This is a genomic window from Paenibacillus glycanilyticus, assembly GCF_051200795.1.
In the GTDB taxonomy this organism is placed as follows: Bacteria; Bacillota; Bacilli; order Paenibacillales; family Paenibacillaceae; genus Pristimantibacillus; species Pristimantibacillus glycanilyticus.
The window spans coordinates 5,537,572-5,595,242 of record NZ_CP195155.1; the positions used below are offsets into that span (position 1 = coordinate 5,537,572).

At 50.6% G+C, this 57,671-nt stretch carries 43 protein-coding genes (2 of these 43 only partly in view); 14 read left to right on the forward strand and 29 right to left on the reverse strand.

Going from position 1 to position 57,671, the window contains the following annotated elements; translation table 11 throughout:
• Both ACR9FF_RS24955 and ACR9FF_RS24960 read left to right on the forward strand, forming a co-directional pair.
• Positions 1–258: the 3' portion of a RidA family protein gene (locus tag ACR9FF_RS24955; protein WP_127491845.1), read on the forward strand. 300 nt of this gene lie to the left of the window's left edge; the window shows 258 of its 558 coding nt (coding positions 301–558); the start codon falls outside the window, past its left edge; it ends in the stop codon at positions 256–258.
• A 49-nt stretch (positions 259–307) separates the two neighbouring features.
• Positions 308–493 (forward strand): twin-arginine translocase TatA/TatE family subunit, encoded by a 186-nt coding sequence (locus ACR9FF_RS24960; RefSeq protein WP_015846706.1) that lies wholly within the window; start codon positions 308–310, stop codon positions 491–493.
• Positions 494–618: 125 nt separating this feature from the next.
• Here ACR9FF_RS24960 and xylB read toward each other — a convergent pair whose 3' ends face one another.
• From xylB to ACR9FF_RS24985, 5 genes are all read right to left on the reverse strand, one after another.
• Positions 619–2,115: a xylulokinase gene (xylB, locus tag ACR9FF_RS24965; RefSeq protein WP_127491847.1), complete on the reverse strand. Its 1,497-nt coding sequence runs from the start codon at positions 2,113–2,115 to the stop codon at positions 619–621.
• A gap of 40 nt (positions 2,116–2,155) precedes the next feature.
• Positions 2,156–3,469: a xylose isomerase gene (gene xylA / locus ACR9FF_RS24970; protein ID WP_127491849.1), complete on the reverse strand. Its 1,314-nt coding sequence runs from the start codon at positions 3,467–3,469 to the stop codon at positions 2,156–2,158.
• A 213-nt stretch (positions 3,470–3,682) separates the two neighbouring features.
• Positions 3,683–3,895: a helix-turn-helix domain-containing protein gene (locus tag ACR9FF_RS24975; protein WP_317980015.1), complete on the reverse strand. Its 213-nt coding sequence runs from the start codon at positions 3,893–3,895 to the stop codon at positions 3,683–3,685.
• A 232-nt stretch (positions 3,896–4,127) separates the two neighbouring features.
• Positions 4,128–4,367 carry a hypothetical protein gene (locus ACR9FF_RS24980; RefSeq protein WP_435165931.1) on the reverse strand — a complete coding sequence of 80 codons (240 nt, stop codon included), beginning with the start codon at positions 4,365–4,367 and terminating at the stop codon, positions 4,128–4,130.
• 344 nt (positions 4,368–4,711) lie between these two features.
• Complete coding sequence (locus ACR9FF_RS24985) at positions 4,712–5,335, reverse strand: ECF-type sigma factor (protein ID WP_435165934.1); 624 nt, start codon at positions 5,333–5,335, stop codon at positions 4,712–4,714.
• Between the two features lie 390 nt (positions 5,336–5,725).
• On the opposite strand from ACR9FF_RS24985, the gene ACR9FF_RS24990 reads away from it, so the two are divergent.
• A complete protein-coding gene (locus ACR9FF_RS24990; RefSeq protein WP_127491855.1) occupies positions 5,726–6,043 on the forward strand; it encodes a helix-turn-helix transcriptional regulator in 318 nt (105 codons plus the stop codon).
• Between the two features lie 254 nt (positions 6,044–6,297).
• The gene (locus ACR9FF_RS24995) at positions 6,298–7,461 is read left to right on the forward strand and encodes an ROK family protein (RefSeq protein ID WP_435165938.1); all 1,164 of its coding nucleotides are present in this window, start codon (positions 6,298–6,300) and stop codon (positions 7,459–7,461) included.
• 38 nt (positions 7,462–7,499) lie between these two features.
• Here ACR9FF_RS24995 and ACR9FF_RS25000 read toward each other — a convergent pair whose 3' ends face one another.
• The 5 genes from ACR9FF_RS25000 to ACR9FF_RS25020 all read right to left on the reverse strand — a co-directional run bounded on the left by ACR9FF_RS25000 (position 7,500) and on the right by ACR9FF_RS25020 (position 19,508).
• A complete protein-coding gene (locus ACR9FF_RS25000; RefSeq protein ID WP_435165941.1) occupies positions 7,500–14,006 on the reverse strand; it encodes a hypothetical protein in 6,507 nt (2,168 codons plus the stop codon).
• Positions 13,994–15,202, reverse strand: a complete 1,209-nt coding sequence (locus ACR9FF_RS25005) for an S-layer homology domain-containing protein (protein ID WP_435165944.1) — start codon at positions 15,200–15,202, stop codon at positions 13,994–13,996. Before ACR9FF_RS25005 ends, ACR9FF_RS25000 begins: the two co-directional genes overlap by 13 nt.
• Positions 15,203–15,385: 183 nt before the next feature.
• Positions 15,386–17,008, reverse strand: a complete 1,623-nt coding sequence (locus ACR9FF_RS25010; RefSeq protein ID WP_435165947.1) for a cellulase family glycosylhydrolase — start codon at positions 17,006–17,008, stop codon at positions 15,386–15,388.
• 174 nt (positions 17,009–17,182) lie between these two features.
• Positions 17,183–18,400: an MFS transporter gene (locus ACR9FF_RS25015; protein WP_127491865.1), complete on the reverse strand. Its 1,218-nt coding sequence runs from the start codon at positions 18,398–18,400 to the stop codon at positions 17,183–17,185.
• Between the two features lie 28 nt (positions 18,401–18,428).
• A complete protein-coding gene (locus ACR9FF_RS25020) occupies positions 18,429–19,508 on the reverse strand; it encodes a lactonase family protein (protein WP_435165951.1) in 1,080 nt (359 codons plus the stop codon).
• Between the two features lie 185 nt (positions 19,509–19,693).
• On the opposite strand from ACR9FF_RS25020, the gene ACR9FF_RS25025 reads away from it, so the two are divergent.
• Together ACR9FF_RS25025 and ACR9FF_RS25030 are read left to right on the forward strand one after the other, a co-directional pair.
• The gene (locus tag ACR9FF_RS25025) at positions 19,694–20,056 is read left to right on the forward strand and encodes a LytTR family transcriptional regulator DNA-binding domain-containing protein (protein WP_127491869.1); all 363 of its coding nucleotides are present in this window, start codon (positions 19,694–19,696) and stop codon (positions 20,054–20,056) included.
• A 110-nt stretch (positions 20,057–20,166) separates the two neighbouring features.
• Positions 20,167–21,171, forward strand: coding sequence for an aldose 1-epimerase (locus tag ACR9FF_RS25030; RefSeq protein ID WP_127491871.1), 1,005 nt, complete (start codon positions 20,167–20,169; stop codon positions 21,169–21,171).
• A gap of 295 nt (positions 21,172–21,466) precedes the next feature.
• Here ACR9FF_RS25030 and sbnB read toward each other — a convergent pair whose 3' ends face one another.
• From sbnB to ACR9FF_RS25045, 3 genes are read right to left on the reverse strand one after another with little or no spacing between them, the layout of a single operon-like run.
• The gene (gene sbnB, locus ACR9FF_RS25035) at positions 21,467–22,435 is read right to left on the reverse strand and encodes a 2,3-diaminopropionate biosynthesis protein SbnB (RefSeq protein WP_435165955.1); all 969 of its coding nucleotides are present in this window, start codon (positions 22,433–22,435) and stop codon (positions 21,467–21,469) included.
• Positions 22,436–22,449: 14 nt separating this feature from the next.
• The gene (gene sbnA / locus ACR9FF_RS25040) at positions 22,450–23,433 is read right to left on the reverse strand and encodes a 2,3-diaminopropionate biosynthesis protein SbnA (protein WP_435165958.1); all 984 of its coding nucleotides are present in this window, start codon (positions 23,431–23,433) and stop codon (positions 22,450–22,452) included.
• Positions 23,430–24,692: an AMP-binding protein gene (locus ACR9FF_RS25045; protein ID WP_435165961.1), complete on the reverse strand. Its 1,263-nt coding sequence runs from the start codon at positions 24,690–24,692 to the stop codon at positions 23,430–23,432. The genes sbnA and ACR9FF_RS25045 overlap by 4 nt, the downstream gene beginning before the upstream one ends.
• A gap of 152 nt (positions 24,693–24,844) precedes the next feature.
• Between ACR9FF_RS25045 and ACR9FF_RS25050 the strand changes: the two genes are divergently transcribed.
• From ACR9FF_RS25050 to msrA, 3 genes are all read left to right on the forward strand, one after another.
• Positions 24,845–25,594 carry a YheC/YheD family protein gene (locus ACR9FF_RS25050; RefSeq protein ID WP_317979989.1) on the forward strand — a complete coding sequence of 250 codons (750 nt, stop codon included), beginning with the start codon at positions 24,845–24,847 and terminating at the stop codon, positions 25,592–25,594.
• Positions 25,595–25,731: 137 nt separating this feature from the next.
• The gene (locus ACR9FF_RS25055; RefSeq protein ID WP_317979988.1) at positions 25,732–26,397 is read left to right on the forward strand and encodes an ABC transporter ATP-binding protein; all 666 of its coding nucleotides are present in this window, start codon (positions 25,732–25,734) and stop codon (positions 26,395–26,397) included.
• A 152-nt stretch (positions 26,398–26,549) separates the two neighbouring features.
• Positions 26,550–27,071, forward strand: a complete 522-nt coding sequence (msrA, locus tag ACR9FF_RS25060; RefSeq protein WP_435165965.1) for a peptide-methionine (S)-S-oxide reductase MsrA — start codon at positions 26,550–26,552, stop codon at positions 27,069–27,071.
• A gap of 73 nt (positions 27,072–27,144) precedes the next feature.
• Here msrA and ACR9FF_RS25065 read toward each other — a convergent pair whose 3' ends face one another.
• On the reverse strand, positions 27,145–28,137 hold the full coding sequence (locus ACR9FF_RS25065; RefSeq protein ID WP_435165968.1) for an NADPH:quinone oxidoreductase family protein: 993 nt from the start codon (positions 28,135–28,137) through the stop codon (positions 27,145–27,147).
• Positions 28,138–28,215: 78 nt separating this feature from the next.
• On the reverse strand, positions 28,216–28,887 hold the full coding sequence (locus ACR9FF_RS25070; protein ID WP_435172209.1) for an O-methyltransferase: 672 nt from the start codon (positions 28,885–28,887) through the stop codon (positions 28,216–28,218).
• A gap of 129 nt (positions 28,888–29,016) precedes the next feature.
• On the opposite strand from ACR9FF_RS25070, the gene ACR9FF_RS25075 reads away from it, so the two are divergent.
• Positions 29,017–29,913, forward strand: a complete 897-nt coding sequence (locus tag ACR9FF_RS25075; RefSeq protein WP_435165971.1) for a LysR substrate-binding domain-containing protein — start codon at positions 29,017–29,019, stop codon at positions 29,911–29,913.
• A gap of 155 nt (positions 29,914–30,068) precedes the next feature.
• Here the strand turns inward: ACR9FF_RS25075 and ACR9FF_RS25080 are convergent, their stop codons facing one another.
• The 5 genes from ACR9FF_RS25080 to ACR9FF_RS25100 form a co-directional block, all read right to left on the reverse strand.
• Positions 30,069–36,563, reverse strand: coding sequence for an alpha-amylase family glycosyl hydrolase (locus ACR9FF_RS25080; protein WP_435165974.1), 6,495 nt, complete (start codon positions 36,561–36,563; stop codon positions 30,069–30,071).
• A gap of 361 nt (positions 36,564–36,924) precedes the next feature.
• Positions 36,925–37,290, reverse strand: a complete 366-nt coding sequence (locus ACR9FF_RS25085) for a hypothetical protein (RefSeq protein ID WP_127491891.1) — start codon at positions 37,288–37,290, stop codon at positions 36,925–36,927.
• A gap of 15 nt (positions 37,291–37,305) precedes the next feature.
• Complete coding sequence (locus ACR9FF_RS25090; RefSeq protein ID WP_435165977.1) at positions 37,306–38,787, reverse strand: FTR1 family iron permease; 1,482 nt, start codon at positions 38,785–38,787, stop codon at positions 37,306–37,308.
• 178 nt (positions 38,788–38,965) lie between these two features.
• Positions 38,966–39,532, reverse strand: coding sequence for a GNAT family N-acetyltransferase (locus ACR9FF_RS25095; RefSeq protein ID WP_435165980.1), 567 nt, complete (start codon positions 39,530–39,532; stop codon positions 38,966–38,968).
• Between the two features lie 12 nt (positions 39,533–39,544).
• Positions 39,545–40,384 carry an AraC family transcriptional regulator gene (locus ACR9FF_RS25100; protein WP_435165983.1) on the reverse strand — a complete coding sequence of 280 codons (840 nt, stop codon included), beginning with the start codon at positions 40,382–40,384 and terminating at the stop codon, positions 39,545–39,547.
• Positions 40,385–40,505: 121 nt separating this feature from the next.
• Here ACR9FF_RS25100 and ACR9FF_RS25105 point away from each other — a divergent pair, with 121 nt between their 5' ends.
• Entirely contained in the window at positions 40,506–41,579 is a 1,074-nt protein-coding gene (locus tag ACR9FF_RS25105; RefSeq protein WP_435165986.1) for a Gfo/Idh/MocA family protein, read from the forward strand.
• Positions 41,580–41,593: 14 nt separating this feature from the next.
• A complete protein-coding gene (locus ACR9FF_RS25110; protein WP_435165989.1) occupies positions 41,594–42,751 on the forward strand; it encodes a Gfo/Idh/MocA family protein in 1,158 nt (385 codons plus the stop codon).
• Positions 42,752–43,557: 806 nt separating this feature from the next.
• On the opposite strand, the gene ACR9FF_RS25115 is transcribed toward ACR9FF_RS25110, so the two are convergent.
• On the reverse strand, positions 43,558–45,036 hold the full coding sequence (locus ACR9FF_RS25115; protein ID WP_435165992.1) for an alpha-N-arabinofuranosidase: 1,479 nt from the start codon (positions 45,034–45,036) through the stop codon (positions 43,558–43,560).
• 82 nt (positions 45,037–45,118) lie between these two features.
• Positions 45,119–45,421: a DUF6171 family protein gene (locus tag ACR9FF_RS25120; RefSeq protein WP_317979980.1), complete on the reverse strand. Its 303-nt coding sequence runs from the start codon at positions 45,419–45,421 to the stop codon at positions 45,119–45,121.
• 274 nt (positions 45,422–45,695) lie between these two features.
• On the opposite strand from ACR9FF_RS25120, the gene ACR9FF_RS25125 reads away from it, so the two are divergent.
• Positions 45,696–46,346: a helix-turn-helix transcriptional regulator gene (locus ACR9FF_RS25125; RefSeq protein ID WP_435165996.1), complete on the forward strand. Its 651-nt coding sequence runs from the start codon at positions 45,696–45,698 to the stop codon at positions 46,344–46,346.
• Here ACR9FF_RS25125 and ACR9FF_RS25130 read toward each other — a convergent pair.
• Positions 46,330–47,217: a helix-turn-helix domain-containing protein gene (locus ACR9FF_RS25130; RefSeq protein ID WP_435165999.1), complete on the reverse strand. Its 888-nt coding sequence runs from the start codon at positions 47,215–47,217 to the stop codon at positions 46,330–46,332. The genes ACR9FF_RS25125 and ACR9FF_RS25130 overlap by 17 nt on opposite strands.
• Before the next feature lie 81 nt (positions 47,218–47,298).
• Between ACR9FF_RS25130 and ACR9FF_RS25135 the strand changes: the two genes are divergently transcribed.
• Entirely contained in the window at positions 47,299–48,102 is an 804-nt protein-coding gene (locus tag ACR9FF_RS25135; protein WP_127491909.1) for a phytanoyl-CoA dioxygenase family protein, read from the forward strand.
• A gap of 66 nt (positions 48,103–48,168) precedes the next feature.
• On the opposite strand, the gene ACR9FF_RS25140 is transcribed toward ACR9FF_RS25135, so the two are convergent.
• The 6 genes from ACR9FF_RS25140 to ACR9FF_RS25165 all read right to left on the reverse strand — a co-directional run.
• On the reverse strand, positions 48,169–51,987 hold the full coding sequence (locus ACR9FF_RS25140) for a GH32 C-terminal domain-containing protein (protein ID WP_435166003.1): 3,819 nt from the start codon (positions 51,985–51,987) through the stop codon (positions 48,169–48,171).
• 92 nt (positions 51,988–52,079) lie between these two features.
• Positions 52,080–52,979, reverse strand: a complete 900-nt coding sequence (locus ACR9FF_RS25145) for an ROK family protein (RefSeq protein WP_435166006.1) — start codon at positions 52,977–52,979, stop codon at positions 52,080–52,082.
• Between the two features lie 27 nt (positions 52,980–53,006).
• Complete coding sequence (locus tag ACR9FF_RS25150; protein ID WP_435166009.1) at positions 53,007–53,378, reverse strand: hypothetical protein; 372 nt, start codon at positions 53,376–53,378, stop codon at positions 53,007–53,009.
• A gap of 156 nt (positions 53,379–53,534) precedes the next feature.
• On the reverse strand, positions 53,535–55,013 hold the full coding sequence (locus tag ACR9FF_RS25155; RefSeq protein WP_435172211.1) for a glycoside hydrolase family 32 protein: 1,479 nt from the start codon (positions 55,011–55,013) through the stop codon (positions 53,535–53,537).
• Between the two features lie 108 nt (positions 55,014–55,121).
• On the reverse strand, positions 55,122–56,735 hold the full coding sequence (locus ACR9FF_RS25160) for an ABC transporter substrate-binding protein (protein ID WP_435166012.1): 1,614 nt from the start codon (positions 56,733–56,735) through the stop codon (positions 55,122–55,124).
• A 76-nt stretch (positions 56,736–56,811) separates the two neighbouring features.
• Positions 56,812–57,671: the 3' portion of a carbohydrate ABC transporter permease gene (locus ACR9FF_RS25165; RefSeq protein ID WP_317979975.1), read on the reverse strand. The gene runs 22 nt beyond the window's last position; 860 of the gene's 882 nt are visible here — the last part of the coding sequence; its start codon lies beyond the right edge, outside the window; its stop codon occupies positions 56,812–56,814.

Consider the following 57,671-nt stretch of genomic DNA (forward strand, 5'->3'; position numbering starts at 1 on the left):
GAGACCCTGCTGAAAGAGCAAGGCCTCTCTATGAAGGACGTCACGTATCTGCGCGTATACATAGCGCCTGATGCCGCAAAAGGAGGCAAGTTCGACTTTGACGGGTGGAATAAAGCCTATGCCAAATACTTCAATACCAAAGAGAACCCCGTCAAAACGGCGCGTTCTACCGTTGGTGTCGCAAGCCTTGTCAACTCGGATTGGCTGATCGAGATCGAAGCCGTTGCCGCTTACCCAAGCAATCATAACCAAGACTGATTTTAATTGGAGCTAAAATGCAAAATAACAATAGAATGGAGATGATCGTATGCTTCAAAACGTTGGATTCCCTGGTCTTATGATGATTCTTGTTGTCGTGTTGATCATTTTTGGTCCTTCTAAGCTGCCCGAGTTAGGCCGGGCCGTAGGCCGCACGCTTCACGAGTTCAAGTCGTCGGCGAAAGAGCTTGTCTCCGATACGAAGGAAGAAGTCGTATCCGAGAGCAAGTCCTAGCATTTAGAGAGGCCGTACCCCTCCTGCCGGGTACGGCCTCTCTTTTGTCCCAAACCAAAAAAAAGAACCGTTCCTCCCGGCTAACCGGAAGAAACGGTATCAACTCGCGTTATATGGTGCGGTAATTAACCGCGGTAAGCAACAAGCTCTTCGTTCATGCCGCGCGTCTGCGCGTAAACCTGCTGGTAAATACGGAACAAACCTTTGTACGTCTCAACCGCTTCAGGCTGAGGCTCGTACGAAGCCGCATGCTTCACGAATTGCTCCGCGCAAGCTTCCAGGCTGTCGAACCAGCCGCAGCCGTAAGCTGCGAGCATTGCCGCGCCAAGGCCCGGGCCTTGTTCATTCTCAAGCGCAACAACCGTTGCGTTAAAGATATCCGCCTGCATTTGCAGCCATACCGGATTTTGCGCGCCGCCGCCGATGGAAACCACCTTGTCGACCGTTTTGCCAACGCTGCGGAACAGATCAACGGACTCGTTAAGCGAGAACGTGATTCCTTCCATTACCGCACGGGCAAAATGAATGCGTTCATGCGAGCCGTCTACGCCAATAAAGCTTGCGCGGATAGCCGGATCAGCATGAGGCGTACGCTCGCCAACGAGGTAAGGCGTAAAGATCAATCCGCCCGCACCCGGTTTTACTTCGCCTACACCCTGCAGCATTTCGTCAAACGATTCGTTAGGAGCAAAGGTTTTCTTGAACCAGCTCAGGCTGTAGCCTGCAGCAAGCGTTACGCCCATCGCATAGAAGGAATTCTCTTTGCCGTGGTTGAAGAAATGGACCTTGCCTTGGAAGTCTTTGTCCTTGTCATTCTCGTAAGCGAGAATAACGCCCGAAGTACCGATACTCGACAGCGTGAGTCCTTCGGACAGGATGCCAGCGCCAATCGCTCCGCAAGCATTGTCGGCACCGCCGGCAAATACTTTTGTCGAAGACTGAAGCCCGGTGCGTTCCGCAATCTCAGGCAGCAAAGTGCCTACGAGACCATGGGATTCTACCAGCGGCGGGCAGAAGCTAGAAGGAAGGCCAAACGCGGCAAGCACGTCACCACTCCATTCTTTCCCCGCTACATCAAGAAGCAAAGTGCCCGCAGCATCGGAATAATCCATATGCAGCTCGCCAGTCAGAGCATAACGAACATAGTCCTTCGGCAGCACAAACAGCTTCGCTTGCTCGAACGCTTGCGGCTCGTATTGACGAACCCACAGAATCTTCGGAAGCGTGAAGCCTTCAAGCGCCGGGTTGCGGGTAATGCCAAGCAGCTTGTCGCCAAGCGTGCGCTCGATCTCGCGGCATTGCTCCGTTGTACGCGTATCGTTCCACAGGATTGCGTTGCGTACAGGCTTGTTCTCTGCGTTCAGCAGCACAAGGCCATGCATCTGCCCGGAGAAGCTGATGCCTTCAATCTGGTCGGCAGCGATGCCGTTGGAGGAAGCAAGTTCGTTTAAAGCTTCGATTGTAGCTTGAACCCAGTCCTCCGGCTTTTGCTCGCTCCAGCCGGAATGCTCGTGGAACAGCGGATAGCTGCGGGATGCTTCCGCAGCTACCGTTCCGTTCTTGTCAACGAGCAATGCCTTTACGGCACTTGTGCCTAAATCTATACCAACTACATAACTCATTGACGTAATCCTCCCGTTGCCTAAGTTATTTCCCAGCTAATTAAACGCTGAAAATAACTTCGCTGAGCATCAGTCTCATGCGCTCTTGCTTGCCGGATTTGTTAACGATCGGGTTGTTTTGCAAAGCGTAAGCTTCAAGGGATGCCAGGGAAGCTTTGCCTGCAACAACGTCAGCGCCGATGCCGGATTTGAAGCTGCTGTAACGGTCTTCAACGATTTGGTCGAAGATTCTTTCTTCGATCAGCTTCGCAGCCGCTTTCAGACCCCAAGCGAAGGAATCCATACCAGCGATGTGAGCCAGGAAGAGATCCTGATCTTCGAACGAGCCACGGCGCACTTTCGCGTCGAAGTTAACGCCGCCGCGAGTCAGACCGCCGGCTTTCAGAACTTCAAACATCGTCAGTGTAGTCGAGTACAGGTCAGTTGGGAATTCGTCGGTATCCCAGCCGAGCAGCAGGTCGCCTTGGTTAGCGTCAAGGGAGCCCAGCATGCCGTTGATTGCAGCCGTACGGATTTCATGCTCGAAAGTATGGCCGGCAAGCGTTGCATGGTTTGCTTCAAGGTTCAGCTTGAAGTAGTCTTTCAGGCCGTATTTTTGCAGGAATGCAATTGTTGTTGCAGAGTCGAAGTCGTATTGGTGTTTAGTTGGCTCTTTTGGCTTAGGCTCGATCAGGAATTGAGCGTCGAAGCCGATTTCTTTCGCGTAAGCGATAGCCATATGGTACAGACGGGCAAGGTTGTCGAGCTCGAAGCCCATGTCCGTGTTCAAAAGGTTCTCGTAGCCTTCGCGGCCGCCCCAGAATACATAGTTTTCAGCGCCCAGCTCTTTACCCACTTCAAGGCCTTTTTTCAGTTGCGCGGCAGCGTATGCGTATACGTCAGCGTTGCAAGTTGTGCCAGCGCCGTGTACATAACGCGGGTTCGAGAACATGTTAACCGTATTCCACAGCAATTTCTTGCCGGTTTGTTGTTGTTGGTCTTTCAGCATAGCGACGATAACGTCGAGGTTTTTGTTCGTTTCTTGCAGCGTAGCACCTTCAGGAGCGATATCCACGTCATGGAACGCATAGAACGGCGCGCCGATTTTGTCCAGGAATTCGAAGTTAGCTTCTACGCGAGCTTTCGAACGGTCCAGGCCGTCGAATTTGTCCCAGCCGCGGACCATCGTTGCGTTACCGAACGGATCCGTACCGTTAGCGTTGAAAGTGTGCCAGTAAGCAACCGCGAAACGAAGATGCTCTTCCATAGTTTTGCCAAGAACCACTTGTTTAGGATCGTAGTGTTTGAATGCAAGCGGATTGTCGGAGCCTTTGCCTTCGAATTGGATCTTGCCGATGTTAGCGAAATACGTCATGAGATGAATATCCTCCTTTAAAATGTACGAGTATAAGTTCAATCTTCTCGTTAGCTAAATGTGTTTTGAAAACGCTCACCAATAATATAGCACGGGTAACTTAGTTTGTCTATTAAACAAACTAAGATATTTTTTAACATTTTTTCAGGAGTAATATTCCCCTTCGTTTGCTTCAATACACTGAAGTAAAAGGGAAATAAAAAACTGCCATTTCTAGTCCGGCAGCTTACCGATATAAATCAGGTCAATTGTAGGTACGCGATAAAGAGCGCATAATCTCATGGCTATGCTGCATGGAATCAAGCGGCTGTCCTTCTCGTACTCCAATAACAAGTCATTGGAAACACCTATTCGTGCAGCAACGTCACTAACCTCCAGTTGGTTCGCAAGGCGAATTTCTTTAAATGTAAAGACCACTCGAATCACACTACCCTCCTGATAATAGCTGATCCTCATATTTGAAGATGCCAGAAAACAAGCGATAACGCTTCGCTCTATATAGGCCGACTATTTAATAAGAACATGTGTTCCTATTATATACCAAACATACGTTCCTATTGCAAGTTGAAAATAATTTGGAAATTGGGTTCCGAACAAACCTCCATACTGAATAAGCAGCATAATTTCAAAAAAAAGCCTCTCTATGTCAATGGCTGATTTAATTTGCATCCTTGCCACTATTCTTCGTTTTAACGCAGCTGTATGCACCAGATGCAGTGAGCCCGATTGCAGCAATGTTAACGATAGTATCTCGTACAGCAGAAGGTACCATTACCAAGATAGCAGCTATACCAATTGCTATGACTGAGCTATGTTTGGCCGTGACTCCATAACCTTTAATTACACCAACAAAAGCCGCCACAAGGGCGGCCAGGTGAAGAATTTCTGATTGTTCCATTGCGTTCGCCTCCAATCGATCAATTCGACATAGTCGCGATTTCTACTGACAACAAAAAAAGCCCTGCGCTATCGCAAAGCTTTGCCGATCATCACATTTCATGTTTCACCCAAACCGTTGGTTAGCTCATATGCCATCAACCTCCCCCTTCATCATCCGATAATGTTAGCCTACGATAAAAGGCCGCGGAACTATTGTCCGCAGCCTGACATCCAAGTAAAAAGCCGCCCTAGGGGGGGCGGCTGGCTACTGGTTAACATTTCGTTTGATACTATCATATTAGCACGGGTTGACTTGCCTAAACAGTACATGCAAGGGGACAACCTTAGGGACAACTTTATACTTTATGCCGAAAGTATAATATACTGTTCAATTGCCTGCTTTCTCCAACGTTTATATGTCCGTTCCACAATCCCCAGAAGGCTGATCGTTTCTTCTACCGTTTCTCCCTCAACATACCTCAAGCGAAGGAGCTTGGATAAATTCGGTTTATAGCACTCGAGCGCCATAAGGATAGTGTCGATCTGACTAAGCTCCTCCTGCAAATACTGCAGCTCGGTTATGCGATCAAGAACGGCGTCAAAATCATTTTTTGTATCATCGTATCCCCGTGCGGCAATCACCTTCTTGATTTTCCCGCGCAGCTCAGCCAGAAGCATCTCGTCCTCTTCTTTTTCCGCTTCCTTTGGAATCTCGACAAGCTGACTTTTGAGACCAGTCCGTTGCTTGGACAAATAGGCGTTTGCCGCTTTTTCCAATTTCTGTTCGTGTTTCGTTAAGTACTTATAACTTGGCATTCCCCTCAATCTCTGATGCAAAGCCTGGAGCTTATCGTCCTGATTAAGCCATCTCATCGTCAAACCGGCTCCTATCGGATAATGATCGAGAACCTGGATTCTAGCCTGGATTTGCTTATATCTATTTAATTGATGAATAACTTGTTTTTCTTCCGTTGTTTTTTCACTCATCCTCAATTTCTCCTTTGCCGGGCTTAATATATATTTGATTAGAACCTTTCATATCTCGCAATATTTGCTATACTATCAATAATTAGATTTGCCTTAAGACTGTCTTGGCTCCTACCCCAAGGCAGTCCCTGCTTTGCCGGTTAAGCCACTAATTATCCACCTTTGGTGGATATATCTACTTAAAGTAGATTGGTAGTCAAAAAAATATCTTCCTTTCAGCGATATTCATTTTACAAATTGCATCATCCTCTCGTATGCCTAAGTTGTTTCCATAATATTCTTCTTAAAGTAGATTGTCAATGTTAGAAATGTCGTTTTATCTATCTTTAAGTTGATCTTAATGGATCTTTTTTTGTACAATTACCTTAAAACAAGTATGGAGTGATTACGTTGAGTATCAGCGCAAATTTAAAAAAGCTACGTGAAAAATACGACCTAACGCAGCAGGATCTCGCTGATATTGCAGGTGTTACGAATAAAGCCGTTTCTGCTTGGGAGACAGGCCTGAAAGAGCCTCGCATGGGCGCAATCGAGAAGATCGCGAACAGATTTGGACTCAAGAAGAGTAATCTCATCGAAGAAAATGGAATGGATCTTACGTTTCAACCTAATCAAGAAGAAACAAACGGCGAGGATTGGACCGAGGAAGAATTAAATGAAATCAATGCTTTTAAACGCTTTATCCTGTCGAAGCGTCAACATAAATAAGAGGTAGGTTTGAACTCAAATTTACCTCAAGCAGGCTTTCCCCTTTTTCTCCCCTGCTCATCGTTTAATAACCTCATTACTGTTTGTCCAACGATGGACGAATCGCCAATCCACATCTACACCTTCATTATTCCCATTCTTAGTTTGTATATTAAACAAACTAAGTTTTTGTGTTAATATGTTTACTACAGCCGTACACGGGGAAATTCTGATACAATAGGCTGAATGGACGACATGGACGGAGGCAATTGCAGTTGAAAGTAACTACGACAGGCGATTTGACCCTTATTAAAAAAATAAATACATCCATCGTGCTGGAAGCCGTGCTGAAACAAGCCCCCCTCTCCAGAGCGCAAATTTCCGAGCTTACGGGGCTGAACAAAGCAACTGTCTCCAATTTGGTTCAAGATTTGATCGACAGTGATCTTGTGGTAGAGATTGGTCCCGGGGAATCAAGCGGCGGACGCAAACCGGTTATGCTCTTGTTTAACGGTATGGCCGGATATGCCGTTGGCATCGACCTTGGCGTCAATTATATTCGCGGGGTGCTTGCCGACCTTGAGGGCAATGTGGTGGCCGAGCTTCAGCGAAGCCTCAAAAAGCATCAGCTTGAGTTCACCCTGAAGGAACTGATTCAATGTATACAAGAACTCATTGGCAAAGCGCCTGCCAGTCCGTATGGAATTGTGGGAATCGGCATTGGCGTGCCGGGTATCGTGGATGACCAGGGCTCCATCCTGTTTGCCCCGAACCTGGAATGGCAGCATGTCGAGCTTCAGCACATGCTGGAGGAAGAGTTCAAGTTGCCGGTTACAATAGATAATGAAGCAAACGCGGGCGCGCAAGGCGAGCAGAAATACGGGACTGGCCGCGGCATCGCCCATCAGATCTATGTCAGCGTCGGGATTGGTATCGGTACGGGGATTATTCTTAATAAAGAATTATATAAAGGAGCTACCGGATTCTCCGGAGAGCTTGGGCATCTGTCCATTGAATATAACGGCAAGCCTTGCCGATGCGGCAATGAAGGCTGCTGGGAGCTTTATGCTTCCGAAAATGCGCTGCTCGAACAAGCTGCTCCGCTTGGCTTCGACAATTTAGAGGATCTTCTTGATGCAGCGGAAGCTGGCAACGAAGAGGTTCGAGCGTTATTCTTTAAGATTGGCGAGTATATGGGGGCGGGTATTTCGAACATCGTAAACGTGTTCAACCCCGACGTTGTGATCATCGGCAATCGCATGAGCCGGGCAAAAACATGGCTTGAGGAAGCGGTGCAATCCTCCGTTACCCGCCGGACATTGCCTTACCATCGCGAGCGGCTTCGGATTCTTTTCGCAGAGCTGCAGGATCAGTCGGCCGTACGAGGCGCCGCGTATTATGCGATCAGCAAGTTTTTTACGAAAATCAAAACCGGATAACGAAGAAAGGCTGCCCTCGAATGGGCAGCCTTTTTGTATTATTTCACCCTATGAACGCCTACGATATCGTAGACATTGCCTTCAATCTGTACCGTCACCGTATCCCGCTTCACAATGCCATTATTGTAATAAGCCGTGAACTCGAAGATTAGCGGCCCTTTCTTGAAATCGTTGAATGTTTTTTCCCACAGCTCGCCTTGCCAGCCGGAACGGGAACTGTTCGAAGACGTTAATGATGCGGAATAGCTTTTCATCGCAACTTCGACCCGATCTGCCTTTGTTGCCGTTCCGGTGTTTGTCGTTAAAGCTGACAATAGGAACTTCTCGCCGGCCCAAAATACGTTATACCCCCGCGGCGAATCCTCCTTGCCGCTCTGCTTCTTGTTGAATTCCTTCCGTTTCTCATCCCACTGCTCGGTATGCTTCACGTAACCCGTTAATCCAAGAGCCAGTACCTTTACCTTTTTCTCGGTCTGAACGGTTTCCATGCCGTCGCTGACCGAGAGCAGCATCGTCCAGTCCCCCGTTTCCGTCATTCGCAGGCTTGGGCCCGTTAACGGATAAGGTGTTTTGAAGCTATAAGCGAAGGTTCTGGTTACGCCGGTTGGACTAGTCAGCTTATACGTTATAGCAAGATCATTGTTATCCGGGTCGGATGCGGCAGTCGTAAACACGACCGTATCCCCCTCGTATACCGGCTTTGGCGACCAGTCAAAATCTGCGGTTGGCGGACGGTTCGTTGAGAAATAAATATATTCGTATTGGCCCATATTCCCTGCAACGTCCGAATCCACCACCATCAGCCGGTACTTCGCTCCAGCTAGCAGCCCTCCTACCGTGTAGCTGGTCGTTGCATTAGAGAGAGAAATGCTGTATTCCGCGGTTCCGTTGTTGTTCAAATCTATGTTAGTCGTTGAACCGTCCTCATTCACTTTTTGCATATAAAAGGCTCTAGACGCATGACCGGATGACGGTGCCGCATCGCTAAACGGATTAAACGTAACCTTTACCGATGTTGGCTTGATCTCAAGCTGCTCATTCGTATCATTCGGTGGAACCGTATCAACAAAAAAATAGCCATTCTCCGAATAACCGCCCCATGCAAAGCTGTCGCTTGCTCTTGCCCTCCAGTTATGAAGTCCTTCCCGCAATGCCGGGGTGGTATAGGAGGTTGCGCTGACCGCACTGTTTGTGTCTACCGCAAGCTCTGAACCTGCGTTGTAAAAGACCTCGTAATCAACCCTGGACACCGGCTGATTATCAACATCGGTAACGGATACTTTCAGCAGCGGGCGATTATTATTCGTATAGATAGGTTCAGAAGCTTTTGCCCCGTTAAAAGACAACAGATGCGTCACTGGCGGCGTGTTCAAAATAAAATATACGATATTGCTGTCATCCGACCAGTATCCTTTGGAATAGACGCGGCCTTGCACTTTTACTTCTCGTCCCTGCTTGATTCCCTCATCAAGAATGAACGAGGTATCGTTGCCGGGAAATGTCCCTTCCATAATGGCTGCCCCATTATCAACATAGGAGACCTTCAGATAGAACTTCTCTTGCGGATCACGATCGGCATCGCTGTACGTCCATCGCAAGACTGGCTCTCCTCCAAGCAGAGTCGGGCTAGCCAAAGTTCCTCCCGGATAGGCGATAATCATCTGCGGCCTATGTTGATTTGCAGCAGGGAGCGCTTCCTTGTATACGCGAGTCTCTACCCAGTAGGACCATACGCCAAAGCCATCCTGCACTTGCTCTTGAATAATGAGTTCCACGCCAGGGCGGGTATAGAGCTCCCTCTTCCCGGCAGTCCACGCCGTTTCATCGGCCCATCTGGTCCGGAACTTGCGGTCCGCCAAATAATCCGGGATATCCGGATCATAGGAGGTGTCGAATGTAGCATAATCAAGCGTCTCCCCTTCGGGATAAACAATACCCGTGAATTGGACATCAGGCCGGGCAATTGGACGTCGGTGCACATAAAGTTCCTTGGTTACAGGTTCCGACCACGCCTCATATTCATCCATGCCGGGACTATCCTTTGCTCGAAACGTGATATTGTAAAGGCCAGGCTTATCCAGCGATGGAAGCTTTACCTCGAAGGTTTTCCCGTCAAATGCACTTTCCCCAAGCGAGTTGGCAAAATAATTCGGATCATGCAGGTAGCTCCACTTTTCGGCCAACTCGGGATCTTTTTCGATATCGTCAAAAATGGTCTCGTATTTGATCTCTTCTCCCACCAGAACGGATTGATGGGTTTCTTCCACATAATAATCCCCATAATTCTTAACCTTTACATCGCTAAACTTAGCTTGCTGCTGGCCAAGAGACAGGATGCCTACTGAACCTTGCCTGTACGTAGTGTCTGAAATTTCAATCAATTTAGCATGGTTGATATAGACGCGCAAAGTGCCGTTACTGGCTTCAAGCTCAAAGGGATACGTTACAAACGGTGATCGCGGATAGTCTACCGATTGCAAAGCTGTTTTCGTACCCGCTGCGACTTTGAATAACGTAAGCTTGTCCTTGGTCCACTCGGCTGCGTACATTTTTTTTCCGTCCTGGATATGAATTGCAGCCCCAATCGGCTTATCGTTAGCCGCATCGTTAACAGCGACGTTGAAGGAGAGACGATCGTTCTTCAGCTTAGTTGCCGGATCGTACCATAATCCCGCCCACGTTGCGTCAACAACTTCCACGGTATTAGCATCGATGACTTTCGGATAATCGCCGCTACCGCTAGAAGGCACAAACGGAAAGACATATTGAATTCCCGAGGCCGTACCTGGCGCTGAGAATCCATAAAAAGAGCCATCCGGTAATATGCTCGTATTTAATGTTGGATCTTTTAAGAAAGAACTCGTCCACGTATAGCTCGTATCCGTCACTTCATTGTAGTAATTTATGCTGCCTTTGGTGTTATTATAGGGATCAATAGGGCCCCTTCCATTTACAACAATAGAAGCATAAGGCTTGTAAATCGCATTTGTATAATCCGCAAAGGCCCCATTCGTTGGATAGGCGATATTCCCGCTAGGCATTAAAAAGGCCTTTGTATTTGCAACGAGATTTCCACTTGCCTTTGGTTTGATCTGTTGTAAATACTGGTCGAAGTAATATTCTGCCCCTTGGTAACGAGTTGTTGCATATACCGTACCGTCTGGATAAATAATGGGGGTACCAACACCATAAGTATCTTCCCAACTCATTGTGTCACACCATGTTTTACAGGTTTCCCAATATTCGAGGCCATACTGCGTAGGTTCGTTAATGTTGTCATAAAAGATTTTAGAAAGAGCACCAGTTGTTCTATTCCATTGATATCCATACATAGTCGTATTCATATTGCTTCCACCACTATAGTATTGAACATAGCCCGATACATTGAAATATAGCGTCTTCCATTTATCCGTGCGGCCGCGAGTATATTCTGTCGTCGCAGTCATATAGGAGATATCGGAATTACTAGCCCCTCTGGATCCATAACCCATGACTCCTGTATCCCCATTAACCGCCATCGCATAGACCTCATAACCATCATAAGTGGTTTGAGTGGCCCATGTTAAATATAAATCACCGTCAGAGTCGATAACTCCTTTATAATTCTGCAAGAAGGTAGGGCTATACCTTATATCTTGTGTTTTTACATCCCACTTCACAGACTTATCCTGAACGGAATATTTTACTGCATGTACGTTCCAGTATTCTTGAGAGGCCCCCGTCCTTGCACGGTAGGCCATATAGAGATTTTGTCCGTCGTCCGAAACTTCGAAATACATGATGTAAGACATTTCTCCTGATATCGGTATGGTATAGTTGCCTATGAGCTCTCCATGATTATTAATCTTTTTAACCTCATAGTTTGTTGCTCCGTATGACCCAGACCCATAATAAAAATTCTCGTTCTTATCTGCGCCTAGATAAGTTAAACCACTAACTGCAGATAAAGAGAAGCGGCTAATCTCCGTACCATTCTTTGCACTGCGTTCTACCATTTCCTCGCCTTCGCGTGAATAGAGACGATGACCGGCATAAATGTATGGGACTGCAATCGCATTCTTGGGCAATCCCCAGACAGGCAGCTTAGTTAGATCGGCAGCAACTTCGTATTTTGAGCGGCTATTGGCACCTAAACCCATATTCGGATACTTAATAAAGAAGTCCGCCATCTTTGCATTTTTGGTTTGTAGGGCTCCATTATTTGTTTTCCAGCCTATCGTTTTGTTGGCGTTGGTTGTGTATGGCTGAATTAGCTTCCACGAACGCATAATCGATTCGCCCGAGTAAGCTAAATCCTCAGGTGCGCTGTCATCACCCTGATCCGGCTGCTGCGTCAGGCCAGACACATCAAAATTTACAAATGGCGAATAGTTGAGAACGTTGGTTGCTGCAATTTCGGATATGGCCGTTAGACCGTAATCCTCCGCCACGCTTGCGCGGTATTGCCTCTTCCCTACGGTCGTATAAGTAACGGGATACGTATCCTTGAAGGGCCCTTCGTAAATGGTTGTCCACGGCTCTTCTTCATAGTTGCCGTCATTATCATGATCGTAACGCTCTTCGATTTTCATGCTTGCAAGCACATCGCCATCTACGCTTGCAGCATCGATATAGATCATCGATTCGTTAAACCGATAGGTCTGTTCCGGGCTCATGATGCTTACAAACGGCGGCTGATCGGGAACCACTTCAAAAATATGAGTACCCCAGTCACTCTCACGTCCCTGTGAATCAAAAACCTTGCCCTCTACGGAGTATTGACCAAGAGTTGTTGGGCCCTTGGATGGCCAGCCATTCGTATAGCCCGGATCTTCAACCCTTTTGTACCGCGTCTGGTTCTTCGTAAAATCAACAGTTACCCCACGCTCGGAAAGCGGTGTATACGAATTATACAGATGGAAGATGTTTGAGAAATCTCTTCCCTGAATAACCTTTGTTGGCCCTGTAACCACTGCAACCGGTTTAGGATCCAATACTTGCAGGGAAGCCGTATCCCATCTCGTCTCTGTTCCATTAGTTACCATGATTTTTGCTTGATAGAAACCAGGCTTATCGAACTTTAAGTTAGGGTATCGGTATTGACTATCATCCGGTATTAATTCTTGCAAGTTGTTGGAAAACGTCCAACTCATGGATGTATATCCGTCTGAGTTGTTATCCAGCGTTGATTGATCACCGGTAATAATGGTATTAGGTATAAACTCAACGTCTGCGGTGACCGGTGGGGCTGGAGGCGGAGTTGGAGTTCCTCCCGGATCCGGCGTGGCGGCACCTGGCTTCGTAACCGTTGTTGTACACTCTATTGGCTGCTCCGCCGTAGTACCGTCTGTGAAGTTTACACGGGCACGCATGACCCATGTCTCGGTGTAGCTATCGATACCATTTAACTTAGCCTTGGGAATAGTAAAGCTGAACTTATGCTCGATCTTATCCAAGCCATACCCAACCGTTGAGGTTGTGTACTGGCTGCCATCATCGGCGCGGCCGTAGATCGTCCAGTTCTTGACGGTTTTAGTGTCTTTTCCTGAAAGAGAAGCAGTCAGTGTAGCTGTGACCGGGACATCTTTGTCAGTGAAGATAATGGTGTCCGGTTCTGCAGAACAATCGCAAGAAACCGTTGGCGTATTTACCGGTGGGATAGGTTCGTAGGTTACTCGGACTTCGCCTTCGTAATAATAAGTCTCAGCAGACCAGTCTAAAGCTGTTTGCATAATATATTTTTGTGCAGTTGCATTTCCCGAGCATCCCGAACAAACTGTTTCTTCAAGATAAGTTCCTTTCACAGGAGGAATAGCAACAGTTAATAGACCTTTTCCCGATACTCCTTTACCTTTACTTTCAACTCTATGTTGCGCTCTACCTATAGGCGTCGCCTTCGTTACAGTGACAGAGGATTGAATTAATGCTGTTTTATAAATATTTGATCCATCAATTGAAGAATAAAAGTAAACAGGGGCATCTACTCCATCGCTAATAGCTTTAATCCATCCATCGCTTGCTCTAAGGTTACCGTTAATTGTTACCCCATTATCATCTTTTCCTGACAAGAGTCCTGGACATATAGAAAGATTTCCACTCCAGCAAGCATCTCCCGATTTAGGCGTTACGTTATATGGCCCAACGCTGTTACCTTCGATCACCCACTGTTTCCCATTAGATCTTCGATTTATTACAGCATACATATCTGACTGCACACCAGTAGCAACAGCTTTTATTTTTGTTCCATTAATTTTATTTAACAGCAACTTACTACTAGTAACAGCTCCTGTTGATTGTTGCATTAGTTTTAATTTCCCAGTACTGTCTGAAACCATCATCCATAATTGATACGACTTAGGTTTATATCCTGATGGAACTATTAAATCCATAGAAAAATTAGATAGCGAGGAATCTTCATTATATTTTTCACTAGCCTTAAAGGATATGGATTGTGATTTGATAATGTCTGATTCTGTCGCTGCGGTTGCTCTATATTGGAAACTAAATAGACTGCATATTAATGCAAAAACAAGGATATGTGGCAAAATCTTGTTTAATGCGCCCATTGATCCTTCACATCCGTTAAGTAGATTTGTTCACCACTTCCAAATGGAACATTATACCGAACTAAATGTATTGGAAATCCACCGTACTTTGCAATTTGAGATTCAATATACTTTTTAGGCATCAGTTCAAACAGATAATTATGTGCTAAGCTACTTATTTTATTAAAAGTGAACTCCCTACTGTTATAGAAGAGACCTTCTCTTTCAACTAATTTACCATCCTTATACATATACTGTGGTGCAAGATCGATCGTACCTGCATTCCCCTCTGTATATGTGTAAAAGCTGCTACTCATTGAAATACCTGATCCGTCTGCTACTAAACTTTTACCAATTATTTTATAAGCAAAGATATAGCCATCACTTGGTTTCTCAGTTTTGTTCACCGGATAATAACTAGCCCCCCTCAAATACTCCGCATAAAAGCCCTTCGTATCCGCAGGATCCAAAATGATCAACTTATCAATCGTCACGTTATACTTCTTGCTAATATCTACGGAGTAAGGCAGCTTCACCAAATCATTCTGATCAAACATCGTAATCATATTATGTCGATGCCAAGCAATCTCCGCTGCGCTCGATGCCCCTTGGTCAACCGTTAATTTACCGCCGTTAGCCAGCTTCAACAGCCTTGTCACCAGTACTGCGGCCTCCGCGCGGGTTGTTGTTCCTTCGGTGTTAATCGTCTCCGCCTTTGTCCCGGAACGGGACAAAATTCCTTTGTTCACCGCGCGGAACATCAATTCCGCCGCGCTTAACTTTTTCCCGCGATATTCCGTGTACTTGCCCCGTACCGCTAATTTCGCCATTTCGTTGCGGGTGGCGGGATTGTTCAGGTTGCCCGGATAATCCCCATCCAAGTAAATGCCCGCCTTGGACAGCGCAGTCTGATAAGGCGCATACCAATTGGAGCCGCCAGCGCCCACTTCGATTTTGAAAGTCATGGCCATAACTTTGAGCAGCTCCGCCCGCGTTATTGTGTTATTAGGCTTAAACGACCCATCCGGATAACCGTTGAGTACCCCAGCCTGCACCGCTGTTTCAATGGACGATTCCGCCCAATGCCCGTCGATATCCTTGAACGAAGGTTTGGCAGCTGCTTCAACACTCCGCTCGTTACCGGTTAATCCTAATCCAACCAAACTCCCTGCCGTAACGACACTAGCTAGAACAATAGAAATCCATCTTTTTCTCACAATCTATCATCTCCCCTATGATTTTTAAGCGCTATTACGCCTCTGTTTTTTGCCTGCTTCCCCCATATTCGCAATTTTGCATAGAAAAAAAGCACACAAAAAACCCGTAAGGCTTTTGGCGTGCTTCGCTCAAAAATTATTTCTATAATATCGTAAAATATCATTTTTTGTCAAATGTTTCCGTTAATTACATTCCAGCTTAACCCACTCTACCGCAAGCAGTCCGCCTTCGGCTTTAATGGTTACGCGACAGCGGCCGGATGCCAGCGTAACGCGTTCGATTGCGGCAGTCTCCTGCCACTCCGTACCGGTAAAAGCACAAATGCCCGCAAGATGGTTATTCACTCGGATAACCGCCACCGCCTCACCTTCAATGGCCTTCGTGCGTACCGTCACGACATGCTCTAATTCCGTACCCTCCGGCAAATACAGCTCATACACCAGCCAATCCCCCGGTGCCAACTGCACATGCAGCCAGTCCTGCGGCTCCCACGACTGCCCTCCGCCATGCTGAAAATGCGCCGTCTCCCGCTCGCTGTCCGTGAAGCGGATATCCGTGCCGTCCTCGTCACGGAAGCCCAGCTTCCGCACGGTTCGTTCCCCTACTCCATAGCTGATGCCTTCTCCGTAGTATCCGTAGAAAATAGCCGGAATCCGGATTGGCGTCCGGAACAATAACGAACGTACAACCTCCGGATGGTAGACGCAGCGGTCAAGCGCTAGATTATCCAGATACGCCCACAGGATCTGCTCCGCCTCTTCGGCGCTTGGCTTTTCGCCTCCGTTCAAGTAAGCAACAAGCTTGTCCCAGTTCTCTGGCATCATAACCGAGCATGGCGAATTGGTTGTGCCGAGCTTTTTCCAAGTCCAGAAGTTCCAGGAGATGTTATGATCCTCATACAGACGGAACGCACCCGTGTACCATTCGATATTGTTCTCTCCGCCTTCCCCCATATAGATCGGCAGGTTAAGCTCTTCGCGCTTGTCCAGAAACTTCTGTATGCTTGCCGTGTCCGGGCTGTTCCAATACTTATGGAATTGCAGCATCAGGTTATCGTCGATCACTTCGTCAAATACCGACCAGTCCGTCGCCCAATGCGCGCCTTCTATAATAATCATATGCTGCTCATCAACCTCTCGGATAGCCGCCGCCATCTCTTTATACAACGGCATCAGCCTGTCATTATATTGCGCATTCCAGTCCGGCAGAGGCTCGTTTAGGAGATCATACCCCGCTACGATCCACTCATCCTTGTAACGCTCCGCCAGCATGCGCCATATATCGATGGCTAATTTCCTGTAGTCATCGTTTAAGAACAGTTCGGGCTTATCGTTTTCGGAGTCGTCGATATTGGCGCCGGTCTGGCCGCCCGGAGCACCATGCAAATCAAGTACGACGTACAGCTTATGCTCCCGGCACCAGCCAATCGCCCGGTCCAGCAGCGCGAGATGCTTCTCATTATATTGCCCCGTGCCTTCCGCCATCAGAAATCGCCAGTTGATCGGAAAACGTACCGAGTTGAAGCCCTCCTCCGCAATGTGCCGGATATCTGCTTCAGCAATGTATGTATCATAATAGATTTCCCAAAAGGAAGCCGCCTTCTCCTCGCCGATCAGCTCGCGTACCATTTTCTCTATCCGTCTTGGCCGGTCACCCGCTTCCGGAAACTTCCACATATATCCTTCAGGGAGCAGCCAGCTCCCGAATCCGACACCGCGCAGCAATATTTCATCGCCTGCTCCATTTACGATTTTCTGACCTGCGCGTTTTACGAATCCGTATACGTCCCCTAATCGACCAGCCATCTCCATTCCCCCAATAAGATTTATTATGCCTCCCAAGGCAGCCGCAAGAAACAAAAACAGCGCCTGCACACGCCGGATTAGAGCGGTTGCAAGCGCCGTTAAGGCAACTTTATCAACGGGTAAGCACCTTAAGCAATACCCGAATTTTTGAGTTGAAGCCAATTTATTGTCATCTTATTCTCTACGGTCCTTCGGAAGCAGAACCGATAACAATCCGATCAAAGGCAAGAAGCTGCAGGCCACCATCGTATCCAAAATGCCATAATGGTCGGCTGCCGTGCCAAGCACAATCGAGCCAAGCCCGCCCATGCCAAAGGCAAGCCCCGTAATCAAGCCGGATGCCATGCCTACCTTGCCGGGCAGAAGTTCCTGCGCGTAAACAACGCTGACCGAAAAGCCGGACTGCAGGATAAAACCGAGCACGAAAATAACCGGATACACCCAGCCAAGCGAGACATGCGGCAGCAGCAGAGCGAATGGCGCGGAGCCGGCTATCGAGAACAGCATCATGCGCTTTCGGCCGAACCGGTCCGACAGAATCCCGCCGAAGAACGTTCCCAGCACGCCTGCCGCCATAAAGATAAAGAGCGGCACTTGAGCTGCTTTGATAGATAACCCGTATTTGTCCTGCATGTAGAAATTATAAAAGCTTCCAATTCCCGCCGCATACCACGAGCGTGCAAAAACAAGAATAAGCAGCAAAGTTAAGGCAAACGCGATAACTTTTTTGTTGTATGGCGATACTGCCGGAGCGCTGCCGGCTGCCTTTTTCTTAACCGGCGCACCCTTCTCGGCCAGCTGTGCTCCATACCAAGGGACAACCCGGAGAAGCACAAGAATAGCGGCTATCGCAAGGAAAGTCCCAAGCACGGCACCGCGTTGGCCAAGCGGGACGAAAATATAAATCGTCATCAGCGGAGCAAGCGCCTGGCCGAAGTTGCCACCGACCTGATAGATCGATTGCGCAAGGCCGCGCCGTTCGCCCGCGGCAAAAAATACGACGCGCGAGCCTTCCGGATGGAAGACAGCCGAGCCAAAACCTACGAATACGACGGCAAGCAGCAGCATCCAGAAGCTTGGCGCGTAAGCCAGGCCTACCATCCCGACCAGACTGCATCCCATACCCACCGGGAGCATCCATGGCGCGGGCTTTTTGTCCGATAATAAACCTACCGCAGGCTGCAGGACCGACGACGTCATATTAAGGGTAAAAGCGATCCAGCCGATCTGGCCGAATTTTAAACCAAGCGAATCCTCGAATATCGGGAATAAAGCCGATACGACCGATTGCATGGCATCGTTAAGCAGATGGACAGAGCTGATAGCAAAAAGAATAGAGTATACCGTCCCCAGCTTGACTGCCGGAGAAATTTTCGCCGAATTGCCGGACATGCCGATTCCTTCTTTCTATATGCCAAGCTTACCGGGCAGCACCCAAACGAATGCATACCGGACTTGGTACTTCAAGTATCGTACCTTCCGAGTGGATATGACCCGTCTCTTCGTTAACGGAGAACAAAACGATATTGCCTGTTTTCTGATTCGCGACTAGCAGCTGGCTGCCATCCGGCAGAACAAGGAAGTTCCGCGGAGCATCGCCTTCGCAAGAAGCGTTTTGCAGAAGCGTTAAGCTTCCGTCTGCTTGATCAACCGAAAATACAGCGATACTGTTATGACCGCGGTTCGAGCTGTACAGGTAACGGCCGCATGGCGACAGATGAATATCCGCAGCATCATTGTAGCCCGAGAAGCCCTCCGGCAGAGCGGATACGGTCTGAACAGGCGTTAGCTCCCCGTTCGCCGATACATTCAGCAAGATAACCGTCGAATCCAATTCATTCATCACATAAGCCGTGGACAAGCTCTGATGAAATACAATATGGCGCGGACCGGCGCCCGAATGAAGCTTACAGGAGCTTTGCTTCACAAGCTTGTTGCCTTCTTCAATCAGGAAGGTATGGATCAGGTCCGTGCCAAGATCATTCAGATAAACATAATTACCGTTTACAACAATGGCATGCGCATGAGGTGCTTCCTGACGCGCGGCGTTCGAGCCAAGCGGTGCCTCTTCCCGAACTATGGAAGATGCCGGCGCAAGCGTGCCGTCTTCATGAATAGGAAGAAGCGCTGCGTTACCTCCGGTATAGTTCGCAACCAATACAGCGTTATTCGCGGAATCGACCGTTATGTAACAAGGATCCGCGCCATGCGTCAGCTGGCGGTTCAGCTCCGTTAGCGCTCCGCTTTCTTCTTCAATCGCAAAGGATACAACCGAGCCTCCCGCTTCATCGCCGGTCTGCCCCGTTTCGCTTACCGCATACAAGTGACGGCCAGCCGAATCAACGGCCAGATAGGATGCGTTTTGAACTTTAGTCACTTCCTGCTTGACCGAAATTTTGCCCGCGGCGCCGTCAAATGAACATACGCGAATCGTCGGTTCTGTTGCGGCTCCATAAGAGCCAACGTATAAAATGCCAGCAAAAGTCTGGTTCTTGCTCATTTGCTCAACAACCTTTCTTTAGGTAGAGTACAGTAAAGTGAACATAGCATAAGCCATCCGTCTTCACAATGCTTTTAAACAAACATTCTGATGCCTATAAAAAAATGTCTTTTCAACCATGAATAGGCGTGATATAATGTAAGCGCTATCAAATCAGTAGTTCACATTTCTAAGGGGGAATCGGAATGATGAATACTACGCTGAGCGGCCGAAATATCTACGAGGATTTCGAACTGGAATCGGATGTGCTTTACTTCAAGCTTGGTACTCTTGGTCTAGTCAGCTTCCACGGCAGAAACTACAACATAAAGAAGAGAATGACTGCCGAACAGATCCAGCAGCTCACCGCAAATAGCAGCTTCTATCCGGTGAATACGAATTGCTACATTAATATCGGCAAGATCAAGTCCATTGCCGGCGGCGTCGTATACTTTGGCTCGGAATATCACGAGACGAAGCAAGTACCGGTACCTAGGCGCAAACAATACGTGCTGCAGCAGCTTTTCACTCAACGCACGATTAACAACGAGCTGCGCATAACACCATAAGCTCTGCCTGTACGGACAACCGCCGCATTCCAGCCCTGGAATGCGGCGGTTGTCTGTTCAAGTTCATCCTGTTATTCTAAGGGAAGGTTGATTATAAGGAGGCATTATCAATGAGCACGCAAGGAAAAGCATTCGAGGAACAATATAAAGGCGAGCCTGCGGTATGGCTGCAATGGGGCTCTTACGAAGCGGCCGTGCTTCCTGGCGTTGGCGCGAATCTGATCGCATTCCGCGACACAAGCAAAGGCTATCATATTCTCCGCGAGCCAGCCGAGCAAGAAATGGAAGCGTTTAAAGCAAACCCCGGCGTTCACGGGATTCCGGTATTGTTCCCGCCGAACCGTTATGAAGACGGTACCTTTGAGTTGGGCGGCAAAACGTATACGTTCCCGATTAACGAGCCTAAGACAGGCAACCATCTGCACGGCTTTGCCCATACGGCGGTCTGGGCGGTTGAGGACTACGGCGTAAACAAAACGGAAAGCTACGTATCCCTGAAGCTGTCGGTAGACGAGAAGCATCCGATCTTCGAATTCCTGCCGCACGCGTTTACCCTTCGTCTGCGTTACGCCTTGAACGATACCGGACTTCTTCAGCATATTTCCGTACATAATGAAGGACAAGACGCCATGCCTTGCATGGTTGCCTTCCATACTGCGGTTAACGCGCCATTCGCGCCAAACAGCACGCCGGAGGACTGCTCCTTCACGTTGACGATCGGCAAGCGTTGGGAAATGAGCGAGCGTATGCTGCCTACCGGCCAGTTCCTCCCGCTCTCCGAGGGCGAACAGGCTATTCAAACAACCGGCGTCCCTACTTATTGGGAAGCGATGGACAACCACTACACGGCAGAACCACGCAACGGCCGCAACCAAATGGTGCTGACGGATGCGCGCGAGCAGGTTGCTCTCGTGTATGACGCGGGTACAGCCTTCAAGCAATGGATGGTATGGAATAACAACGCGACTAAAGGTTTCTTCTGCCCTGAGCCGCAGCTTAACCTGGTTAATGCGCCAAACGTTGACCTGCCGGCCGATGAGATTGGTCTCGTCAGCCTGGAGCCGGGCGGCATTTGGGAGAACTCGAGCCGTTTCTACCTGCGATCGGTAAAATAATAAAATACAGCAGCCCCGGAGCGTTTTCCGGGGCTGCTGTATTTTAACCCCCATTTCTAACGAAACCTCATATTCTTATTCCGCTCATTAGAGGCCTTTCAAAATTCTAACGAAACATCGAAACGTTATTTAAGAAAAACCCCTGCCAAATCAGCCCAAACTATCTAAATAACGATACTACGTTTCATTAGAGCTCAGAATCCTCTTCTATAGCGCAAATAAGAATATGACGTTTCGTTAAAACGCCGCTGCTCCGGAAAAAAGGGCTGTTCCTTTCGGAACAGCCCTTTTCTTTCTATTCCAATCTCAGACCCACGCCAAGCCGCTCCGCAGCCTCGGCATAATGCGCCGCAACGGCGACATCAAAGATCGCAAGCCCCATTGGCGTAAATAACGTTGGTCCCGCAGGTCGAATGATTTGCTCCAAAGGAAGCATCAATGCATCGGCCAGCGTTAACGTATCTTCTGCCTGCAGGCCGGCATGTAAATGCAGACGCTCCGTATCCGTATCCGCCCGGCAAATCTCCTCCCAGCTGTCGACGATAATAGTGCCCACGTTAGATAATGCCTCCAATCGATAATCGCGCAGCGAAACATGCATCAGAATTGCATCCGGCTTGGCAGGCTCATCGATATAGCGCTCCGGCGCAGCCGTGCAAGTAAACACGACGTCCGCTCCCCGGTAAGCCTCCTGCCAGGATGCTGCTTTCTCAACCGGAATAACGGCCGGCACTCCCTTCAACCACTCATTAATCTCAATGTCCCTACGGTCAAAAACGGAAATTCGACTGATCCGGTCACCAAGCAGGCCGTTTAGCATATGCACGTGCATCCGCCCGATTGGCCCCATGCCGATCAACGCCACCTGTAGCGGCACCTCTTTCTCCGCAACCAGCTTACGCAGCATCGCGCCGCTCACCGCCGCTGTCCGGATAGCGCTAATGAGGCTGCCCTGCACCATCGCAACGGGAACGCCGGTATCCGGGTCATTCAGAATCGTAACGCTGTTTGCTCTCGGCAGTCCATTCTCAATATTGCCCGGAAAGCTGGCAATCCACTTGAGACCGGCAGCACGCACCGGGCGGCTGACAAAAGCAGGCATCGCAATGATCCGGTTACGCTCATCCCCGTATTTCAGATAAGGCTTTATCGGCTGCGCGCACTCGCCGGCGGCGTAAGCAGCCGCCGCATCTCCAATAAGCTCGGCCAATGCCAGCCAGTCAATGCCGATCCTCTCAAGATCTCGTTCATTCAAATAAATCATGAAATGCTTCCTCCTTACTTATGCAGTCCGGACGTAAAAGCTTCGCCGAATATCCGTGTTATCCACGTATCGTCATAAACGGTATTCAAATAGCGTTCTCCCCGGTCCGGCAGCAGTACCGCGCAGGTTGAGCCGGGCTCGATGAACGGACTATATTTTTCTACAGCCGCTATCACTCCCCCAGAGGAGCCTCCGGCCAGAATGGATTCCATGCGAACCAGCTTTCGGCAGCCGGCAATGCAATCTCGGTCGTTTACGCGTACAACCTCATGAATCCCCTCGTCCGGACAAAGCCCCGGCTTAATGCCTGCCCCAAGTCCGGGCAGCAGACGCGTAACCTTCCCCTTTTCCCCGCCAAAAATAATGCTGCCTTCCGCATCTACCGCAATGACCTTCGTCTGCAGCCCGTTTTCCCGGATGTAGTCCACGCAGCCCCGAATCGTTCCGCAGGTGCTAACGCCGCAGAACAAATAATCCAGCTTGGGAAGATCGGCGGCCATCTCCGCCATCGTCGTCCGCTGATGGGACAAGGCATTGTTTTTGTTGCCGTATTGATTCGGCCAAAAAGCATCCGGCAGCCGCTTCAGCCATCTGCGAACGCGGGCAAGCCGTGCGGGCACGAATTCTCCCGTCTCCGGATCAGGCTTCTCGACCAGATCAATTCTTGCGCCGTAAGCCCGGAGCACGCGAAGATTCGCATCCGTTGTTTTGGGATCTACCACGCATATAAACTTAAAGCCCATCGTGTTGCACAGCTGCGCAAGCCCTACCGCCAGATTGCCCGAGCTGGACTCCACGATAACGGAGCCCGGTTTAATCCGGCCATCCAATAACGCGGCCTCCAGCATAGCCTTTGCCGGACGGTCCTTTACGCTTCCTCCGGGATTATGCATCTCCAGCTTCGCGTATACCTCAAAATCGGCATGACCAAACAGTCTTCCAAGCTTCACCATGGGGGTATTGCCAATCATGGACGCAATATTATCGTAAACGCTCATCCATGATCCCTTCCTTCGCTGCTCTGCTGCACAAACAGCTTTTTCTGCTTAATCGGCTTTTTCCCCGTTCCCTCCGGCGTAGCGGAGTCCGTATCTTTGCCAAGAAACAAAACATCCATTTGTTCCAGCAGACCGCCCCGGATCATCGCGCCGATCGCGGGGATCGTGCTATGCAGCTCATCGCGAATCTCAGTCCGCACGTCTTCATTTAAATCATCGGCTGTCGTAATGTTGACCTGAAGCTTATTGCCGTTCACAAGCACCTTCACTACGGCCTGCCGGACATGCTTGAAGATCGCATTTTCGATATCGTAAATGCTGATTTTTTCCCCATGCTTGAGCTCCGGTCCGACCCGCTTCACAATAGCATCAAAGGTGGTCATCCGCTTGCCGTCCCGCTCTTCGACCCTTAAATCGCGGACAACATCGTAAGTGACGAAACGAAGCGCCGGGAATCGCCGACGCACAAGCGAGGTTAACACCAGGAGCTGCTCTCCGGCAGGAAGCTCGACGTCGGGCAGACCTGCCTCTGCAGGTTCCACGCCTTCGGCTATAATGCCGTCCATCACCACATACCGTTCGATTGACCGGTCATAATAAGCAATTGTTCCAATCTCGATGCTGCCCAGCGTATCCATTACGTCCCGTTCGGTAATGCCAAGACGTTCCGCAACCCGCTGACGCCACGCGGGCGGTGCCGGCTCCCCAACCAGAATGACGCATTGCACGCCCCAGTTAAAATCCGGAGGCGCAACGCGAAGCATCCCGTCAAGCAGGGAAGGCATCGTATACAGCACATCCGGTTGATACTCCGCAATACGGATCAAATGGGCGGCTGCAGGCAGGCCAAATGGAACCGATTCGCATGCAAGACCTAGCTCTTCGAATATTTGCACCGCCGTAGCTTCCGCATGCCCCGTCCCCATATCGCTTAATGCCCGGGAAACTTCATAGTTTTTGAGGAGCTCCGCAAACATTTCTTTTTTATACTGAATATAAGCATCCTCGTCGCTGGCATCATAATAGATAGCTTTTCTTTTATTGCCGCTTGTACCCGAAGTCCGGTAGACATTCCAGTCTAGCGGAACAGCCTTCTCGTCGCTCTCGTAATAGGGCAGCAATCTGTCCTGCGTGAGAAGAGGAACATCCTCCCAATTGAAGCTTTTATTATCCCCGGTCATCTCTTTATACCAAGGATACAGCAGTCTCACTTCCTCCCATTTGGCGCGTAGAGAAGGTAAATTCATAGAAATAGGCATGAAGCATCCTCCATTTCAGTCGATCATTCTACCATCCTATGCGCCCCAAAAGAGAATCGCCCCGCATAAGGCCCACTCGAAGCAGAAAAGGCAAGCATATCTTAACTCTGTAAGACTACCATGTCAGGAAGACGGAGGAAGATTGTGTCCCTATGAGAAAAAGAAGAGGCGTATATAACAAATGGGCCAAAACCATTGTTCTGAACCGAAAAGCTTCAACGCGTAGTCATGTTCCGCATACTCTCCTATTTAGCGAAAGATCTTTGAAGAGCATGCTGCGGCTCTACCAAATGGTTTATGTCAAACCAAATGCCGGCTCCCACGGCGATGGGGTTATGCGAGTGGAACACAAGAACGGTACCTATTCTTATCAGCTCGGTGCAAAAAAGAGAAGCAATCTGACCTGGGCGCAGCTTGTCGCTTCCTTGACGCACAAAATCCAAGGCACCAAGTACATTATTCAACGCGGCATTCATTTGTCCAGATTCAAAAACCGGATTTACGACCTTCGGGTCGAAGTGCAATTAAACGAGTACGGGCGCTGGCAGATTACCGGCATGCTTGCCCGGGTTGCCCAGCAAGGCATGGCCGTAACCAACGGGGCGCAAGGCGCCGATGTTTACCCCTTTAGATCCGTAATCGCATCGCATGGAGGGACCGAGCTAGTTCGAAAGATGGCTTCTCAGTTGAATAGCATGTGCATCGAATGCGCACATCAACTTAAAGCCCAGTATCCCTTCTTGACCGAGCTAGGCTTCGACATTGCGCTGGACCAGCAGCTGCATCCTTGGATTCTCGAAGTGAATACAACCCCTGAGGCTATTCCCTTCAAGAAGCTCCCGACGCTAAAAATGTACAAACGCATTCTCCATTTGCGCAAATTGAATGCCCGCAGAACTTAAGCGCAACAAGGAAAAACTTATTTGCTCTGATATTTTGAACAAGCTTTTTGAATAACTTCTATAGTAGGTCGATGCTTACGAAAACAAGAATTGCTTGCGATTTCTTAAGCCAATGCTTACAAGGAGGGTTCAACAGGATGTCCATCGTTCAAATGGAGCAGATTACGAAGCATTACCGCATGGGCGGGCAGCGTTACACGGCCTTGCAGCATATTTCGCTGGAAGTGCAGGAAGGCGAATTTGTTGCCATTCAAGGGCCGTCCGGCTCCGGTAAATCTACGCTCATGAATATCATGGGCTGCCTGGACACTGCCGACAGCGGCACTTATGTACTGGAGGGCAGACGGGTATCGGCAATGAACGATAATCAACTGGCGGATGTGCGCAACAGGAGGATCGGGTTTATTTTTCAAAGCTATAATCTGATACCAACCTTGTCAGCCTACGACAATGTAGAGCTGCCGTTAATCTACCGGGGAATTCCCGGGCATCAGAGAAAAAAAGCGGTGCTGGATACGCTCGAATCGGTTGGGCTGAGCGGACATCTGCACCACCGCCCGGCGGAATTGTCAGGGGGGCAGCAGCAAAGGGTCGCAATTGCGAGAGCGCTTGCAACAAATCCTTCGATACTGCTCGCGGATGAACCTACGGGCGCGCTCGATTCGCATACGGGAAAAGAAATCATGGCGCTTTTAACCAAGCTGCATGCGGAAGGCCGTACGATTATCCTGATCACCCATGATCAGGCGGTAGCTTCGTACGCGGATCGAATCCTATATATTAGAGATGGAGCTATTGCTTAAATCTTAAGCCTCATTGCTTTCCGGCTGTATGCGGAGGGTTATGGGGCTTATTGGCGTGCGAAAGCGGCGAAATTGACTTCTTGCGCCGGACAAGTTACTTTTAGACAATAAACAATGGCAAGTCAACGCAAGTAAAGAAAGGGTTATGTAAAATGTCGCTTACGCATGCAACTTTTGCCGGAGGATGCTTCTGGTGTATGGTTACGCCTTTTGAGGAGCTTCCAGGCATTCACGGAATCGTATCCGGTTATATGGGAGGCCATGTGGCTAATCCGACTTACGAAGAGGTTAAAAAAGGGACAACCGGTCATCTCGAGGTCGTCCAGATTACGTTCGATCCGGCGGTATTCCCTTATGAACGCCTGCTTGAGCTGTTCTGGCCGCAGATTGACCCCACCGATGACGAAGGACAGTTCCAGGATCGCGGGAGCCAGTACCGCACCGCAATCTTCTATTATAACGAGGAGCAGAAGGAGCTCGCCCTTGCTTCCAAGCAGGCGCTGGCGTTATCCGGTCGCTTCGACAAGCCGATTGTGACGGAGATTCGGGAGGCGGAGACGCTCTACCCGGCGGAGGATTATCATCAGGATTATCACAAGAAGAATCCGAAGCATTACAAAGAAGACCGCGCCCAGTCCGGACGCGACGAATTTATTGAGCAGAACTGGAAATGATCATTGTCTTCCCAAAAAGAAACCCGCTTGGCCTGCCGTTATAATCGATACGGCAAGCAAGCGGGTTTTCTTTTTATCCAAGCTTTACGATTGTCCGGCCGCGCACTTGACCTTGCAAAATAAGGGCAAGCTCCTCCGGCAGCTGCTCCAGCTGGATTTCGTTTACGATCGTGTTGCTTAGCATCGTAGGCTTCAGGTCTGAGGCGAGGCGCTCCCAAACCCGGCTGCGAAGCTCCATCGGACATTCCACCGAATCGATGCCAAGCCAGTTCACCCCTCTAAGAATAAAAGGATAAACCGAGGTCTCAACTTCAACGCCGCCGGTTAATCCGCTTGTGGCAACGGATCCTCCGTATTGGAGCGTGCTCAGCAGGTAGGAAAGTGTTTTCCCCCCAACCGGATCCACCGCAGCCGCCCAGAGCGGTCGCCGGATCGGCCTCTGTTCCATTTCCGTCAGTTCATCCCTGTGAATGACATGCTTGGCGCCAAGCTCCTTCAAGTAAGCCTCTTCGCTGAGTCTTCCCGTGCTGGCCGTTACCTCGTAACCCCGTTTGGCAAGTATGTTGACGGCAACGCTGCCTACCCCGCCGCTTGCACCTGCGACAACGACCGGACCTTTCTCCGGTGTTAGTCCGTTATCCTCTAGCCGCTGAACGGATAACGCCGCCGTAAAGCCCGCCGTTCCCAGGATCATGGCCTCGCGTTGCGTAAGCCCGGTTGGCAAAGGAACAACCCAGCTTGCGGGAACCCGTGCCAGCTCGCTGTATCCCCCATAATGCGTTACGCCAAGACCATAGCTTGTTACGATGACTTCATCCCCCGGCTTATAACGCGAATCCGTAGATTCGGTTACGGTGCCGGAAAGGTCGATGCCCGGGATATGCGGATAGCTTTTTATCATTCGCCCCCAAATTCCAACCATCCCGTCTTTATAGTTCACGCTGGAGTAGGCGACTCGAACGGTTACTTCTCCTTCGGGCAGATCGGCGGTAGTCATATTTTTAATCGTTAGCTTTGGCGCTTCTTCCCCATTGTTATCCGCTACTAAAGCACGGAAGTGATCCATTCTTGCATCCACTCCTTCGGTTTCGTTTCTTCCATTGTACCGGAAAGAGAAGGGCACATCCAAATCGGGGAAGATTAATTAGCTCTTGACGATGCCCAACGCAAAGCCGTCATAGCCTTTGGCTCCAACCGTCTGGATAGCCGTTGCCGTCATTCGCGGATCCTCAGCCAGAAGTTCCATGAATTTGCGTACGCCTTGAACGCGGGGATCCGTGCTGTGTCTGTTTGTCACCTCTCCCTCGCGAACGACATTGTCGCCAACGATAACCGTGCCGGGACGGGAGAAGCGCAGCGCCCATTGCAGATAATGGGGGTTATTCGGTTTGTCGGCATCAATGAAAATGAGGTCAAAAGGCACCGCCCCTTCCTCCTCCAGCTTTGCTAATTGCTCCAGCGCTTCACCGACCCTTATCTCTACCTTTTGGCTAAGTCCGGCTAATGCGATATTTTGACCGGCGACAACCGCATGATGGGGATCAAGCTCCAGCGTGATCAGCTTTCCGTGCTCCGGCAGTGCCCTTGCCATCCAGATCGTGCTGTAGCCGCCAAGCGTACCAATCTCCAATATCCGTTCCGCGCCAATCATCTGAGCATAAAGGCTGAGCAGTTTCCCTTGATTCGGCGCCACGTCGATGGCGGGCAGATCGGCCTGCTTGTTGTTTGCCAGCACCTGCTCCAGAATGGAATCCTGCTGAATGAGCTGCTCCGTCAGGTAGGCATCAACTTTTTCCCAAGTGTGCAATGTACTCATCATAATCACTTCTCCTCGCTTTGAATTGACTTTCTGATTCCATAGTAAGCGAGTTATAATGATAAGAATAATATATGTTTTTACTGAACTTATATATTTCATATATAGATTGATTGGAGGAGCCGCGTTTTGAATTTGCATGCCTTGCGATTGTTTCATACGATTGCCGCAGCGGGGAGCGTAACCCGCGCATCCGAGCTGCTGAACATCAGTCAGCCTGCGATTACGGCCCAGATTAAGAAGTTTGAGAAAGAGCTGATGCTCGATCTCTTCAAGCCTCAAGGTAGAGGAATCGCGTTAACCGATGCAGGCGAGGAGCTTTCCGTGCTGGCTAAAAGACTGTTTGCCGTGGAGCATCAGATCGAGCAATTTGCCGTGAACTACCGCAGCGGCACCATCGGCAGCATCCGGCTTGCCGCTACCTATTTGCCTGCCCACTTCCTTATTCCTGCTTGGATCGCCAAGTTCAAGCAGCAGTTCGAGCAGGTTGAAATGAATATCACGACAACCAACTCAAGCGGGGCCTTACAGCAGCTGCTGGACGTCGAAGCCGATATCGCCATATTTGGCGGAATGGCCGAGAATTATCCGGACACGATTCAGACAGAAGAATTGTTTCAGGATGAATTATGGTTTGTTGTAGCGCCAGGCCACCGGTATGCCAATCAGCAGGTTACGCTGTCCGAGATGATGAAGGAGCCATTTGTCATGCGCGAGGAAGGCAGTTCGACACGCGAACGCCTGCTGTCCTTATGCCGCACCTACAATTCCGCCGTTCCGACTATCTCCCTGCAATTCAACGGATTGCATGAAGCAATCACTGCCGTGATCGCAGGCTACGGCGCCAACTTCGTCTCCTCCCTCGTCGTCCGCGATTACGTCGAACGCGGCGAGCTCGCCCGCGTCTATGTCGAAGGGATCGAGCTCAAGAACACCATCGCCATCTGCACCCGCAAAAACGAGCCGCTCCCCGCCTCGGCGATGAACCTCGTGCAGATGATCCGGCAGAATCCGTATGTGAGGTAGAACCTCGCATACGGCTATCCCAGCTCATCCCCTCTGCAAGTCGGGGTTTTCCTCTTATTTTGAACTTAGAGCAGCAGGCTTTTTGCCTGCTATTGCCCCAGCTCCACCATGAAGACGCAGAAAAAGCTGCCCCATATGGGACAGCTTTCCGTCTGCTATAATCCTAGCAGCTTGTAAATCACCTTCGCGCTTTCGGCACGGGTAGTGTTGCCTTGCGGGTCGAATTTGCCTTGGCCCTTGCCGTTGATGAAGCCAAGCTTTACGGCTGCATCAATGGACGCTTTTGCCCAGTCATGGATAGCGGCGGAATCGTTGAAGGTGTTGCCTTCCGTATTGCCCTCCACGCTGCTCTCTACTTTCTTGCCGCTTTTCGCTTCGTACGCGCGCATGAGCATAACGGCCATCTCTTCGCGCGTAATGACTGCGTTTGGCTCAAAGGTTGTAGCGGTTCGCCCTTTGATTATGCCCGCTTCTGCCGCCGCTGCAACGCTATCGGCATACCAGCTGCTGGCTGCTACATCCGCGAAGCCAGCCGGCTTGGTCGCCTGCAGGCTCATTGCCCGAACAAGCAGAGCAGCAAATTCAGCACGTGTCACGCTGCGTTCCGGCTCAAATCGGCCGGCCGTTACGCCAGTTATAACATGTTTAGATGCAAGTTCTCTGATCATTTCCCATGCCCAATGAGTCACAGGAACATCTCCAAAGGTCTTCGCATACTCCAATGCCGCATACTTGGAGAAATGCTGAATATTTGCCGTCATTGTACCGTCTGCATTTAACGTTCCTCCGACATACTCCAGCTTGCCGTCGTCTGCCACATAGTAAATACCGGTCAGCTTTTTGTTTGCTTCGCTATCCAGCTTAAATGTAAGCTTCAGCGTTTCGTCAAACTTGCTTAATACCGCCGCTTCCTTGCCATTGCCATCCACTAGCGCCAGGCGGAAATCAATTACGGAAGAAGCCTGGCTTAGCTCCGCACCGTCTGACGCAGCAGCTTTTTTCAGCAAGTCCTGCTGCGCCGCTGCATCAAGCGGCTTAAGCTGCAGGACAATATGCGAAGCAGCACTCGACGCAGAGCCTCCCGCTTTCTTCACCAGCTCTTGCAGCATCGCGCTTGGGATGAGCAGCGTCAGATCTCCTTGCTTCAGCTCCAGCGGCTTGCTGCCCAACAGCTCAGCAGCCCCCACCGGCAGGAGTACTTCCGTTTTACCCTCAACCGCAACGGTCACTTTACTGTCGCCGGCTTGCTTCACCGCATCCTTCAGCTGCTGTTCGGTCACCGTCACCGAAGAGCTGCCCGGCGTCACTCCGCCGCCGCTGCTGCCACTGCCATTTCCGTTGCCGTTACCATTGCCGTTTCCGCTATCGCCGCCGTCTCTCGTAATCACAAGCTCCATCGTTTTGGTCGCTTGCGAAGCGCGGCCTTTATCCGTGTACCAATCCTGCGCCAGCGTCTCGGCGCTTGGTTCAATGTGAAGCGTAAAACGGTTCTCCCCCGGCTCAAGCGGAATATTTTCCGCATACACGTTGCCGTAAGCATCCATTGCACCGTCAGCCAGCGGCTGATCGTTGATCGTAAAGTCCACGCCATAAGGCACATTTGCACGCAGCGTAAACGACTCTTCCTTGGTATTGTACGAGAAATTCTCGCCGTAAGAGATACGCGGCATCGTCAAGATCATCGGCATATCCACCCAGCGCAGGACGTAATCGTCGACAACCATCGTATTGCCGCCCTGGTTCTTAATCGTCAGCCTCATATTCGTATCCGTCGAGGAGTACGCATAGTTGCCGGCATCCACGGTATCGCTTGCCAGCCGGGCATGCGAGGTAAATGCCTCCGTTGCCCAGGTGCCGCGGGTATATTTGTATTGAATGGACTTGCCCGCCATCATTTTGAAGCTGTATTCCACCACATCGCGGGTTGTGGCACCGCTTGGAACGGACAGCTTGTTGCCTGCCGAATTCCAGCCGTTCAGATCGCCCGCCAAGTAAATATCGTCTTGAACCGGCGTATAGCTAGGCAAATGAACGCGGAGCTTCACATCAACCATAACAAGCTTTGGCGTCACCGATTGCTCGCCCGAGTAAGCCCGGTTATACGCGTTGTCTACGGCAGCTACCTTGTACGTATAAGCCGTATCGTTGCTGACCGTAAAGTCCGCATAAGACACCGCTGTTTTGGCCGCCGTTGCAATCTTCACAAATCCCGAATCCGCCGTCTTGCGGAAAATCTCGTAATGATCCACCGTGGTTTCCTCGGAATCCTCCGTCCAGTTCAGCAGCGCGCGGTTGGATTCCACCGCAATCTCCGCAAGCACCGGAGCCTTCGGAGCCTCGGTATCCGAGCTGTCTGCCTGAACAAGCACCGCTGCCTTAGCCGATTCGGTATACGACTCGCCGTTATCCGTAGATACCCTCGCAAAATAATGATACGTGCCCGCTTCCGTTGGTTCAAAAGCAGCCCAGTATACCTTTCCACCGTCTTCCGTATCGGATTTATAGCGAAGCTTGGTATCCTCAGCCGTCGCTTTGCCTGCGCCCTCTTTATAGAACGCAAGGCGTCCAATGACGTTTGGCGCTTCTTTGCCAGCATAAGCCGCGTTGTCCGTCAGACCGGGAATATCAATCGTTACTTCAATATCTGTCGTCTTATGGCCAACGCCAAGCGTTACTTCCTCCGACTGTTTTGTAATTTCCACGCTGCTGACCGAGAACGATGGCGTAGCCGAGCCGTATTCGCTGAGCGGGCTTTCACCGTCTTTCGTCACGGCCGTCACCGTGTAGTAATATTTTTTGCCGTTCACGACATTCGTATCGGTCCAGATTGCTTCTGCCGGCTGTCCTGCCAACTGCAGCTGCCCTCCTTCAATCGCCGCGCGGTATACGTTATAGCCGGAAGCGCCGGCTACCGCATCCCAAGTCAAAGCCACCTGCCCGTTGCCGCCGGTCGCATGGATATTCAACACCTGCGGAACCTGGACCAGCTCCGAGGTCGACGTCATCATGAGACCGCTCATCGCTTTTACCGTCAGCGTCACTTTGCCGCCGGCAACGGATGCTTCTACATTGCTGCCAAGCTGGTCTTTCAGCGTCAGTCCTTCCGGCAGGAAGCCTGCCACATCCGCTTGAATGGACGCATCCGAGGAGCCCCGGTTCACCACGACAAGGCCGCCTTGGCTGCCCGTTTTCCGTGCATAAGCAATGACATCGCCCGTATTATAAGCCGTCTTCAGCTCACCTGTACGGAACACTTCATTGTTCTCGCGCACGGTGCCTGCCTTTTTATACGTGTCGAACAGAGAAGCATATTTCCCAACCCCGGTATACTCTCCGCCGGATTCCGATACGCGCTCCCAAGGGAACGTACGGCGGGAGTCGGGATCTTTCGTACCGGCAAGACCAACCTCATCCCCGTAATAAATCGTTGGCGCACCCGGATAACCCATTTGGAAAATGGCCGTCAGCGCCTGCATCTTCAGCGCTTTGTCCGAAGCCTCGGGCGCGATCGCCAAATGCTCCTCTTCCCACTCCGGCTTATCGTATTTCGTTATTGAACGGATCGTATCATGGGAATCGACCAGATTGAGCATTACTTCCCAAGCCTCGGCCGGATAATCCTCGCGGATCGACTCCAGCGCATCGTTAAACTGCTGGGCGTTGCCGCCAAGGATAAAGCTTTGCAGCGCGCCGCGGAAACGGTAGTTCATCACCGAATCGAATTGGTCCCCAAGCAGGAACCGCGTAGCTACGCCCCACTCTTCGCCCAGAATAATCGGCTCCGGAATAGTCTCGCCATTGCTGTCCTTGCGGCCTTCCGTCGACTTCACCGCTTCGCGGAACTTCTGCCAGGTGCCCGCGGATACATCCGGCGCAACGTCGAGCCGCCAGCCGTTTGCCCCCATCCAGCCCCAGCGCTGCGAATTCGCCTTCTGCATCATCGCTGAAGCTTCTTCGTCCGTCTTGCCGGTCAGATTATGGCCGATAACGAGGTCTCGGTAACCTTGAACGTTCCATTCATGGTTGCCCGGAAGGCCTTCCGTATCACCGGCTGCAGGCGTCGGCGCATCAATGACAGGCAAGGAATCGTAACCCCACCAGCCTTCGTATTTGTAATGGCCGTCTACCTTTTCATTGGTTACCGTAAACCAGGTTGTAAAATCAAAATCGTCCGGATACGCGTAATGCTTGCCCGTAGCCGGATTGATCTGGGCGGTAAAGGAATCAATGACCTGCTGTTTCGCAGCATCAAGCGCCAAGCCATTGTCATTTACTTTGTCGTACACTTTTGCCCAGAACTCGTAAGCTCCGATCTCCGGGTATTTCTCATAGCGGTCAAAATAAATCGAATCATCGCCGACATGGTTAAACACGCCGTCAACAATGAGCATAATCCCCATTTGATGGGCTTTTTTCGCAAATTCGGTGAAAATGCGGTCGGAAGCTACCCTCGTCGCTTCGTAATCCAGCCCTGAGCTTGGATCGCCGGGCGTATTGTACACCGGCTCGCCAAACATCGGATCCAGATGCTCGTAGTCGGTCGCATCGTACTTATGGTTCGAGCCTGCCCAGGCAACCGGGTTGAAGTAGATGACGTTTACGCCAATGGACTTCAGGTAATCAAGCTTCTGCGAAGCCCCTTGAATATCGCCGCCGTAGAACTCGTTCGTCCATACGCCGTCCGATTTCGCATCCGGGAAGTATGGCTTTTGCTCCGGCGAGATCCGGTCCGGATTTTCCGGCACGGTCGACCAGGTTCCGTCTACCTGATCCGGCGTTGGATCATTGGCCACTCCGCCGTCAAAATATTGCAGCTCATAGCCGCCCTTCGAGGTCACGCCGGCCGTTGCGCCATCCCCATCGGCGGGACCGCGGTAGCCATCCTCCGTCTTCGCCCGGTTATTGTCTTTGTTGCCGTCATAGAACCGGTCGGGGAAAATCTGATACACGACCGCATTTTTCATCCAATCCGGCGTCGTAAAATCTTTATCGTAAACGGTCAGATCGTAAGGCAGCACGCCTTCATCCGCCGTTGTGCCGGTACCGCCGTGCGAACCGTCATCGCCGTATTCCACCTTCGCCGTCCCGTCGATCAGAATAAATTTGTAGCCCCATACCCCGATGCCCTTGAACGTCGAGCCCGGAATCGTCACTTCCCAATAATCCTTGTCGTCAAAGGAAGTCGCTTTGTGCATATCAAAGGCCGAAGCAAGCCCTTCCGGGTTGCTCAGCTCTACCCGTACAACCTGCGCGTCGCCCGCTTCCGTCGCGATGCGGAGCGTTACATCCTCTACGCCTTCTTTTATCGCGCCAAAAGGCTTCTTGTAAGTAACCGACCGGGAATCAAACAGCAGCTTGTCGCGCTTGATCATCCCGTCAAACTGGCTGTCCGCCGGCTTGTAATTCGTCACGATCGTCCGCTCCGCAGGCACGGTGCTGAACGTGATGTCGGCCGGATCCAGTGTCGTCAAAATAAAATTGTCGTTGCCCGATCCGTAATTATTCGCCGACCAATCGTCGCCCTGAACAACCTTCATCTCATAACGGCCTGCAGGCAGCGTACGCTGAAGCTTATAGACCGAGCCGTCAAAGTTGTAATCGACAAAGAGCTGCTTCGCTTGATCTGGCGCCCATGCGCCCTCGCCGAACTGCGTCTGAATGTCTCCAACAAGCCGCGGCCATTCCGCAGCGTCAAGAACAGGCGTGTATTGCGGAATGCCGCTTGCTCCCGGCACGCTGATCCGAACTTTGCCAAGCTCGTCATTGACATAGAAATTCACTTTCGATGGAGCCGCCAGGTCAAAAGCAAAGTTATTGCCGTTGTCCGAATAACCGTCCCATGTACCTTGTCGGACCAGCTTGAACTCGTAATGGCCCGCGTCCAGCACGGTCGAATAAGCGTAAAACTCGCCAACGAGATGGCTCATGAGCGTATCCGCCGAAGCGTTATTCCACCCTTGGAAGGAACCGGCAACCACCCATTTGGCGCTGCCTCCCGGCTGGTTCGCGAATACATCCCGGGCCGGTGCGTTTGCCGGAGGTTCGCCAACTAGAATCTTGCTGTTTCCGTTCGACGTTTCCGAATTCGTAGGATCCTGGAACCAAATGCTTGGCAGCCCGTCAGCCGCCGAAATAAATTTATACGTATAAGTCCCGTCCGCTAGCGATTCAGCCGCAAAAGTATAATTACCCTCGCTTAGCACCATTTCATGCTGATCGTCAAAAGCATTCGCGTCAAAGCTTCCCGCCACCTTGAAATGCGGAGTATAGCTTAGATGAATCTTGCTGTTCTCGTCCGAAGTCACGCTCAGGTTCGGATTATCCAGCCAGTTGCCGTTCACCAGAAACTTGTAGCCATAGGCCTTGTTAGGCGCATCGCCCGTCACCTCTGCCGTGTACGTACCGTCACCGTCCCCATCGGTCAGCGTTACGGCCGGATCGCTCCAGTCGTTGAAATCGCCTTTGGCCGTAATGCCGACCGATGATTTCGGCAGAACAAAATGAATCGTGCTACCCTCCGCATAGGTTCCGCTGACAGCGCTTGCTTGAACCTGCTTGGGCATCAGCCCCACCACCTGAATAACCATCATGATCGCCAGCAGCAGCGACCATACTCTTGTCTGTTTTCTGCTCCTCACATGCTTCATCATATGCGCGTAATCCTCCCTAGTACCTTTAAATTAGGCAAACGATTGCACAACAAGACGCAAAAAAGCTCCTTTCCGCTGATAAAAAAAGCTATCCCTTGGGTTAGAAGAGATAGCGGGGTTGTTCCGGCTTTTGCAGTAAAGACCGGAAGGCATTGCCCTTAAATTAGGCATTTATCAGCTTAAGTTCATTACCCTCATCCTATTATGAAAACGCTTTACAGTCAATAATCCGTTAGAAGAAATTTACTATTCGACAGAAACGATAAAATTATGAGCAACCGTTTGCGCATAATGGACTATTGAATCGGGGAGATTTATAGCCATTACGCAAAAAAGGAGCCGGGAACCGGCTCCTTTTTGATTATTTAATTTCTTTAAGGGCGTCATTTAATTTGACGATTTGTTCTTTAAGTACGGCTTGGTCCAGCGGAGTTTCTTTAACTCCGGTTTGAATCGCGCCCAATGGATCTTCAACTTTACCGTATACATCGGCTTGATTGGCCTTTACATCATCTTCAAACTTCTCCCAACTCGACTCAAGCTCTTCAGCGTTCTTTGCTGCTTTTGCGGCATCGTTCGCCTCAACGTTCTTCTGCATCTCCGTTAAAGTATCCTGCATTTTCTTTGCGCCGTCTGTGGTAGAACTCGAATTCGACGAATTCGACGAACATGCTGCAAGAACAAGAACCAAACTTATTAGTACTGTTAACCCTTTTAACGTTTTCAAATGAATAACCCCCGATTAAATATGATTTATATTTGTCTGCTGTTGAATCTTTAACTCTTTTACTCGTTTATAGACAACGACAAGGATTGCAGCCAGCAGAAGGAAACCTTGAGGAATGATATTTTCCCAAGTTGGATAAAGGCCAAATACATCGCCCACCGGGAGACTGTCGGAATGCGTAGCTTTCAATACGCCTGCTAATTGCAGTCCGTGGATTCCCATGCCAAGAAACTTGAAGCATAAGTAAAATACTAGAATGCTGGAGATGAGGAAAAAAGGTCTCATCGGAATTTTCACGCCAACTTTTATAATCAAGAAGGCAACAACAATCAAAATTAAGAGCCCGATTGCAATACCCGATAATAAACTAACCAGGCTAATGGAGGAAGCCATGCCGATAAAGAAGAGCACGGTTTCCGTTCCCTCTCGAAAGACAGCAAGGAAGGAGAGAATGGCAAGCGACCATAAGCTTCCGGAAGCAAGCGCCTTGGTGCTTTTGCCATTAATATAAGCTCTCCAGTTGGAAAGGCTTGATTTGCTGTGCAGCCAATAGCTCATATAAATAAGCATGACCGCAGCAAATAGTCCGGTACAGCCTGCGATCAAGAAGTTATTGTTACCAAACGTACCCTTAGCGAACAGTTGCTGGACAACGACGCCTAGAATAACGCTAACCAGTGCGCCTGCCCCTAGACCATACCAGATCCAGTTCTTCTTCTCTCCATGGCCTGATTTCTTCAAGAATCCAAGAAGAGCGACGATTACCAGAAGTGCCTCAAGTCCTTCGCGAAGCAGGATTGTGATGACATCAACCATCCCGTAGCCGGTTTTATTGGCCAGCGGTGCCAGATAATCGCGCATGTCCTTCAGTGTCTGTGCGGACTTCGTGATTTGGGGAGGATTTGAAGTAAGCAAGGCGTACGAGGATACCATATCCCGTTCCGCATCCCCATAAATTTTAGAGGACTGCGTGAGGACGATACCCTCGACATCCAGCCATGAATTACGAAACGCCTCGATCTTGGCTTTCGCCGTCTCCACATCATTTTGGGCTAGAGCCGCATTTGCTTGGTCGAGCAGTTGGAGAATATCTTTAATCGTTGCATTCCCGGAAGAGGCAGGCTCTGTAAAGGAAGAAAAATCACCAGTTATAACTTTTTGATTGATGCTTATTAGTTTGTTAAGGCTTAGAACGACTTGATCTTTAGAAATCGGATTCTTGGCAAAGGCATATTGTACTTCACCCATTGTTTCTTCAATACTGCGGTAGGCACCTTTAGATTTGGATTTTATATCCTGTTCAAAGACGTACCAGCTTTTGTTAAATTGATCATATTGCTGCTTGGCAAGAACAAAATCATTTTTCTTGGCCGATTCTGCAGCGTTTATAACATGATTATTTGCGTCCGTTAATGCATCAGATGCTTGATCTGCAAATACTCCGGATGGCAATAGAAGCATACAAATAAAAATGAGAACAGTAAATTTAAACTTCATTCATCCACCCCGATATCAAATGAGAAACGTTATCAATAAACTTTCCACATTCAATATTACGTACTTAGAGGGTTGATGTCAATAATGATTCTCAATCTCGACATTGGAAAATAATTAGAATGACAAGCTTTGATAATAATCAATTCTTATGTGTATGAAACCCCGCAGAGCTATGTGGTCATAGCAGGTCATTTGACAGCGCCTTCACCGCGTCGTATGCGATCAGCCAGCAATCCCGGTATTCCCCCTCATGCCACTCATGCTTCTCCAGCAGCTTCACCTTCTTAAAGCCGCACTTCTCATACACTCTTAGCGCTCTTGTATTCCAGGCCTGCGGGTCCATGACGATCTTCCGCACTCCCCGGTCGTTAACCAAATAACTCAACGTTTCTTTAATCAGCTCCGTGCCGATCCCCTTGTTCCAATATCGTGACTCGCCGATGAATTGATCCATGCCATAGATGCTGCCTGCTTCATCCGAGAGTCCGTAAATCTCCCTTTCCTCTTCCTGAATCTCATAGAATTGCAGATAGCCGATGTCGGCACCGTTATATTGAATAATGCAAGGTATGATCTCTTCCCGGTCCTCGTAAAAATGCTTCCGGACCAGTTCCACGTCAAGCGGCCTGTCCCTGCCCTCGTAAAATTCCAGCACCACCGGATCGCTCAGCCAACGAACCAGCAGTCCCGCATCCTCCGATTCAAGCGTGCGGAGACCGACCTCTTTCCCTTGAAAAAGAATCATCGTTTCACCTCATTATTTGATCAGATGCTGCCTATACGTCAGCGGAGCCACGCCCATGATCTGGCGGAAAATTTTACTGAAATACGAGGGGTTCGCAATTCCTACCCTGTAGCCGATTTCCGATAACGGCAAGGATGTCTTGCGAAGCAGCGAGCAGGCATGCCGGATCCGCGTCGCCTGAGTATAGGCCACAATCGTTGTGCCGGTCGACTCCTTGAACAGGTGAGCCACATGATAAGGCGACAAATGAAGCTCGCCTGCCAGGTCCTCCAGCCGGAACGGCTCCATATAACGCTTCTCTATCCACCCGATAATTTCTTCCACATGAAGATTATGCTTCTTCAGATAAGCCGATTCCCCGTCCGGGCTTTGCTTTAACTGATGCACAAGGCTGAGCAGGAAGACGCCCATGTTTTCCTCGAAATCCGCCTCTCTCTTGCCGCCCATCGTTAGACTGAACTGCCTGAGCAATGCGACAAACGGCTCGCTCTCCGGCATTGCGTTCACCGGATGCACATTCGCCTGCTGCAGCATTAAGCGCTGGAAGAAGCTTTTTAAACTCGGAAAATCATTCAAATACCCATGCAGCACAGCCGGCTCGAACAGCAGCACGCTGCGGATGAATGGCTCCGCCTCCGTCACCTGAATCTGAATCCGGTGCATCTGCAGCGGCGGGAAAACCAGCAGCGTATTGGGCTCAATCGAATACGATTTTCCGTCGATAATGAGCAGCCCCCGGCCCTCATGCACATACGTAAGCTCCATCTGGGAATGGGCATGAAACACTTCGCGGAAATAGTCCCTCGACGTTCTGCGGTACTCGTATTCGAATAATCTCTTTGCTTGAACCATTCGATTCCCACCCTCTCAAGATAACCGCAAGATATAAACATTTTACCGCAAAATCGAGCGACAAAGGATGTCTTTTTCCATATATCCTAGAAGCAATTCCACTAAAGGAGATGTTTCTCGCTTGAATAAATCAGATGGCATGAATTATGCGCCGCAAGGCAAACCCAATCCGGTCGTATCGCCTGGGGAGTTTCAATTCGCGGCAATCGCGCTGGACCACGGGCATGTCTTCGGCATGTGCAACGGATTGATTGAAGCAGGCGGCGAGCTTGTATACGTGTACGATCCGGATCCGGAGAAGGTTGCCCGGTTCGTCAAGAGCTACCCTCAGGTTAAGGTTGCTGCTTCCGAGGAGGAAATTTTCGCCGATTCCCGTATTCAACTGGTTGCTTCCGCGGCTATTACTTCGGAACGCTGCGCGCTTGGCCTTCGGGTGATGCGGGCGGGCAAGGATTATTTTACGGACAAAGCTCCGCTCACAACGCTGGAGCAATTGGAAGACGCCAAGCGGGTTTCCGCCGAGACCGGACGCAAATACATGGTTTACTACGGCGAAAGGCTCCATAACGAAGGAGCTTTATTCGCCGGCCAACTGATCGAGCAGGGAGCAATCGGACGGGTCGTGCAGGTTATGGGCTGGGGACCGCATCGGACGAATGCGAAATCCAGACCGGAATGGTTCTTCGAACGGGAGAAATACGGCGGCATTATTTGCGATATCGGCAGCCATCAAATCGAGCAGTTCCTGTCCTATACGGGAGCTAAGGATGCGCAGGTCGTACAGTCCCGGATCGCCAACTACCATCATAAGGACTATCCGGAGCTGGAGGATTACGGCGATGTGATGCTGACGGGCGATAACGGCGCGGCGGCGTACTTCCGGGTGGACTGGCTGACGCCTGACGGGCTGAGCACTTGGGGCGACGGGCGGACGCTTATCCTTGGCACGGAAGGTTATATCGAAGTCCGCAAATACGTGGATCTTGCCAAGAGTCCCGAAGGCGATCAGGTATACATGGCTAACCAAGAGGGAGAGTTTCATTTTTCCGTGAAAGGTCAAGTTGGTTACCCGTTCTTCGGTCAGCTTATTCTCGACTGCATCCACCGTACGGAAAATGCCATGACTCAAGAGCATGCTTTCAAGGTTGCCGAGCTTAGCGTATTAGCCCAAAATCTTGCGGTTCGCATGGAATAGGAGAGGATTTCACGATGCTTAAAGTAGCGATTATTGGATCCGGGGCCATCAGCAGAGCCCATATCGACGCTTATCAGAAATTTTCGGACAGATGCCGGATTGTTGCCGTTACGGATATTTACTTAGACAAAGCCGAGAGCCGCATTGCCCAATGTGGACTTACGGAGGCCAAGGCATACAGCGATTACAAGGAGCTGCTGGGGCAGGATATCGATCTCGTCTCCGTTTGCACGCCCCCTTACACGCATGCCGAGATTGCCGTTGACTTCCTCCGTGCGGGCAAGCATGTCCTGGTCGAAAAGCCGATGGCCTCCTCGCTCGAAGAATGCGATGCCATGAACCGGGCGGCCGAGGAGAGCGGCAAGCTCCTGTCTATCGTTGCCCAGAACCGCTTCCGCACGCCGATGATGAAGCTTAAGGGAGTGCTCGACAGCGGGCTGATCGGCCCGGTTGTCCACTCGCAGGTCGACTCCTTCTGGTGGCGCGGTCACTGCTACTATGACCTGTGGTGGCGCGGCACGTGGGAGAAGGAAGGCGGCGGCTGCACGCTGAACCATGCCGTCCATCATATCGACGCGCTGCTCTGGATGATGGGCCGGCCAGCCGAGCTGCAGGCATTCATGAGCAATACGTCGCATGATAACGCGGAAGTGGAGGACCTGTCGATTGCGATGCTGAAATTCGCGGGCGGCGGCCTTGGCCAAATCACGAGCTCCGTCGTCCATCACGGCGAAGAGCAGCAGCTTATTTTCCAAGGCAAAGCAGCACGGATTTCCGCGCCATGGAAGCTTGTCACCTCCAGCTCCATGGATAACGGCTTCCCGACGCCGAACACGGCTCTCTCCTCCGAAATTCAAGCCTACTACGACAACCTGCCGGAGGTAACCTACGAAGGGCATGTCGGACAGATCAACAACGTATTGTCCGCGATTGAAGGCCGGGAATCTCTGTTGATTGACGGACATAGCGGACGCGCGACGCTCGAGCTGATTCTTGGCATTTACAAATCCGCCAGCACCGGGGAAAAAGTTACTTTCCCGCTCGCCGCCGATGATCCGTTCTATACGCGCCAAGGCATCCAGGACAACGTCCCTCATTTCTACGAAAAAGGGGCCTCCGTCGAGAACTTTCGGGACCTCACGATTACGACGGGCAGCAATTTGAGAGGCTAGTGGTTGGATGTGCAGGAATAAGACCCTGCCGGGGTCTTATTCTCGCTGAAGTTACTCTACTGGTAATGAATAAGACCCTGCTGGGGTCTTATTTCTTTAGGAGCAGCTTTAATAGGTCAGTTTCGTCACTCCCGCTTGCGAATAAGACCCTGCAAGGGTCTTATCACGCTTCAAATTACCCTACTATTGCTGAATAAGACCCTACGAGGGTCTTATTACATCTGCACGCCTTCTAATCAGGCCAGTTTGGATACACGCGATGGCAAATAAGACCCTGCCAGGGTCTTAACGTATTTCAAATTATCCTACTATTGCTGAATAAGACCCTGCGAGGGTCTAATTTCATCTGAGTGGGGGATTTTGCAAGCTGTTTGCCGCTTGTTCTGAGTAGTTAAGGTCCCTCAGGGACCTTAACCCGACTAGCCCCGACTAATTTTTCTGCCTTAAGGTCCCTCAGGGACCTTAAGCTTCTGCAAGCCCACTATTTGAACACATTTGGGCGCCATAGCAATGGGACCTCCTCGCTACGTTGGATCCCATCCAACGTAATTGCACATTTGACCTCACTTTCCAATCTACGTTGGATTTCATGCACCATAATGCACGCCTAACTGCCAATTAACCCCTTAATGAAGGAATACACTGGATGAAATCCAGCGTAGACGCTACTATGCAAGTAAAACATCCCATTTTACTGGAGGAAATCCATCATAGGCAACATTAAGCCACAGCCCTCTCCCATACCCAATAGCAAAAGCCGTTAAGCCCCTCGAAAGGGACCTAACGGCTTTGGACATAAACGTATATTATTGCTCCAAACGAAGCGTAACTACCGATGCGGCAGGCAGATTAAAGCTCAATTTGCCATTCTCGATCTTCGCTTCGTAGAATGCCTTCACGCTCACCTTAGAAGGCTCCTCGAAGGTGTTATGCGCCTGAATCGCATCCGCTGCGAGCAGCCTGCCCGTGCAGTTGAAGCTGCCTTCGGCGCCGCGCAGCTCAAGGTTGATCTCCGATTGTTCGGACGGGTGCAGGTTGTATAGGCTGACATGGATGACGCCATCCTTCTTGGAAGCGGTAACGCCAACTTGATCCAGCTCTTTGCCGTCGGCATTTACTTTGCCGAATTGGCCATGAATCGCCAGTGCCTCGGCATCCTGGTGGACGTTGTACATTTCAAGCACATGGTACGTAGGCGTCAGCAGGATTTTGTCCCCTTCCGTCAGAACCACCGCCTGCAGAACGTTAACCATTTGGGCAATGTTGGTCATCTGCACGCGATCGCAATGCTTATGGAAAATATGCAGGTTAATCGCGGCAACAAGAGCGTCGCGCATCGTGTTCTGCTGGTACAGGAAGCCCGGGTTGGTGCCCGGCTCCACGTTAAACCAAGTCCCCCACTCGTCAACGATCAAGCCAACGCGTTTGTTCGGGTCGTAACGATCCATTACCGTGCTGTGGCGAGTCAGAAGCTCATCCATAAATTCGGCTTTTTTCATAGTCACGAACCAGTCGTTCTCGTCAAATTCCGTTGCGGAGCCTTTGTCGGCCCATTCTCCCGGAACCGTGTAGTGATGCAGGCTCAGACCGCTCATAAAGCGCTCCGCTTTGTTCATCAGCACATCGGTCCATCGGTAATCGCTCGAGTTGGCGCCGCCTGCGATTTTGTACAGTTTGTTATCGCCGTATTGGCGGACATACGTCTGGAAGTTGCGGTACAGATCCGCGTAATGTTCTGGAAGCATTTCACCGCCGCAGCCCCAGTTCTCGTTACCCACGCCAAAATATTTCAGCTTCCAAGGCTCTTCCCGGCCGTTCTGCCGACGCAGATTCGCCATCGGGGAATCGCCGTCGAACGTCATGTATTCCATCCATTCGGACATTTCTTGAATCGAACCGCTGCCCACGTTGCCGCAGATATACGGCTCGGCGCCAATCAGCTCGCATAGGCGGAAGAACTCGTGCGTGCCGAAATGGTTATTTTCCACAACGCCGCCCCAGTGCGTATTGACCATTCTCTTGCGAGTCTCGCGGGGACCGATGCCGTCTTTCCAATGATACTCGTCGGCAAAACAGCCGCCCGGCCAGCGCAGGACAGGCACCTTGAGATTGCGCAGCGCTTCGATAACGTCATTACGGATACCGTCCGTATTCGGAATTTCCGAATCTTCCCCTACCCACAAGCCTTCATAAATACATCTGCCAAGATGCTCGGCGAAATGGCCATAGATATTCTTGTTAATCGTGCCGATCGACCAGTCTGCATGGACAACTGCTTTGTTCATTTGTAAAAAGCCTCCTAAAAAGAATGATTACATAAACAGCCGGATGGCTGTTCGTGATAATTCTTGCCTCGTAAGCGTCGCTTCAGAAATGTCTCGCTTCCCATAACGCCCGAACCGCCTGCTGGGGATGCGGGCATCCTTTATCCTTCAGCTTGGCTCGCACTTGCACGAGACAGCCGCAATGCATGCAGGTCGTATCGTAAGCCATGCTTGCGCAGCCTTCGCATGCGGCAAGCCGCTTCGCGTACAGCTCGTCCGTTACGCAGGCATCGGGTTTGATCTTGGAGATCAGACGCTGAATCTGCTCGTCCGTCACTCTGACATCGGCCGAGCAGCCCTTGCAGCCGCCCCGTTCCCTTTTACTGACAGATTCTGTGATTGTCATGCTTGCTTCAGCTCCTACCCGCGCACAGGACGATAATAAATAGTTCTATATGAAAGATTGTATGGGATTGAGAAAGCGCCTACAATTCACTATAATGAGAAAAAACTGACCTATCGTGCTTTTTTGAAGAAAGGAGCTGCTGACGATCATCCGATTAGACAGCTGCGGCTACCGGTTTGTCCATCCTCACGGAATTTCGATTATCCGGCCTAACGGTTCGGGGGATTATGCTTTTGTTCTGTTCAAGAAGAAATCCGAGGTTATCATACGGGGCTTGCGTATTCTTGTGGACAGCGATTCGTTCATCCTGTTCCAGCCGGATACGCCGCATTCTTATATGCAGTTTGAGCTGCCTTTCGTAAACGACTGGTTTCATTGCCGGGGAGAAGAGCTGAGGGGCTTGCTTGCCGAACTGAACTTTCCGCTGGATACTCCCGTCCCGGCCGTTGACCCGATGCTGATCTCGAGAAGCATTATGGAGCTCCACCGGGTTCAGAAGCAAGGCGGGCATTTGAGGGATCAAATTCTGGATACGGATATCCGGGCGCTTCTGATGAAGCTGAGCAATCTGCACCAGCTTTCCCAGCATCCCGAGCGGCCGGGCCGTTATATCCGGCAGTTCTCCGAGCTGCGGGACGAGCTCTATAACTCGCCGCAAAGCCATGTTACGGTAGAGATGCTGGCTGACCGCGTGCACCTCAGCAAGTCTTACTTCCAGCATCTCTATAAGGATATTTTCGGCTGCTCCGTCGTCAACGATATGATTAACGGCAGGCTGGAGCTCGCCAAATATTTGCTCAAGAACAGCACCCACTCCGTATCGGCTATCGCGGCAAGCTGCGGGTACGAGCATGAGACGCATTTCATGCGGCAGTTCAAGAAATTTGTCGGCCTGACGCCAAGCCAATTCAAGTCTCGGATATAGACGTATACTCCGCCTTCCGTTTATACTCCGCCGGACCGCAGCCGTACCTCCTGCGGAACAAGGCGGCAAAATGGTTATAGCTCTGGAAGCCAACGTCGAAGGCTGCTTCCCCGGCCGTCCGGCCAGCCTGCAGCATAAGCAGAACGGCCTGCTCGAGACGCATATTGTTTAGCATGTCCACAATGGAGCGGCCGGTCTCCGACTTGAATAGATGGGACAGCCGGGATGCGGACAGTCCTACGCGCGCTGCCAGCTCGTTAATGGATAACGGCTCCTGCATCTGCGCGGATAAAATCCGCATCACCTGGCTGACGCGGTAATCCAGCTTGTCCGCAAGCTGCCCGGCCATTAGCAGAATTAAAGCACTTAGCTGATTATCGCACAGCTCCTCCCAGAACCCGCCCTGCGCCCTTGAGTCATGCAGCAGCGACCGGAAGATCCGGATCACCCTTCGCTGCAGCTCGCTGGAAGGCAGCGGGCAGAGCAGCACCTCTTCATCCGGAAGCAAGGACAGCTCCGGGAGCCGATTGAAATGCGCCCACATAAAGTTCCACGTATCTCCCTTTACGGTACCGTACGTATGAGGAACCCTTTTGCGGAGCAGTACCAGCTCCCCCGCCTTGCATAATTTCTCTCCCGCAGCCGTTCGAAAAAAACCCTGACCATCCAGCGTGTAAACGAGCAGCCAATCCTCCCTTCCGGCAGGACGTACCATGCAATAGGATTCGTTTTCCAAGAAATGTCCCGTAACGACGCCGTTCTTCGATTCCTTCTCCACCATTTCCACCCCGCTCCGATTCATTACCCTAAGGGTATCGCGCCAGCCTTCATTCGTCCAGCATAATAGCAGAATCCAAGCAGTATTGAGCATAATCGCGACTTCAAGCTTTTCCCTTAACACCCTACAATTAGAGACAAGAAGCAGCTCACAACAAGGAGAGGAGCCATACAAATGAACCAGTCGCTTAAAGTGCTCACCGAGGAGCAGATGAAGCAGTTCGAGACGGAAGGTTATGTCATCGTAAAGGGCGTGTGGAGCAAGGAAGAGATCGAGGAAATCCGGGCCGAGTTCGATAAAATCAGCCTTACCCCGATTCCCGGCTATTTCGAGCCGGCTCTGGACGGAGAGCAGGAGGATCCGCTTCGCCGCTATCCGCGGGTGATGCATCCTCACCGTTACAACGATCTGAGCAAGCATTACATGCTGCATCCAGTTGTTCTCGACATTATGCACGATCTGTACGGTGAAGAGGCTTTGGCAGCGCAAAGCATGTTCTATTACAAGCCTCCGGGCTCGCGCGGTCAAGCGCTGCATCAGGATAACTTCTACCTGAAAGTGGAGCCGGGCAACTGCATTGCGGCATGGGCGGCTATCGACCGCTGCGACGAAGAAAACGGCTGTATGCTTCTTGTTCCGAAAACAAATACGTATGAAATTGTATGCCCGGAAGAATCCGATTCGAACGAATCGTTCACCAACCATTACGTGAAGCCGCCAAAAGAGGAAAAGCCCGTTGCAGCGATCATGGAGCCCGGCGATATCCTGTTCTTTAACGGCAATCTGATTCACGGCTCTTACCGGAACAAAACAAAAGACCGCTTCCGCCGCGCTTTTATTTCCCACTACGCGAACAGCAGCGCGATGTCCATCTCGCATTGGTACAATCCGCTCTACAAGGCGGACGGCTCCGAGCTGTCGCTGGAAGCAAATCCGGACGGCGGACCATGCGGCATCGAGACGCCGGCTTATCACTAAATACAATAAAGGGAGGAAGTGATCACAATGATCGCTTCCTCCCTCCCTTATCCGCAACTAATTAGTCTATTTCCGTTCCATTCTCCACTCTTGCCGCGCCAGTCCCGCTTGTGCATCGTTTAACGTAAGTGCCGAACCGTCCTCCGATACCTCAAGCGCCTTGCCATTGTGTACGGATATGATCGTAACTGTGCCATTCGCATTTGGACTTACGATCCACCTCTGATTATTGTAGCCGAGGTAACTGTATAACTGTATGGTATTTTGTCCCGTATTGAGATCAAGCGTCTTTCCGCCTTCCGCCCGAATCGAATAGGAGCCCTGTTCATCGCCTGTTGGTACAAGCGTCCATATAGAAGTTCCCCCGGCCTGAATGGTTACCGGCTCTCCATTCTGTTGACCCTTTACATACATGGATTTGCCTGTCGCTTCGTTCGTCAAGACAACGGAAGTCAGATCGGCATCCTCTATATTAGCAGCCATAACGTTCTGATAGGACGCTTGTCCTCCAAACACATTCACGCCAAAATGTCCTTCTGCAAAGGTTCCATCCTGAACGTCCATGATCCTTTGTCCGTTAACGGAAATTATGATATGAGGACCGTTTGCTTCAATGTTCACATGATAAGTTATGCCCCGCTGAAGAAAGGCAGGTACGCGCGCAAGCACCATCCGGTCTTCAAAAGCGCCGTCTACTTTATAGAACAGCCGATAAGCTTTCATATTCGGATCCAGATTGAAGTAATAACCGCTGCGTCCGTCACTGCTTGCACGGAACAGAATCGAACCCGCTCCTCCATTCTCGCCAAGTCTCATATCCGCCGCATAGCTGAAATTGCCTGCCGTCTCTTGGGCGATATAATTCGCATCGCTGGAGTAGCTGCCCCGGATACCATCCTCCGTAACTACCCAGCTGGGCAGTGACAGATCCGGCTTCCAGCCGGTCAGATTCGTAACGAATTGTCCGTCATATACCCGGACCAACGTATTGGCGTAAGCTTTTCCATCCTGGGTCGACACTTTAATTAAAGCTTCTCCCGGGCTGCCCGCAATCAGTGTCGCTTTGCCTTGCTCTGAAGAACTAAGGCGCACTACGCTTGAATTGCTGGATATCCATTTCAGCCGCTGCTTTTTACCTTTGCTTCCGTTGCAGTTCAAACAATCAACCGATGCATATAACGTTTGGCTTTGACCGACGCCAAGCTCCTTGTCGCTGGTGTCCATAACAATTCGGCTACCGGCGTCCTTCCGCTCATTCCAGGTATCCGCAAGGGCATGAACCTTCAGCGATACGACGGTAACGGGCCCGCCCTTCGTATAGAAACTCATGCCGCGGCTTGCAGGATCGGGAAAAATAACATCGGAGAACACAACCTCCCCGTCATTGCCAAACAGCTCAATCGAGGATTCATCCACAAAAATATTCATTTTCACCCGTTTTGCTGCCTGCTGGAGCGGTGCCTCCTGATAAGTCGAGAACTTGTCCGAGAAGTCTGTCACGCCGGAATGGCTCCGGTCTATGAACATCTGATGATCCGCAATCCGATAGCCTGCAACGGTTTTGTTGCTGCCGGCTCCTTCCCTTACGTTAAAGCCAAATTCCGTCACAGCGCTGCCAGCCGTGATCTCAATCTCCGCTTCAATCTCAAAGGCTCCTGCCGACAAGTCCTTAAGAAGATTCTCACTGTCTGCCGTTACCCGTTTATTACGGGCCGTATACATCGTCGTGCGTAAAGACTGAAGCTCCTGAACAGGAGCCTGCGCAAGCCGCACTCCCGCACCGGTTTTCCGGAGCGTTAACTCTCTTGGAATAGTAAGCTCGCCCTTCCATCCGTCAGTAGGAAAGGCGAACGGATAGTCCCAGTTCGTCATCCATGCGAGCATAATTCTCCGGTTGTCCGGCAGATCCGAGAAGGACATCGAAGCGTAGAATTCCTTGCCGAAATCGGTCCTCAGCACCTCTCCCGGCGCATTATCGTTAACATATTTGCCATCTGCCGTCAGTTGGCCGATGAAATATTCAGCATCGGAACCTTCGGTTGCAGGATTGGCACCCGTGCTGATCATCAGCACCCACTTCTTCTCTCCTGTTCCTTCCACCGGCAATTCGAACAGATCCGGACATTCCCATACGCCGCCGCGCACATAACTGCCGTATCCAAAGCTGTCGGTATGCGTCCAGTCGATCAAATTCGTCGAGGTGAAGAAGCGAACGTGATCGCCGCCGGAAACGACCATGATCCACCGGTGATTCGCCTCGTCTCTGACGACCTTCGGATCGCGGAAATCCCAGCCGCCAGGGTCATTCCCCTGCTTGCCCGGATTCTCAATTACTATCGGATGCTCAGACGAATATTGCCAAGTTCGTCCTTGATCGGTACTGTAGGCAAGTCCGATACGCTGATTGCCGTTATACGCATCGGGATTATAGGAGGTATAGTAGGCAATCAGACCGCTGCCCCCCGAGCCAGTAAACAGACCGGAAGCATTATTCAGATCCGCAACCGCCGAGCCGGACCAGACATGCCCGTTATCATTCCAGGGCAAGGCTATCGGAAGCCTTTTCCAATGCACCAGATCATCGCTGACCGCATGTGCCCAAGTCCCCCCATCCTGATGAAACAGATGGTATTCCCCTTCGTAATAGACAAGCCCGTTAGGATCGCTCGCTGAACCTCGGGCCGGCGAATAATGATAATCCGGACGGTAATTTTCCGTGTAATAATCGGAGGCCGTAACCATATATACATTCTGGAAATAACCGCTGCCCTTCAGGACGGCAAGCCCTGCATTCCCTTCCAGGTAGCTGCTGTCGATCGCTTGGACAGCCGCATCCGCATAGCCGTCTACATAAAGGGTAATTTGGCTGCCGCTGGCTGCAATCTCCAGATGATGCTTTGTACCATTCTGCGTCGGATACACCTGCTCGGAAGTACCGATTACGCTGCCATCCATTCTCATCAGACGTGCAACGACGCCGTTGCTATCCTTTGATAATGCAGCCAAATAACCCTGCGTGCCGGCTTCATTCATTCGGAAAGCAAGAGCAGCCTCGGACTGCCCGGCATCGAAGGCGATATCGCCTTCATATACGAAGTCAGCCGCTTGTTTACCATATACCTGGACCGCCGCTTTATCCTCGGCTATTCCTTGCCAGCCTTTCAAATCCGGCTCCCAAGTGCCGGAGGTAGAAGCAGCCGTTCCCAGATTACTCTTCAATTCGCTCACTTTTATATTCTGAAACAGGGCTGAGCCGTCCCATACATTCAACCCAAGAAAACCTTTACTGTAAGCGTTATCATTAATGTCTATAACAGGCTTGTATTGACCATTCCAATAAACCCTCAAGCTGCTTCCGCTTGCGATGACTTTCAGATGATAGATTTCGCCTGCTTTGAGTTCAACTTGCCGTTCTTCCTTCAATGCAGCGTCGCTTGCCGCATCTCTCAGGCGAATAAGCCCAGCAGCAGGTACGATTTGCAGCATATAAGAAGCCCAGCCGTCCTCATTGGACCGGAATACCAACGTGGCATCCGCCTTCATATCGGTTACTTTCACATCCGCCTCGTAGACAAAATTATCCGCGACGACACCGGATATCGCCATTACATTTTCCTTCGGATCGGATGTGAGCAGCAAGCCCTCCTCTGTATTGTCCAGATGGCCTCTTCCTTTCACTTGCCAATTTGTTAGATTCGTATCAGCATTGGTTGCGCTTACAAGAGTATCCGGAGCTGACTCTGCCTGTATGCCAGCATCCGCTGCTGCCTTAGCCGTCCAGCCTGTTTCCGGATTCGCCGTTACCGATGCGACTGAAGCAACGGCCATTACACAGGAGAGTACCGCCGCAACCGCCCAACTCTTTGATCTGCTCTTTGCCTTCATCATCATCCCTCTTTTCTTATTGAATCCCGCATCTCGAAAAAGAACCGGGGGATTGCCGCACCTCCTCCGGCAAATCCCGCTGTCCTTGTCTATTAAATCGCACCAGCCTTCGCATGTGCCTGCTGATAAGCCCGCAGTCCAAGCGCCAGAGCTCCGCATAATCCGGCTTGCTCCCCTAGCCCCGGCGCGACGATATAGTTATCGATATGTTCTGTAATTTCAGCTGCGCTAACGTAGCCGTTCAAATTAAGCTTCACCGCTTCACGGATAAGAGGGAACAGATGCGTCTGCTTCATCACACCGCCGCCGAGTATAATCTTCTGCGGCGAGAGCATCAGAATAGCTCCGGTAATGGATTGAGCGATATAATAGGCTTCTCTCTCCCAGGCAGCATGGTCTGCCGGAAGCTCATAACCCTTCTTCCCCCAACGGGCCTCGAGAGCCGGACCAGCCGCCATGCCCTCCAGGCAATCTCCATGATAAGGGCATAATCCCTGGAAGCTATCTTCCGGATGCCTCTTGACCGGCACATGTCCTCCTTCCGGGTGAACAAGGCCATGTACCAATTGGCCTTCTGCGTATACCCCGATTCCAATGCCCGTGCCGACCGTATAGTACAGACAGCTCTGCAGCCCTTTCGCAGAACCCCATACCGCTTCCCCGTAAGCAGCCGCATTAACGTCGGTATCCCAGCCATAAGGAACATGAAACACCTGCCTCAAGGTCCCGAGGAAGTCGCAGTTCGCCCAGCCCGGCTTTGGCGTTGTCGTCACGAAGCCATACAGAGGGCTGCCCGGATGAAGTCCAATCGGTCCGAAGGAGCCAATGCCAATGGCCTCAACTTGGCTTTCCCGAAAATAGTCAATCACCTTGCCAAGCGTCACCTCTGGCTGCTCTGTCGGAAAGCTCACGCTTTCTTCGATGACGCCGTGTTCATTTCCTATACCGCATACAAATTTGGTTCCGCCTGCTTCGATTGCGCCTAAACGCATTTTTCATAACCTCCACCAATTTCGAGACTATCTTTTACATGTTTTCATTTCCTCTAGAACTGCATCTTCATAGGCATGTTTATGGCCAAGAAGGATATCCTGAACCGCAACTGGCTGGCCGATCGTCGCCGACTCCAGCGCGGCAAATACGACCCCCAGAGCTTCAAGCCCCCGTTCAGCGCTTGAGATAGGCGGCTTGCCATCCACGATCGCCTCCCGCAACTCCGCATAGGAATGGGCGAATGGATTCTTCGCCACATCCGGCGCATAACGTTCGATGATTCCAGCCATCGGCATGATTTGTCCGTTCTCAAGGGACGCATGGCGGCCTGGGCGGAAGCAGCCTTTGCTGCCGTAGATCGCAAACGGCAGTAAGCTCGAACGACTCCTTGCCTGCACGCTTTAACTCCTCAAGCCCTTCCAAATGCGCCGTGGAAATGACCCCACATCCGATAAAACCAAGTTTCATAACGTGTGTCCCTCCTGTCTGCTGCTCCGTTCATGGTCTGTACTGGTTACCCTTACTTCTTGTTGTCATACACACCAAGTTTGTGCTTAATCTGCCTTGCCCGCAGCATGCGGAATGAGCTCATAAATGCACAAAGAAGAGAGAACCGCATTGTCTTGCTCCGAGAAGAACGAGATCCCCGTTGCATCCGCATCCGGATAAATAAGATCCGTAATAACGGCTTGCCCTTTATTGGCGAACACTTCTACGGATGCCGCGTCAACAAAGATGCGGAGGTCTACGCTGCTGCCGGAAGACATAATCTTCGCAGCCTGAATGCCGCGGAATAGCGGGTGAAAGCTATGCTCGCCCGACTTGGTGCGATCGACATAAATGCCCCCCGATGCGGTATCGAAACCAACAACCGTCCCGTTAGCCGCTCCGGTCCGGATCCTAAAACCGGACGAATGATTCGTTGAAAGCTCAGCATGAATTTCATAACTGACAAGTTGCAAATTCTGTAACGCCTGCTCTGCTTCAGCAACTGTCGCTCCTTGCAGCGCAAGAACGGGCTTCCTGATCGATTCCAGCTCTACAGCCGGCTTCTGCACCAGGGTAACAGCTCCCTCTCTCATTTCCAGCGACATTTCCCGTACAATCGTCATCGCTCCCCGGAAACCCTCCGTAGGTGTCTGATTGGCATATTGCCAATTGCTCATCCAGCCAATCATCAAACGTCTGCCATCCGATTCAGGAACATCCGACCAAGTGACACCGGCATAGTTGTCGCGTCCATGGTCCACCCATCTTACTTCCGAGGATGCTGCATCAGGCGTGAAGGTCATTCCGTCAAAGTCTCCGGTGAAATACTGCGTTCTAGATCCTTCCGCGAAAGCCGGATCCGCACCGATGCTCACGATCATGACCCATTTCGAATTCGCAGCATCGCCGTCGATGGCAAGCTTGAACAGATCCGGGCATTCCCATACGCCGTCATGCGATCCGATTCCGTCGCCAAACTCGCTGCCAAACGTCCAGTTAATCAGATTAGGAGAATGATAGAGACATACCGTCTGGCCGCAGGCAATAATCATCGCCCAGCGATTCGTCTCCTCATGCCAGAACACCTTCGGATCGCGGAAGTCGACAAACGTCTCATGCGTGAGCACCGGATTGCCGGCATACTTCACCCAGGTTCTACCTTTGTCCGTGCTGTAAGCCAGGCTTTGGCGCTGAATCGGATGGTTTCCTTCAACCTCCAGATGATGGGTGAATATCGCAACCAGGCCCGGGCCATCCGGGAACAGCCCCGTTGTATTCTTCCAATCGACTACTGCGCTTCCGGAAAAAATCGTGCCGTGCTCATCCGGTGAGAGAGCAATGTCCAGCTCCTCCCAAGTAACCAGATCCTTGCTGACCGCATGCCCCCAGTGCATTGGCCCCCAAGTATCTCCATGCGGGTGATGCTGATAAAATAAGTGATATTCTCCCTCGTAATAGACCATCCCGTTCGGATCGTTCATCCAGTTCACCTGAGGCGAGATATGGTAAGCACCTCTGAAGTTTTGTTTGGCCAATATGGACATCATTTTCCCTCTCCCCTGCTCCTGTTCTCTACTCTTTCTTCCAAAAAAGAAGGCCCTGCCCGGCAGGTTTCCCTGCCGAAAACACGGCCTTACCGCTGCTGTCAGCAACTAGCCTTTTTTCGCTCTGTCGTAACCGTCTTGTTTGATTTTGAGCCATTCCTGCAGACCGAGACGGTCCAGCTCTTTCAAATAATCATCCCATTGCTCATTAACTTTGCCATTTTGGTACCATTCGGTACGCATTCTGAGCACGTAAGCGAACAGATCCGTTTCGATCGTTGTAAGACGGTCAAGTTCTTCAATCGAGTTAAATACGCTAGGCATCACATTGTCAGCTTTCATATGCGGAGCCATAATGTTCTTGATAATATCCATCCGGCCCTTCGCATCATCCGGCATCGTTGTATATTTGCCGTAGTAGGAATCCAGAATGGCGAGTGGTCCGCCGATGCTTGTTTTCTCACGAAGCTCAACCGGCGCTGTGCCTTCGAGAGGCAGATGCTTCAGCATATTGCTTGCTTCATCGTATTCGAATATATTTTGCTGCTTGTCGTCGCCGTAAGTCCCCCAGTTATCCTGAACCGATTGAATCGGATCATAGAGCTGATCGACCCATTTCGCCGTCGTTTCCAAATTCTTGTTCGCGCTTGTAACGACCATCTTGCCGCGGCCAAGTCCAAGGCCATTCGTTCTTGTTACATTAATTTCCCCGTCAGGTCCCGCAAGCGGAGGCATCACTTCATAGGAATCGTTCGCTCCGGTAATGTTCGCTTTGTCCCACGAGAAATACAACCCGTATTTCTGATCTTTCCCCTTCGCCAGATAAGTGCTCCAGTCTTGGGTATAGGCTTCAATATCAATCAGACCTTCTTTATAAAGCTCGTTCACAAAGGAAACAGCTTTCTTGTAACCCTCATCCGCAGCTGTAAAAATAACTTTGCCGTCATTGGATACAACCGCATGGTCAGGATTCTCGCCTAATCCGAAAGAAGCGAACAAGAAGGCCAGATCCTCGGCACCAGGTTTATTAATGAAGGACAACGGAATTTCATCGGCTTGGCCGTTGCCATTTGGGTCCTGCGTTTTGAAGGCAATCAGTACTTTCTTCAATTCTTCCGTCGTGGTCGGCATTTTCAGGTTCAGCTTTTTCAGCCACTCCACGTTTATCCAAGGCATGCTGTCCACGGCCTGGATTCTTTCCTTGCCGTTTCCGAGCTCCTCAATCCAAGGGAAGGCATAAATTTTGCCGTCCGGAGCGGTAATCATGCTTTTATACTCAGGAGCTTCTTCCAGTACTTTCTTGAAGTTTGGCATATATTGATCAATCAGATCGTTGAGCGGAATAATCGAGCCATCCTTAGCAAGCTTCAGAAGCTCATAATCGCTGTAATCCGCATTAAAGATCGCATCCGGCAGATCGCCGCTTGCTACGGCAAGATTTCTTTTCTCAACAAAAACATCGTTCGTAAAGTTCTTCCAGTTGATATGAACATTGGTTTTCTCTTCGAGCCTCTTGTTAACGAGCTTGTCATTCGGATCAGCCGGAGCAATGGCAGAGCTCTGCGTAATAAAGTTAAGGGTTACTTTACCGCTCGGATCCTGTTTCTTGCTGGCAGCATTGCCTCCGCCTCCGCCACTGCAGGCCGACAGAAGAAGGATTGAAGCAAGAGCTGAAGCCGTAGCTGTTCTAGTTACTAATCTGGACTTGTTCATTGTACTCATTACCGATGACCTCCCAATAATAATGAATGAATGATTTCTATTTCTCGCATGGCCATGCGTATGTGAAGATCTGCCCCTATTTGAGGGAACCGACCATGACACCTTTCTCAAAGTACTTCTGGAAAAACGGATACATAATAATGAGCGGCACACTGGATACGACAATAGCTGCATATTTGATAATCTCCGACAGACGTTTCAGCTCAGCTGCCGCAAGCTGATCATTGATCATACCCGGTTGAACCTGGTTCTGGATCAGAATCGAACGAAGAACAAGCTGAAGCGGATGCAGATTCGGGTTGTCGAGATAAATCATTGCATCGAAATAAGAGTTCCACTGCCCGACGAAAGCGTACAACGCAAGAACAAACACAATCGGCTTCGACAACGGCAGGACGACCTGCATGAAAATCCGCATCTCCGAGGCTCCGTCAACATTGGCCGCTTCCTTCAGCTCCAGAGGCACTCCCTTAAAGAAGGTCCGCGACAAGATAATATTCCATACGTTTACGGCCCCAGGGATAATGACGGCCCATACGGTATTAAGCAATCCAAGATTTTTCACAAGCAAATAAGTAGGTACCAATCCTCCGCTGAAGAACATCGTGATGATAAACAGGGTCATGAACAACCCCTTCCCCTTCAGGCGATTATCGGACAGGGAGTATCCGGCACAGACGGAGACAACAACCGTCAGGACGGAGAATGAAACCGCATAGAAGACGGCATTGCCGAAGCCGCGAATCATCGACGGATTGGACAGAATCATTTTATATCCCTCTAGGGACCAGTCCGAAAGCTTGAAGGACAAGCCTCGGCTCAGCAGTGCGGACGGATCCATAAAGGAAGCGACCACCACATAGAGCAGAGGAATAACGACTACGAGTACAGCAAGCGTAAGGAAAATTCCGTTTAATATAAGAAGTAAGCGATCCA

Bases quoted from the DNA above. Each gene is read 5' to 3' on its own strand.
- ACR9FF_RS24960 (WP_015846706.1), top strand. From the start codon at position 308: ATGCTTCAAAACGTTGGATTCCCTGGTCTTATGATGATTCTTGTTGTC.
- xylB (WP_127491847.1), bottom strand. From the start codon at position 2,115: ATGAGTTATGTAGTTGGTATAGATTTAGGCACAAGTGCCGTAAAGGCA.
- xylA (WP_127491849.1), bottom strand. From the start codon at position 3,469: ATGACGTATTTCGCTAACATCGGCAAGATCCAATTCGAAGGCAAAGGC.
- ACR9FF_RS24980 (WP_435165931.1), bottom strand. From the start codon at position 4,367: ATGGAACAATCAGAAATTCTTCACCTGGCCGCCCTTGTGGCGGCTTTT.
- ACR9FF_RS24985 (WP_435165934.1), bottom strand. From the start codon at position 5,335: ATGAGTGAAAAAACAACGGAAGAAAAACAAGTTATTCATCAATTAAAT.
- ACR9FF_RS25000 (WP_435165941.1), bottom strand. From the start codon at position 14,006: ATGGGCGCATTAAACAAGATTTTGCCACATATCCTTGTTTTTGCATTA.
- ACR9FF_RS25010 (WP_435165947.1), bottom strand. From the start codon at position 17,008: ATGGCTGGTCGATTAGGGGACGTATACGGATTCGTAAAACGCGCAGGT.
- ACR9FF_RS25015 (WP_127491865.1), bottom strand. From the start codon at position 18,400: ATGTCCGGCAATTCGGCGAAAATTTCTCCGGCAGTCAAGCTGGGGACG.
- ACR9FF_RS25020 (WP_435165951.1), bottom strand. From the start codon at position 19,508: ATGAGCAAGAACCAGACTTTTGCTGGCATTTTATACGTTGGCTCTTAT.
- ACR9FF_RS25025 (WP_127491869.1), top strand. From the start codon at position 19,694: ATGATGAATACTACGCTGAGCGGCCGAAATATCTACGAGGATTTCGAA.
- ACR9FF_RS25030 (WP_127491871.1), top strand. From the start codon at position 20,167: ATGAGCACGCAAGGAAAAGCATTCGAGGAACAATATAAAGGCGAGCCT.
- sbnB (WP_435165955.1), bottom strand. From the start codon at position 22,435: ATGATTTATTTGAATGAACGAGATCTTGAGAGGATCGGCATTGACTGG.
- sbnA (WP_435165958.1), bottom strand. From the start codon at position 23,433: ATGAGCGTTTACGATAATATTGCGTCCATGATTGGCAATACCCCCATG.
- ACR9FF_RS25045 (WP_435165961.1), bottom strand. From the start codon at position 24,692: ATGCCTATTTCTATGAATTTACCTTCTCTACGCGCCAAATGGGAGGAA.
- ACR9FF_RS25050 (WP_317979989.1), top strand. From the start codon at position 24,845: ATGAGAAAAAGAAGAGGCGTATATAACAAATGGGCCAAAACCATTGTT.
- ACR9FF_RS25055 (WP_317979988.1), top strand. From the start codon at position 25,732: ATGTCCATCGTTCAAATGGAGCAGATTACGAAGCATTACCGCATGGGC.
- msrA (WP_435165965.1), top strand. From the start codon at position 26,550: ATGTCGCTTACGCATGCAACTTTTGCCGGAGGATGCTTCTGGTGTATG.
- ACR9FF_RS25065 (WP_435165968.1), bottom strand. From the start codon at position 28,137: ATGGATCACTTCCGTGCTTTAGTAGCGGATAACAATGGGGAAGAAGCG.
- ACR9FF_RS25070 (WP_435172209.1), bottom strand. From the start codon at position 28,887: ATGAGTACATTGCACACTTGGGAAAAAGTTGATGCCTACCTGACGGAG.
- ACR9FF_RS25080 (WP_435165974.1), bottom strand. From the start codon at position 36,563: ATGATGAAGCATGTGAGGAGCAGAAAACAGACAAGAGTATGGTCGCTG.
- ACR9FF_RS25090 (WP_435165977.1), bottom strand. From the start codon at position 38,787: ATGAAGTTTAAATTTACTGTTCTCATTTTTATTTGTATGCTTCTATTG.
- ACR9FF_RS25095 (WP_435165980.1), bottom strand. From the start codon at position 39,532: ATGATTCTTTTTCAAGGGAAAGAGGTCGGTCTCCGCACGCTTGAATCG.
- ACR9FF_RS25100 (WP_435165983.1), bottom strand. From the start codon at position 40,384: ATGGTTCAAGCAAAGAGATTATTCGAATACGAGTACCGCAGAACGTCG.
- ACR9FF_RS25110 (WP_435165989.1), top strand. From the start codon at position 41,594: ATGCTTAAAGTAGCGATTATTGGATCCGGGGCCATCAGCAGAGCCCAT.
- ACR9FF_RS25115 (WP_435165992.1), bottom strand. From the start codon at position 45,036: ATGAACAAAGCAGTTGTCCATGCAGACTGGTCGATCGGCACGATTAAC.
- ACR9FF_RS25120 (WP_317979980.1), bottom strand. From the start codon at position 45,421: ATGACAATCACAGAATCTGTCAGTAAAAGGGAACGGGGCGGCTGCAAG.
- ACR9FF_RS25130 (WP_435165999.1), bottom strand. From the start codon at position 47,217: ATGCTCAATACTGCTTGGATTCTGCTATTATGCTGGACGAATGAAGGC.
- ACR9FF_RS25135 (WP_127491909.1), top strand. From the start codon at position 47,299: ATGAACCAGTCGCTTAAAGTGCTCACCGAGGAGCAGATGAAGCAGTTC.
- ACR9FF_RS25140 (WP_435166003.1), bottom strand. From the start codon at position 51,987: ATGAAGGCAAAGAGCAGATCAAAGAGTTGGGCGGTTGCGGCGGTACTC.
- ACR9FF_RS25145 (WP_435166006.1), bottom strand. From the start codon at position 52,979: ATGCGTTTAGGCGCAATCGAAGCAGGCGGAACCAAATTTGTATGCGGT.
- ACR9FF_RS25155 (WP_435172211.1), bottom strand. From the start codon at position 55,013: ATGTCCATATTGGCCAAACAAAACTTCAGAGGTGCTTACCATATCTCG.
- ACR9FF_RS25160 (WP_435166012.1), bottom strand. From the start codon at position 56,735: ATGAGTACAATGAACAAGTCCAGATTAGTAACTAGAACAGCTACGGCT.